This window comes from uncultured Flavobacterium sp. (assembly GCF_951805225.1).
GTDB lineage: Bacteria > Bacteroidota > Bacteroidia > Flavobacteriales > Flavobacteriaceae > Flavobacterium.
Map to the genome: position 1 here is coordinate 1 of NZ_OX638201.1, position 57,671 is coordinate 57,671.

Consider the following 57,671-nt stretch of genomic DNA (forward strand, 5'->3'; position numbering starts at 1 on the left):
TTTCGTCTAAGATCTTTGTTAAAACATCATCAGAAATATCTTTAATAACATTCTTAAGATCTGAAATTGTCTGCTCATATATGTCAAGCAATGCTCCAACTGCGCCTTGTCTGTTCATTTTTTTTGTTGTTAAGCTAAGGGGTTATTTTTGTGTTCTTTCCGTATCTTGAAATGAAATCTTGTCCATTGTCATATTCCGCAGGATTGAAATATGTTATCACTCCAATTTTTGAGTTTAAAATTTCTTTGAGTTTTTCGAAGTATAATTTTTCAGTTACCTCGTTACCGTCAATAGTTAGGCTAATAATTAGTTTATCATCTTTTGTAATGTTTGCACCAACCATAATATTATCAGGGTTGTCGTGATATTTATTCCAATAGAAGGTCTGACTTAATTGGGAATTTTCAATGAAATAATTTATCATTTCATCTTCTGTTTTAAAAACATATTCCTTGTCCTCTGGTTTGCAAGTATAATCAGTATTTAACTTTTCATATCCGGGAATAAATGTATTTAGAACCAGTTCAATAGTGCTTTTTGATTTTTTTCCTGCGAATACTTGACAAATTAGATCTTTTTTTATTTCCACTACTTTTTGGTAATATTTAAATTTAACGTTTCTAACTTCGATAGATTGAATTTACTATTTCTTTAATTTTATTTGTTTTTGAAAATTAATTAAAAGTATAAAAAAATGGAATGTTTCTTAGATTAGTCATATTTGTTAGATTGACTTCAAACCAGATAAATATAATTAATTTTTACAATTCTCAGATTGAATTAAATCCAAATCAGAACCATATTTTTCGCGGTATCCTAATTTAAAAGCTGTTTCAATATCTAGACAGGCTTTTTTAGCATCTTTTAAATTTAAATATATCAAAGCTCTGTTTCTATAGGCGTATGAGTTTTCAGGAAAAAGTTTTAGCGATTTATTGACGTCTTCCATAGCTTGTTTTGTAAAGCCCAGTTTTAGGTTCGAATAACTTCGATTGTTGTACGGTAAAGGATCTTCAGGCTCATCTTTTATAATTTTGCTGAATATTTTTTGAGCCTCTTTATGATTTTCTTTTTGTTGATATATAAAACCCAGATTATTCCAAACATTATTTAAATTGGGATTTATTTTAAGGGCTTTTTCGCAATAGAATATGGCTTTGTCAAAATCTTTTTTTGCAAAATTTAATTGTTCTAAAGCGATAATTGTAGAAAGATTTCTATTGTCTAATTCTAATGATTTTTCGAAATTATGAGAAGCGCTAATTTGTAAATGTCTTTTAATATCAATCATTCCTAATGAATAATAAACCGAACTTCTAATGGAATCGTTTTTTGCCAGTGGAATGTATTTCGAAAAAGAATTATAGGAATTTGATAATTCGTCTAATTTCATTTCAAGTATAGCTTTTACTACTAATAACTGGTTTGTTTCTAAATCTTTTTGGTCAATTGCGTTTACTAAATTTAAGGCTTCCTTATGTTGTTCTTTTTCGACTAAAGGCAAGATTTCTTTTATAATCGAATAAGTTTCTTTAGAGATAATAGTGCTATCAATAGTAGCATTAATTTCAAAGTCCATAATGTTTTTGCCTTCTATAGGACCTGAACTTTTTACAAACGCTTGTTTTTGTTTTATTTTCTGAGCATTTAAAAAATGACAGCTAAGAAAAAGTAGTATTAAAATAGAAGCTAGTTGTTTCATCCGTTTGATTCTGTTATAAGTAGAAGATCTTTTTGTAATTAAAGCTAATTTGTGATTGACTGCAAAAGCGCATCTATTTTGGCTTCAGATTTTTCTCTGATTACGCTATCTGGATGAAAACTCCAGATGATTAGAAATTTTCCTTTTGCAAGATATTCTTCGGGATGTTCATCAGTTGGCTGACCGTCTTTTCCCCAAAGTAATCCTTGCAGAAATCGGTCGCCTTTGAATCTGTTTTCGAATTCAAAATACATGATAGAACCGCTATCTTTTTTGCTTTTGAAACTTTGAATTTCTTTACTTTTTACAACTCCAACAATGTTGCTGTAAGTTGCAATATCATTGTAGAATGTACAAGCCTGAGGAGTTATGCAATTGTGACCGTCGCTATTGGTATAGGTTTTTGGAATTTCTTTGGCTTTTAGTTTTAAATCAGCAATCGTCTGGCTGAATAAATTGGTAGAAAGTAACAGGAATAATACCGACAGGGGAATCGTAATTTTCATTGTTTTTGGGTTTAGTTTACCAAGCTAAAATAGTTTTTTTATTTGAGTTTGTTGAGTTTGATTTTTGATTGAAGAATAAAAAATTTATTAGGATGTTGGCGCGAGCGTGTATGCTGCAATTAATTCTTCCACTTCGTATAATTTGTTATTCCGTTTTGGTCCCAATCAATTTTCAAAGTGTCTTTCGTTGCATTTTTAATTATACCTACAGCAGTATAATCATTATAGTAAACTTTGATTGTATCTTGATTTATGACGTATGGCATATCTCCATCTCCATCATAATCTACAATATAATAAGATTTTTTTGTTAACTCAAAATCTGCATGCGGACCGTTTGGGTCGTTTGTCCAAATTCCAAAAAGCAAGTCCGGATCAAATTTTGATGTGATTATTTTACTTTGTTTTGGGCGGTCAGTATTTTGTACACTTTCGATATCAGTGTTTTTTGAAGAAGCTGTTTTTATAATTTCTTTTTCTTTTTTTTGCGAGTTTAGATTGTTAATGCTTGCTTCTTTTACGCTTTCTTTTTTCCCGCAAGAAATTACAATTAATGCACAAATAAGGAATAAGTATTTTTTCATTTTAATTTATTTTATAGTCTTGCTAAGATTGTAATTTTATTTTCATTAACGCAAGGAAATTATTTATTGATGTTCATTTGATTAAGATCTATTATCCAAATATTCTAAAATATAGATACAAATCGAGAAAACAAGAATCACAAATACGATATTACAAATACGGTATCTAATTCTATGTCTTCTTGTTTCACTTTTCCATTCTGCAGTAAAAACATTGCTAAATCTTTTATGTGTTTTGAGATTGAAATAATCAATTGTTAAACAAATAATCATAAAAAAAGAAAAGAAAACAGGAAAGCTAATATGTACAGTAGGAAATAATATTTTCTTAAAAATTGCACAAATTGCTAATACAAAAAATCCTTCAACGCTAGAAAGTGCCCTTGTAGGTTTATGCCCTTTGCTTGAGCCTGTATTAAGATAGAAAAATCTGCGGTATATTTCTTTAATGTCCAATAATATTAGTTTCTAATTTTGTGTTTTATGGTTTTCAGGAAAGATTATAAGCATTATTGAGTGCATTTTAATCATGCTCTAGTAATAAAATAACTTTATTTTGCTCAAGCGAATATCCAATCATTTCACCTCCTTCATCACAGTCAAAACATGGAATGTTTATTAATTTGATTGCAGGATTGGTCAAAACCTCATTTAGAAATTTTTTATCGGTAATATCTTCTTCCCATGCTTTTAATTCTTCGCTATTATCATTTTCTATTACGGAAATAACATCAAAAAAATTAGCAACGTTCTTTTTAAAATAGGCTTCAAATTGTTGTGGAGTTATAGATTTCCAATATTTTTCCATATATTTCTCATAGACTTCTTGTCCTCCCGAAGGTGTTGTTTCAGGGTCATAAATTTCGCGTATAAAATAAAATGCGTCAAAAGATTGTGTATAGATAATTTTATTTTCTGAAGTTATTATTTGCAATTCAGCTTTGGAATTTTTAACCAAACCTGGATTTATAGTGAGTTGAAATATATCTTTAGAATTTTGATTTGAAAAGAAATAAGAATTAGAAATTTTTATTGTATCAGGAATTGAAAGCTTTAAGTTTTCCCTTCTATCATCATAAACTACTTCGTTACTTGTAACTTGTAATGTATCATTATTTGTAACTTTTAAGGTATCATTGTTCTTACTGTTATTATTTAATTTGCTTTCTTTTTTATTCGAATTGCAGGCAAATAAACTCATCAGAATAATTAAAAACAGACATGCTTTATTTAATTTCATAATTTTTAATAGTATCGTTTTCAAATGTTTTATATTAATAATAATAGAATCGCAAAGTATTTCAATAAGTCTGGTTTTGCGCCATAAATTTACTTTTTTGTATTGCTAAAATACATTTTTTTTCTCACGCTGGCGTTAGTGTCACGCACGTGCTCGAAAAGCTTATTTGAAATGCAGAATAAAACTTTTTATCATCGTGTTCTGATATGTTTTTGTAAAACTAATAATCCTGTAATTGACTTTGTGGAAGGTTTTCCTGTTCTTTATAGACAAGTAAAAACAACAACATTGAGTTAATTAAACACAGAAATATTCCGTATCTAATTTGTCCAAAATAAGGTAGCGCAAATATTAAAACAATAAATGATAGAAGGATTGCAACTAAGTTCAAGAAACATAGAAATAATTGGTTATAATGTTTTCTAAGAAAGCAAACTAACAAGGTTATGTTCAGAAACAGGATCATTGTAAAACTAAAGAAAACTGGCTCAAAAGACATCGCTAAATCATAACCACTTAAAGAATAAGCTTTTTTTGCCCGTTCGAAAGCTAATTTTTTTTCTTGCTCTGTTTCGGTTTTATGATATGATTTAATAAAATGCGGACTTTGTTTAATGTTTTTATCAGAACACATCTGGAAAAAAGGGGAGAAGAAAATCAACATACTTAGGCTTGCTAAAAAACGAATTATTGTTTTTCTGTTTTTCATGATAATGTTCATTAAAATACCATATAAATTAGTGTGTAGAAATCACAAAATTGCTAATACAAAAAATGCTCCAAAACTAAAAAGTGCTGAAGAGGATTTTATTATTTTCAATTAAATCGTTGGATTATTTTTCAAGCGGAACTCCTTTTTTTGACATTTCATATCTTTTCTCAACAAAGTAATAAAGAGCATCCAGATCTGAATTGGTGAGATTAGGAAATGCGGTCATTAATCCCCAGCCTTTAGCGATATTTTCTTTGGCAATTTTATCGCCTTGTTCAAACATTTTATACGAATTTCGGGTATAACTGTACAACCAATCTTTTTTGCGCAATTTGGTAATTCCGCCCAGAGCAGGAGCGGTTGCTATTTTATCCATTCCAATGTAGTGACAGGAAGCACAATCTCTTTTAAAAATATTTTGCCCTTTTGTATAAAGTGGATCAGTTTTAATGGTTTTCTTAATCGTTTTGTAATCAGTAGGTTTTAATGATAAAGTAAAATAACCAACAAACAGAATTAGAAATAAAGAAATTGGTTTAATCATTTTGGATTTGTTTTTTAGCAATTAAAGTTAATTAGATAATTTTAAAATGATTTCTAAAAAACAAAAAGCGGACGCTCACGCCAACGTGGTGATTTTTTTTTAAAAGTATTTATTAAACAAATCAATTTGCGACATAATAAAAATAATTTTTGCTAATCTTTTCAGATTGTAGAATCTGAAATAGAAAATTATCTGTTTCCATTTCTTCTTTTGAATTGAAATAGAAGCCATATGAATTATCTGTAAGTCCATCGACAAGATAGAAAATTCCTTTTTTTGTTTTTACGGCAGAATAAATATTTAATTCTTTAAGTAAATTAAGAATCTTGATTTGTTCTTTTGAAAAACTATCGTTTACGTTATTTTCAATTTTATTTGAGATAGGAAAAGGGGAATCTTTGGGAATTATATATTTCCAATACAGTTCCTTTTCTTTATATAAATTATCGATTCTTTGAATTCTTTCGTAAGATGTAAAAATATCACTTTTATTTCCCGAAATAAGTTGTGTAAGTTTCTCGAATTTTTTCAAATTTTCATTTAAGTAATTCTCTAAAAAATCTTTCTTATCGCGGCCATTTTCTAAAAATTGATTAGGCATATTCATTGCCGTTTTCTGAGATATTTGATATTGATTACAGAATGCCCCAAAGATGAAGTTTGGTATTTCGCTTGCATTGTGAAAAGTATCTAAAGCCCAAACGTTTTCTCTTTTTAATGGTCTGATATCCCATTTTGAAAATGGTTTGCTGTTAATCAAAAATGTTTCTAATGAAATAGAATCTTTTTCGACAGTTTTCATTAAAAATTCAAATATATCAACATCGTATTTTTTATCTTTTTCAGGAAATTCTTGTCCAATACATGTTCCTGTAAAATATAAAAGAAGAATTATAATAGTTTTTTTAAACATTATTATCGAATTAAAAAAAGCACAAAATCATAAGATATTTGTGCTTTATAGAATTTATATTTTGGAGTAATTATTTTCCTTTTAGTAAGTTTTCTAAATACTCATTTTTGTCTTTTTCAACCTGAACCAAACGTTCGTAAAGTTCAATGACTTTATCAAGTGGATTGAATGTACAATTATAATTACCAGCATTAATTACGCTGTCTTTTGTATCGTAATATGTATTGAAATAATTAAAAACAGATTCTTCCGAAAAATTTTCAATTGCTTCAACCGTAACTCCAAGAACTTTTGCAATTTCTATCAATTTTTTGGTTTCAACTTCTTCGCTTCCTTCAATGCTGGAAACAGTTTGTTGACTTAAACCAATTGCTTCGGCAAGTGCTTCTTGTTTCATACCTCGAAGTTCTCTGATTCGGCTTATGTTTCTGCCAATATGTTTTGGTTTTGCTGCTGTGCTCATAATTCAAAGGTATTTAAAAATCTTTAGAAAAATTGATGTTGGTAAAAAACATCTTTTTTGGATTGAATGCGTTTTTTTATTTTTTAATAAACTTTTTCACCTGAGTTTTTTCGCCATTCTCCAACTTTATAAAATATACGTTTTTGTTTAAATTCGTCACGTTTACCGAAAAGTCATTTCCAACAAAATTCTCTTTAAGAATAACGCTTCCAAGAGCATCAATTATCGAAACTTTGGTATCGTTTGATTCTTCATGATGAACATTTATAAAATCAGTTGTTGGGTTAGGAAAGATTTTGAGTTGAGATTTAGTTAAATCAGCGATTCCTAAATTTTTGTCATATTTATACGTTGCACGGGATAAGTTTTCCCATGAATTGGATGATTTTTTCCATATTTCTGCAATCTCTTGATGTATTGTTCCGTTTTGATTATTATCATATTTACTTTGGTACTGATTAATCCATATTGAAAGATCATCATCCCAATCCTGACGTAAACGATTCACTAAAAAACCATTTGCGTCGTATGAATTTGTAAATATTATTTTCTCAATCCACTTATTATTTTCCCATACATTCATTGTTTCTACTGAAACCTGTTTTGAACTATTATAAGTAAAAGTTGATTGCGAAAAATTTTCCCATTTAGAACTGGAGTCATTCCATCTTTGTCGGGTTATTAGAGTAAATAATCCATCAGAATTATTTGAATAATCGACCTTTATGTTATTTTTCCAATTATTGTCATTCCATTGCTGTATTAAATCAGATGTGAGATATACATTTGAATCATAAGATGAAGTATTTTTTGATGAATTTTGCCAAGCGTTGTTAGTCCATTCTTCATAAAATAATACATCTATTTTATTTTCATTGATATAAGTGAAAGAAGCCCTTAGAGAGAAGGTCAATGAATTTGAAGTTTTATCAAATGATTTGTAAATAATTTTATCTAGTAGATTGTTAGTATTATATTCATAATTTGATGAGTTAGAATCTTTCCAGCTATTAGAACTCTCATCCCACCGTTGACTTAAATCATCTGTGATCTTGTCACTTTTATCATAATTTTTTATAACATAAGAAGAGTTTATCCAATTATTATTGCCCCAACTTTCGTAAGTAATACTTTTAAGATTTTGACTGTAAACAGATGAAGTTAAAATAATAGTAAATAGTAAGTAAAGTGTTTTTTTCATTTTTTGGAATATAATTGAATAGCTTTTTAGTGGATTTTATAAGGTAAAAATAGTATTAAAAAATTGAAAAAAGAGATTAAATTTATCAAATGTTTTACAATTTATTTTTGATATTTAATTGTTGGTTTCTGGTGGCGTATCGTTGTCGCTATAAGAAATAGAATTTAAAATAGAGTGAAAAAAATCCGTTTTTAATCTGTGTTTTCGCAAAGCAAATCCGCGTCATTCGGGTTCTATATTCACGATAATCTTTGTCGATCAAGACAAGAGCAGATAAAAAAACTAGAGAAAGCTTGACGTTAATGTTAGCTGACAAACTTTATAATACTCTTAGATTTCGTTATTTTAATGATCGTAAATAATTCAATTTTCGCCCATTTAATAATTCTATTTCAATTTCTAAATTATCAAATGCTTCTGATGGAATATTAAAATTGTCGGGTAACCAAAAAGAGTAATATTTATGAGAAATTCTACTTCCGGAATACAAACCTCTATTGTCATACTTTCCTTTGTAAACTTCGCCCGCAAGTGAATTATACAAATTGATAAAATCGTCTATATTTTTTATAACATGATTTTTATTCTTATTTACTTCGCGTTTGATAATGTTTCCTCCAAGATGTTCTCTTTTTAAGTTTTGGATCAATTTGCCACTTTTTTGGTCGTAACATTCGCAGCTAAAATCATTCTCATACAATTTTCCCTGAATATAATCTTCAAAGCGATTAAACATTTGGGCTTCTTCTATGTTGGTTAATTTATCTGTGATGTCTATTTTTTTATTATTGCTCGTAAAAAATATTTTGACACTTTTTATTTTTTCTTTGGTTCCATCAACACCTGGTTCAAAAGCACAACAATTACCTCCTTTTCGAGGATTATCATATTTTAGGTCAAGCTTAAATATTACTCCAATTTTCTGATTGCGTTTTACTGTGTCGGTTACATTAAAAAGCAGACAAGGAATATCGGTAACTTTTTCTTGGTAAATCATTGCAATATCAACTTTGTCTAATGAAAAAGTGTCATTTTTTTCATCAGTATTCTTTTGCGAACAAGAGATGAGTATTAAAAATATAAAAAGTAAATATTGGTTGATTTTCATTTTTTTACACAATTTTTCTAAGTGTTATACTAATTCTTCCCGCTTCTGTATTTGATTGTGGAATTGAGTGTTGCCAAATTTTTTGAACTTCTTGCGTCATATAAATTAGACTTCCTGCTGTTAATTCAAAACTTTCAAACAACTCGGGATTTAATATATTTCTAAATTTGAGAGTTCGAACGGCTCCAACTGAAATAATCGCTACTCCGGTTTCTGGTTCTAAAATATCGATTTGATCGGAATGATAACCCATTTTTGATTTTCCGTCTAAGTAATAGTTTATAAGGCAATTGTTGGGTTCAAAACCAATTACGTTAGAAATTTGCTGATTAATTTCTTTTAGTTCGGGCAAGAATTCCTGATATGGATATTCGATTTGAGAGTAGTTATATGCTTTTCCGAAACTTGCTGTTTTTCGGGCAGTCATTCTTTCGTCCCATTTTATATTTACTTTTAAATTTTCAAATAGGTCGTTTGGATTTTCGATAAAATTTTCGACAAATGTAATTCCTTCCACTTTTTTCTTTATTTCAAATATATTTATTTATTCTTACAAAATCCAATTGTTCAAGTTTAATAAACCCAACAGGTTTTAAAAACCTGTCGGGTTTGTTGCGTCAAGGAAATTTTCGTGAAGTTAGCCATTTTAGAAATGACAAGATTATAAGAGAAAAATCCGTTTTTAATCCGCGTTTTCGCAAAGCGAATCCGCGTCATCCGTGTTCTATATTGTCGACTATCTTTGCCGAGTTACGTGTGTGATTTACTTCGTCGAAATGACAAAATTGGGCATAAAAAAAATCCCGCCTCAATTAAGAAACGGGATTCAATAGATATTCTCTTTTTTTTTATTTTAAACTGTTGCAGCAACTTCTTGTGGCAACGGAATTTGATTTTTAAGCAAATCTTCAAATGTTTCGTGTTGACGTATTAAGATTCCTTTTCCGTCTTTCCATAAAACTTCTGCTGGTTTGTATCTTGAATTGTAGTTCGAAGACATTGAGAAACAATATGCTCCGGCGTTTCTGAAAGCAAGAATATCACCTTCAGTAATTTCCGAAATTCTACGGTTATTTGCAAAAGTATCTGTTTCGCAAATGTATCCTACAACGGAGTAAAAACGCTCTTTTCCTTTTGGGTTAGAAATGTTTTCGATATGATGTGAAGATCCGTACAACATTGGACGAATTAAGTGGTTGAAACCACTGTCAACTCCAGCGAAAACTGTTGATGTTGTTTGTTTTACTACGTTTACTTTCACTAAGAAATGACCTGCTTCGCTCACCAAAAATTTTCCTGGTTCGAAAATCAACGTTAAATCTCTGCCGTATTCTGTACAGAAAGCATTGAATCTTTTTGATAATTTTTTACCTAATTCTTCGATGTCAGTTTCGATATCGTCTTTTTTGTAAGGAACTTTGAATCCACTTCCGAAATCTAAAAACTCTAAGTCTTTGAAGTGTTTTGCGGTATCAAACAAGATTTCAGCAGCATACAAGAATACTTCGATATCAAGAATATCAGATCCTGTGTGCATGTGAATTCCCACGATGCTCATTTTTGTGTTCTCTACAATTCTCAAGATATGCGGAATCTGGTGAACAGAAATACCGAATTTACTATCGATATGTCCCACCGAAATATTAGCATTTCCTCCCGCCATTACGTGCGGATTGATACGAATACATACCGGAATTTGTGGATATTTTGTTCCGAATTGCTCCAGAATAGATAAGTTGTCAATATTGATTTGTACACCCATTGCAGCAACTTCCTCGATTTCTTCAAGAGAAACTCCGTTTGGTGTAAAAAAGATTTTTTCAGGTTCATAGCCAGCATGAAGTCCCAATAAAACTTCTTGAATTGATACAGTATCTAATCCAGATCCCATGTTCTTTAATAACTGAAGAATCGCAACGTTTGACAATGCCTTCATGGCGTAATTAACTCTTAAGTTTTCTACCTTAGAGAAAGCTTTAGTTAATCTGTTGTACTGAGATTGGATTTTTTCGGCATCATAAACATATAATGGACTTCCAAATTGTTCTGCTAACTGCAGTAAATCTTTTGCTTGCATTTTTTAAACTATTTTGAGCAAATTTATTACTCTTTTGACTAACTGCAAATTAATTGTAGAAAAATAACAAATTATAACAAATTGTTTGTTTTTAAACAAAAAGTGACTTATTTCGAATTTTTATAAAACTTTTTAAGCTTCTAAGTTGCTAAGATACTAAGTTAGTAAGTTTTTTCGTCTTAGCGACTTAATATCTCAGAAACTTAGAACCTTTTTTTGAAGCATTACTAATGGCATTTTGTTAAACAAAAGTCTTTTTTTAGAGGCTAACGTTTTAAGTTGTTTCTAATATTTCTAAACCTTTGCGCCTTTGTTTCTCTGTGCCTTTGAACCTAAAAAACCCGGACGAAAGTCCAGGTTTTTTATTAGTGTGTTGTTTATCGGAATAAAGATTTGATGTTTTTAATCTTTTATGTTCGTAAGATTCAAAATACTAAGAGAAAAAAACTTAGAACCTTAGTAACTGAGTATCTCAGAATCTCAAAAAATTAAAGACTTGGTAAATCTCCGTTTCCTTTGGTTGGCAAGTTGGTATATCCCATTAAGAATAAATCTACCTCTCTTGCTGCTTCGCGACCTTCTGAAATAGCCCATACAATTAACGATTGTCCTCTTCGCATATCTCCTGCAGTGAAAATATGAGGAACATTCGTTTGATAGTTTTTAGCTTTATAGTTGCTTCTCATATCAATTTCAAGACCCAATTGCTCGCTTAAAGTTTTTTCAGGACCTGTAAATCCTAAAGCCAATAAAGCTAAATCGCAAGGCCAGATTTTCTCAGAACCTTCTTTTTCGATTAATTCAGGACGTTGACCAGGAGTCATTTTCCATTGTACTTCAACAGTTTTTAAACCTACTAATTCTCCTTTTTCGTTAGATAAGAATTCTTTAGTGTTGATTAACCAGTTTCTGTCGCAACCTTCTTCGTGAGAAGAGGAAGTTTTTAACTGCAACGGCCAGAAAGGCCAAGGAGTTGTTTCACTTCTTCCAACTGGAGGTTTTGGTAAAATTTCGAAATTCGTTACCGATTTTGCTCCGTGCCTGTTAGATGTTCCAACGCAGTCAGAACCTGTATCTCCACCACCAATTACGATTACGTCTTTTCCAGTTGCTTTAACCTGATCCGGAATTGATTCTCCGTATAAAACTTTAGTTTGTTGCGTTAAGAAATCCATTGCCTGAACAACGCCTTTGCTTTCGATTCCTTTAGTTGGCAAACTTCTTCTTTCAGTTGCTCCACCGCACAATACGATAGAATCAAAAGCATTTAATTCGTCTACGCTAAAGTTTACTCCAACGTTTACATTCACTTTAAAAGTGATTCCTTCAGCTTCAAGAATTGCTACACGTCTGTCGATAATTCCTTTCTCTAGTTTGAAATTTGGAATTCCGTAACGTAATAAACCTCCAATTGCATTGTCTCTTTCAAAAACAGTTACCGTGTGACCAGCTCTGTTTAATTGTTGAGCCGCTGCCAAACCTGCAGGACCAGAACCAATAACGGCAACGGTTTTTCCTGTTCTAGTTTTTGGAGCTTGTGGTTTAATCCAACCTTCTGCAAAACCTCTTTCGATGATGTTTTTCTCGATGTTTTCGATTGCAACTGGTTCTTTGATGATTCCTAATACACATGATTTCTCACATGGAGCAGGGCATAAGCGACCAGTAAATTCCGGAAAGTTATTAGTAGATTGTAAAATCTCTAATGCACTTTGCCATTCTTCCTGATGCACCATGTCGTTGAAATCAGGAATTAAATTTCCTAATGGACAAGAACTGTGGCAAAAAGGAATACCACAATCCATACATCTTGAACCTTGTTCTTTTATTTTATCTTTTGCTAACGGAATTGTAAATTCGTTGTAGTTCGAAACACGTTCTGCTACTGCTAAATTACTTTCGTCAGCTCTGCTATATTCTTTAAATCCGCCTATTTTACCCATGACATTTTAATTAAATTTAGTTTTGAGATTGAGATGTGAGAAGTGAGTTGAAAAACTTCAACTTAGTACCTCTGCACCTTTGTAACTCAGAACCTCTTAATCAGCTATTAATTCTTCTATTTTCTTTTCTTCTGCAATTCGTTGTAATGCTTTTTTGTAATCAGTTGGCATTACTTTTACGAAATTGTTTTGTTCATTTTCCCAGTCTGCTAAAATTCTTTTTGCTAATGGACTGCTAGTGTACAATGAATGGTTTTTGATCAATCGTCTTAGTTTTGTAATGTCTTCGTCTTCCATTGGATCAAATGCAACCATTTCCATGTTACATAAAGTTGAATCAAATTTTTGATTTGGATCATAAACATAAGCCACACCACCGCTCATACCAGCTGCGAAGTTTCTTCCTGTTTTTCCTAAAACAACGACCGTACCACCTGTCATGTACTCGCATCCGTGATCTCCAATTCCTTCAACAACGGCAGTTGCTCCAGAATTTCTCACACAAAAACGCTCTCCGGCCATTCCATTAATATAAGCCTCTCCGGTGATAGCTCCGTAAAGGGCAACGTTCCCAATAATGATGTTTTCTTCAGGTTTGAAGGTTGCAGTAGGAGGGACTTTGATAATCAATTTTCCTCCGGAAAGACCTTTTCCTAAATAATCATTACAGTTTCCGTGAATTTTAAACGACAATCCATTTGTTGCAAATGCACCAAAACTTTGTCCGGCAGAACCTTCAAAATCAACTAAAATAGTGTCATCAGGTAAACCTTGTGCGCCATATATTTTTGAGATTTCATTACTCAAAATGGCACCTACAGAACGGTCTGTATTTTTAATTTTAAATGTAACTCTTGTTTTTTCTTTTCTATAAATAGACGGAATCGCTTCTTTTATAATTGCAAAATCCAATACATTGTCTAAATCGTGATCTTGCTCAGTTGTATTGTGAATTGGCTGTGTTTTAGCTTTTTCCGGTTTGTATAGAATTGATGATAAGTCTAAACCATTTGCTTTGTAATGTTTGATCGCTTTGTTCACATTTAATTTTTGTGATTGACCAACCATTTCTTTTAAGGTTCTGAAACCTAATTGTGCCATGATTTCTCTTAATTCTTCAGCAATAAAATACATGAAGTTGATTACGTGCTCTGGAGTTCCTTTGAAATTTTTTCTCAATTCAGGATCCTGAGTTGCAATACCAACCGGACAAGTATTTAAGTGACAAGCTCTCATCATAATACATCCAGAAGCAACAAGCGGAGCAGTGGCAAAACCAAATTCTTCGGCTCCTAATAATGCAGCGATTGCTACGTCACGACCCGTTTTCAATTGTCCGTCACATTCAAGAACTACACGACTTCTTAAATCATTTAAGATCAAAGTTTGTTGTGCTTCAGCCAATCCAAGTTCCCACGGAATACCTGTGTGTTGTAATGAAGTCAATGGTGCAGCACCAGTTCCTCCATCATAACCAGAAATCAGGATAACGTCAGCTTTTGCTTTGGCAACACCGGCAGCGATAGTTCCAACTCCAACTTCTGAAACTAATTTTACGTTGATACGAGCTTCACGATTCGCATTTTTCAAATCATAAATCAACTGAGATAAATCCTCAATAGAGTAAATATCGTGGTGTGGCGGAGGCGAAATCAAACCTACATAAGGCGTAGAGTTTCTGGTTTCGGCAATCCAAGGCACCACTTTTTCTCCAGGTAATTGTCCACCTTCACCAGGTTTTGCACCTTGAGCCATTTTAATCTGAATCTCTTTAGCATTTGTCAAATAGTTGATCGAAACACCAAAACGTCCCGAAGCAACTTGTTTGATTGCACTATTTCTGGAATCTCCGTTAATTTCTTTCTGGAAACGTTTTGGATCTTCTCCACCTTCTCCAGAGTTACTTTTTCCGCCAATTCTGTTCATCGCAATTGCCAAATTCTCGTGCGCTTCTCTACTGATAGATCCGTAAGACATCGCGCCAGTTTTGAATTTCTTTACAATTTCTGTCCAAGGTTCTACTTCATCAATAGAAATTGGATCTAAATTATTGAATTCAAACATACCTCTAATAGTCATTAAGTTTGAGCTTTGCTCATTCACCATATTAGAGTATTCTTTATAACTTTCAGGACTGTTTAAACGAACAGCTTGTTGTAATTTAGAAATAGTTGTTGGATTAAACATATGTTTTTCTCCGCCACGTCTCCATCTGTAAATTCCTCCAATTTCTAACGGAAGCAAACTTGCAACTTTTGAATTTGGAAATGCTTTTTGGAAACGTTTCTTAACTTCTTTTTCTACTTCGATCAAACCAATTCCTTCGATTCTTGAAGGTGTGTATGGGAAATATTTAGAAGTAAATGTTTTGTTTAAACCTAAAATCTCGAAAATCTGAGCAGCTCTGTACGAATGTAAAGTAGAGATACCAATTTTGTTCATGATCTTAACGATTCCTTTTGCAATCGCTTTGTTGTAGTTTACAACTGCATAATCAGCTTTTACGCCAGTAATGAATCCTTGTGCAACCTGATCATAAATGATTTCGTTTACCATATATGGATTAATTGCACTTGCGCCATATCCAAATAATAAAGCAAAATGATGCGGTTCACGAGGTTCTGCTGATTCGATTATGATTCCGAATTTAGAACGAACCTGTAAAATATTCAAAGAGTGGTGAATGTAAGAACAAGCCAATAACATAGGAATTGGAGCTAATTCTTCGCTAACACCTCTATCTGATAAGATGATAATATTGCATCCTTCAGAAACAGCTTTAAAAGTTGCCTGAACACATTTTTCAAGTGCGCGCTCTAAACCGTTAACTCCTTTTTCTATTTTGTATAAAGTAGAAATTGTAGCCGATTTAAAATCTGCGTGATCAATGTTTCTTATTTTATCTAAATCCTCATTTGAAATAACCGGATTTTGGATTTTTAGTTTTTTACATTGTTTAGATTCAATTTCGAAAATATTGAAATCTCCACCAATTGCTAAACTGATATCAGTAATAATCTCTTCACGAATACCATCCAAAGGCGGATTGGTAACCTGAGCAAATAATTGTTTGAAATAGTTGTACAACAATTGCGGTTGGTCTGATAAAACTGCCAAAGGCGTGTCATTACCCATAGAACTGATTGCTTCAGCTCCCTGACCTCCCATTGGGTTGATGATGGTTTTTAAATCTTCGATAGTATAACCAAATAAACGTTGTCTTGTTAAGAAATCAAGTTTCTCAACCGGAGTAGGATTATTGGTATAAGGAATTTTAGATAAAGGCAATAAGTTTTCATCGATCCATTCTTTGTACGGACGTTTTGTAACGATTGCTTTTTTAACCTCTTCGTCTTCAATAATACGACCTTCGTTCATGTCAACCAAGAACATTTTTCCTGGCTCTAAACGTCCATGCTGAATAACATCTTCAGGATCGATATCTAATACACCAATTTCTGATGACATGATTACGAAACCACTATGAGTTAATGTATAACGAGAAGGACGCAATCCATTTCTGTCTAATAATGCACCAATTACATTACCATCCGTAAACGGAATAGAAGCAGGACCATCCCAAGGTTCCATGATACAAGCGTTGAACTCGTAGAAAGCTTTTTTCTCCTCAGACATAGTCTGGTGTTTTTCCCAAGCTTCAGGAACAACCATCATCATCGCTTCCGGCAATGAACGGCCTGTCATTAATAAAAGTTCTACAACCATATCCATAGAAGCAGAATCTGATTTTCCTTCTAAGATAATTGGGAATAGTTTTTTGATATCATCGCCAAAAACTTTGCTTTGCATAAGCTCTTCACGAGCACGCATACGGCTTACGTTTCCACGAAGTGTGTTAATCTCACCATTATGACACATATATCTAAACGGTTGAGCAAGTTCCCATGAAGGGAAAGTATTTGTAGAGAAACGTTGGTGAACTAACGCCAAACGAGTCACTAAATCTGGATCTTTTAAGTCAACATAATAACGGCTGATGTCTTCCGGCATCAATAGACCTTTATATATTATGGTAGTTGTCGATAAACTAGAGAAATAAAACATATGACTTTCAGAGGTTTTTGATCCTCTTACGGCATGTTCAGCAATTTTTCTAGCTGCAAAAAGTTTTGCATTAAATTCATTTTCAGTTAAATCCTGACCGTTTTTAGAAACGAAAACTTGTTTAACTGTTGGTTCTTTTTCTGCGGCAATCTGCCCTAAATTTTCTACTTCAACAGGCACGTCTCTCCAACCAAGAATCTTTAAATTCTGATCCTTGATAGTCGATTCGAAAGCGTTGATACAAAAAGAAACCTGGTTTTTGCTTTTTGGTAAAAAAACCATTCCTACTGCATACTCACGCGTTTCAGGGATTTCAAAATCACATACTTTTTTAAAAAAATCATGTGGGATATCGAATAAAATTCCAGCCCCGTCTCCAGTTCTTCCATCAGAACTAACGGCACCACGATGTTCCAATTTTATTAAGATGTCCAATGCTTTGTGAATAATATCGTTTGACTTAATACCATTCAAATTACAAATAAATCCTGCACCACAATTGTCGTGTTCAAATTCAGGCAAATAAAGCCCTTGTTCTTTAACTTTCATTCTTGATATTTTTTCTACAAAAATAAAGATTTCGTTAAACATAATGTATTGAAATTGTAATTTGACTTACATTTTTATCGTAATACTAGAAAAACGCTTCTTAATTGATAATAATATTATATTAAGCATTGCGAATTGCCAAAATGATAACATGCATTAAAATATATTAAGAAAAATCGCCGTAAGGCTAATGAATGCGGTGATGTTTTTGTTAAATATCAAACGTTTTAGTGGTTTTGAGTTAATATTAACAAATCATTTTGTTAACTATTTCTTCGCATTCAAAATGAATAAACGCTTAACAGATATAACACTCATTTTTTAATTGAAAAAGATTTTACTATTAAGTTGAATTTTGCTACTTTTGTCGCACTTTTATTCTGAAATAAATTCAGAACCAGACAAATTCTATATTATGAACATACACGAATATCAAGGAAAAGAAATTTTAGCAAGTTACGGAGTACGCATTCAACGCGGAATTGTGGCTAACAATGCGGTTGAAGCTGTGGCTGCTGCAAAACAATTAACTGCCGAAACTGGTACAGGATGGCATGTGATAAAAGCACAAATTCACGCAGGTGGACGTGGAAAAGGTGGTGGAGTGAAGTTGGCTAAAAACTTGCAACAAGTTGAAGAAATTTCAGAACAAATCATCGGAATGCAATTGATTACACCTCAAACTTCTGCTGAGGGTAAAAAAGTAAACAAAATTTTAGTTGCTGAAGATGTTTACTATCCTGGTGAAAGCGAAACTTCTGAATTTTATGTTTCTGTTTTATTGAATAGAGGTACAGGACGTAACATGATCATGTATTCTACTGAAGGTGGAATGGATATCGAAGAAGTTGCTGAGCATACTCCACACTTAATCTTTACTGAAGAAGTTGATCCTAATGTTGGATTACAAGGTTTTCAAGCAAGAAGAATCGCCTTTAACTTAGGTCTTTCTGGAAATGCTTTCAAAGAAATGGTTAAATTCATCGATTCATTATACAATGCTTACATTGGTTCTGATGCTTCTATGTTTGAAATCAACCCGGTTTTGAAAACTTCAGATAACAAAATTTTAGCTGTTGATGCTAAAGTTAATATCGATGATAACGCTTTATACAGACAACCAAAATATGCTGAGATGAGAGATATCCGTGAGGAGAATCCAATCGAAGTTGAAGCTAAAGAAGTAGGTTTGAACTATGTAGATCTTGACGGTACTGTAGGATGTATGGTAAACGGAGCAGGTCTTGCAATGGCAACTATGGATTTAATTAAATACGCTGGTTTTGAGCCTGCTAACTTCTTAGACGTTGGTGGAACTGCTGATGCAAAACGTGTTGAAACTGCTTTCCGTATTATCTTAAAAGATCCAAACGTAAAAGCAATTTTGATCAACATTTTCGGAGGAATCGTTCGTTGTGACCGTGTTGCTCAAGGAGTTGTTGACGCTTACAAAAACATGGGTGATGCTATCAATGTGCCAATTATCGTTCGTTTGCAAGGAACAAATGCTGAAATTGCAAAAGAATTAATTGACAATTCAGGTATGCCAATTTTATCAGCTACTCAATTTCAAGAAGCTGCTGATCAAGTTAAAGCTGCATTATCTTAATAATAATATTGTAGAAATGCACAATAGTGCATCTTCTCTTTAATATATAAAAATCCCTTCGATCATTCGGAGGGATTTTTTTTTTGGAATATTTTTAATTAAAGGTAGATTTAACCGCAAAGCCCGCAAAGTTTTTTTACTCACAAGATTTTATATAAACGCAAAGTTCGCAAAGCTTTGTAGATAAAAACTTTGCGAACTTTGTGGTTGATTTCTTTGTTAATTTCCGCCACGAATTCACGAATTTTTATTCTCAAAGAATATAAAAAAATAATTCGTGAATTCGTGGCTAAAAAACTTTGCGAACTTTGCGTAAACCTTTGCGAGCTTTGCGGTAAAAAATCTTGCAGTTTGAATCTCTTTTATTTCAAAACCGTTGCCAATTCTATAATTTCAAAGTCAGGATTATGTTCTACAAATTCCCGAATCATAGCAGTATGTCCGGCTCCTAATAAAACCATTATTTTATCATCTTTACTCTCCGTTAGTTTCTGAATTAAAGCATACATATAAAGATTTCTTCTGTACCATTCAGAAACTAAAAAGGCGCCCACAAAATTATCTATTTTACCACCTTTATTTGCAGTTTGAAGATACCAGTTAATATCTTGCTTATTAACATCCAAAAGTAATTGGGTCAAAGAATACTTTGTAATTTTTGTATTGAAATCGGTTTCATAATTTTTCATTGTTTCCTCATTCTTCTTGATTAAATCAAGCTGATTGGCTTCCTTCATTCCTTTTACCAAACTATCATATGGAAAATCAGCATCGTTATAATCAATTCCGTATAATTTTTTGTGACCTAATTTTTTAGCAGATCTTAAAGCTATTTGCACGATTTCATCAGCATCATTTTTAAGTAAACTATCCGTGTTTTTGGCGTAGAATTTATCCAGTTTGTCTTGTTTTTGATAATTCCATTCAACGAAGATTTTATTCGGACCAAACTTTTTAATTTTGTCTGTAATGTTTTCGAGCTCTTTCTGATTTTTATCAGACATTACATTGACCGTATTTACCTTAGCAACATCAAGTCCGGGATTTTCAAAATGGAAACTTCCAAATAATAATATTTGTTTCTTTTTTGTTTGAGCAGAAATTGGATTAAAAGCGATAATAATAAGTAATAATAATGTGATTTTTTTCATGATGATTTGTTTTAAATTCATGACAAATGTATCATAGCTTTTCAGGTGAAATTTTAGTTTTTGATAAACACTAAATTTCAAATTACAAACCTAATAGAATTGCTGCTGAAAAATTTCGTGTACCATTTTTGATCGTTCATCACAGGAAATGCAGGTTTTATATAAATATGACATTGATATAAACTCATAGTTGTATTTTTGAAATAACAATAACATTATTATGAAGCCAAAAATCCCTTTTTATTATCACATTCTTCTTTTTTTAGCCTTATCAATTACCTTTTATTTATGGGATATTGCAGTGAATAATAAAGAACTGAAATTCGTTTTTAGTACCCTTTATTTTATGTTTAGCACTAGTTTTGTGCTTTCTATTTTTGTTGTTTATCTTTTAAATTTTTACATTTTTTGTTACTGGTTTTTAAACAAAAAAAGAATTGTATTATACATATTAAGTATTCCGGTTTCCTTACTGATTTTTGCTGGAGTTCGCTATTTTTTTCAGGAAATAGTTATTTTCGAAATTACCGGAATTCATAATTATGCCGAGAAAAGTCGGGAAGTTGCCTATTATATTCAGGATAACTTTTTCTTCGGATTGCCATCTTTAGCTTTAAGTATTATGAGTTATTTGTTTTGGCAATTTCAGGAATCCTACAAGCAAAATCAGGAATTACTTTTAGAAAATAAAAAAGCCGAATTTCAAATGTTAAAATCTCAGGTTAGCCCACACTTTTTATTCAATACTTTGAATTCATTTTACAGTCAGCTAATTCTTAAAGACGACGAAATGGCTTTGGATGTTTTAGTGCTTTCAGATTTACTTCGTTATGTTATTACTGAAACGGAAAAAGAAGAAGTGATTCTATCGAAAGAAATTCAATTTGTTCAAAACTATATTCATTTGCAGAAAAAGCGATTTGAAGATCAGCTTTATTTAGATTTCAATATTGAAGGAAATTATTCAGATGAAAAAATCCTTCCTTCAGTTTTAATTCATTTTGTAGAGAATGTTTTCAAACACGGAAAACTGAATAATACGGAGGAAAAAGCATTAATTTCAATTCAGATAAAAGATAACTTTTTAGAACTATCAACCTTTAATTACAACGTTGAAGGCGAAAAATATTCATCAACCGGAATTGGTTTTGAGAATCTGACCAAACGTTTAGAATATGCTTATAAAGATCAATTTATATTAGAAAAAACAGCAGAAAATAATATCTTTAAGACGTACTTAAAAATACCATTAAAAAAATAATCGATGAATTTTAAATGTATTATTGTAGATGATGAACCGCCTGCAACCCGTATTTTAGAAAATTATATTGGGAAAGTTTCTTTTCTTGAAAAAGTAGGTGTTTTTAATGATTCATTAAAAGCGTTGGAATTTTTAAATACACAAAGAGTTGATGTGATTTTTCTGGATATTCAGATGCCACAATTAACAGGATTGCAACTTTCTAAAATTATTTCGAAAGATATAAAAGTGATTTTTACAACCGCATATCCTGATTTTGCATTAGAAGGATTTGAATTGAATGCAGTTGATTATTTGCTAAAACCAATTTCTTTCGAACGTTTCTATCAGGCTGTTTCAAAATTAAATACGGAATCAAAAATCGAAGTTTCATCAAATAATGATAATTCGTCTGATTTTATATTCGTTAAAACCGATGGAAAGAATAAGTTTCAGAAATTGTTTTTAAATGATATTTTGTATGTCGAAAGTCTTCAGAATTATGTTTGTATTCATACTTTGAAACAGCAAATTATTACACATTCGTCTTTAAAAAATGTATTAGAATCATTGCCTGAAAAAGACTTTATCCAAATACATAAATCGTTTGTAATTGCCTTAAAACAGATTGAATCGACAGATAGTTTTTCTGTTTTTATAAATGCGAAAGAATTACCAATAGGAGCGACGTTTAAAGATGCTTTCTTTGAACGAATTGATCAGAATAAAATCTAGATAAAGATTTATATTTTTACTAATTCGAGATTTAATTCCGCTTCATCAATTTTGAAATAAGCCTTATTGTTTTCAACTCTTACAGCAATTGACATAATTGTATAATGATCTTTGTCTGTACCAATTTTAAATTTTTTGTCTCTTTCGTCAAAAAGCCATTTTTCATTATTTAAACTTGAAATTAACATATTTATTATCCTGTTTTTTTCTTTAGACGTAACAATAAAATCACGGTTTTCTCTAAATGAAAATATTGCATTTTTGAAAGATCTTGCTATTTCTAACATATTTTTATCAGTAGATTTTATAGTAGAATTTTCTACTTTCCAGCTTCCAATAATTTGGTCTTTTATGTGATTTTGACTTTTGGCATTTATTGATAAGAAGAAGAGGGTGATAAAAAGTAGTTGTTTCATAATGGTTTTTGTTCTGATTTAATTTGGCTTAAAAGTATAAAAAAACCATTCGTTTTGCGAATGGTTTTTTATGGAAATATTGTAGAGGCGCATAGCAGTGCGTCTAACATAACGTATTTTTACGATTTTTTATTTTTTCCGTTTTTGTAAACCACTTTTTCTACAACAGATGGTTTTCCATTTCCTTTAGGGAATTCTTTCTTTTTAGGTTTTCCAGCTGCCGAACCAGATTTAGAAGGAGCTTTATCGCCTCTTCCTCTTTCAGAATCTTTAGCGCTTGCTTTAAATTCAGGTCTTTCTTTGGTGCTGTCTTTTTTAGGAATTTCAGCTTTATGCTTAGCCAAAACATCATTCGGGTTTTTAGGATTTTCTTTCGTTCCTCTTAAATGAATCACTAATCCGTTTAAGAAATTACGCAAAACCTGATCGCCACATTCCATGTAATTTTCATGATCTTCGGCTCTAAAAAAAGCGCCCAATTCTGATTTTGTAATTCTAAAATCTACTAATTCTAAAATTTCAACTATTTGGTCGTCACGGAGCATCAAAGCCACGCGCAGTTTTTTTAGGATATCGTTGTTCGTCATCGTTTAATTTTTTACAAAGGTACGTTTTAAAACTAATTTGAATACAATTTTAGTTTAAGAACTAAACGTTCTTTAGAATTTTTCGCCACGAATTCACGAATTTTTACTTAAATAATTATTGCGAATAAAAAATGGTGTAGTTCCTACGGGACAAAAAACTTTTTCGAATACCTTTTTTACCAATATGTAATCTCTCCGAGATATTTCTTAAAGTTAGAGTATTAGTACCGCTTTTTTAATATTTTGTCAAAAAAAATACTCCGTTAGGAGTTAAATGTTGGTAGAAACAAATAGAAAACAAAGAAAGAAATGTCCTGTAGGGACTATACTTTTAGGATTCTAGTGTTTTTTTTCGTCACGAATTCAGTAGAAAAATAATTCGTAAAAATCCATGTAATTCGTGACAACTTTTCAAATTATTCTATCCGTTTAAAATTTTTATTAATTTGTCTAAATCTTCATGTAAATGATTTGCAGTAATTACAATCCGATTAAGATTATTGGAGTTTTCCTGATATTTAAAACTGGCGATAATAATTTTATTTGCTTTTAAAATTTCAATCATATTATCATCTTTCAGATAAATTAAAGGATATGTTTTATCAAATTTAATACTGTCATTTTTGATTAATTTCTGATCGATATAATCTAGATTTTCTAGTAATTTCTGATGTTGGATTTTATAAAGATCAGCAGCATCAGCCAAAGTTTGGACAAAAGCAGGATTCATTCCCGCAGCAGAAACAAAAGTGCTTAAATTATGCATTTGATTGATAAAAGAGGCGTCACTTGCTATAACTCCGCCTGTTAATCCGAAAGCTTTTCCTAAAGAAGAAACCATGATTTTTCTTTTGATAGGAAGATCGATTTCCGAATAAATTCCGCAACCGTTTTTGCCTAAAATTCCAAGAGAATGCGATTCATCAATGACTAAAGTAACCTCTTTATGATTCGGAATTGTCGCCAATATAGATAAATCAATTGCCTCAGTTTGAAAACCTGTAACAACATCCGTTAAAATTGTAATTCTCTCTGATTTTGAATCTAATAATCGCGGATTTATTTTATCATTTATAAAAACCGGTAAGCTATCATTTGCCTGAATTGCAGGATGCGCATCCGGAAAATGAAAGAAAGAATCCGTTTGTTTTTTCAATTCATCAATTACCAGTTTTCCCGCAAGCATTCCTGAGGAAACTGTAACGGCACTTTCTGCTTTAATATGTTTGGCTAAAAAAGTTTCGCCATTTTCAAAAGCTGTAAGTTTAATATTTGCGCTTCTGGAACTTCCGTAAGTAGTTCCCCATTTTTGAATATTTTTGACAACTAATTCCTGAAAAGCCTTATTTGTAGGTAATCCCAAATAAGCCGTTCCGCCAAAATACAAATATTGTTCCTGGTCGATTTCGATAATTCTATCCGGAAATTGATTGACATTCATATGTTTTAGATTAAAGTAACTCCGGTTCCGTTCAAGTCAGAATAATGGATAACGCCATTTTTTATCGTTACACCAGTTGCAATATCTTGTGCCAAAAGCAAAGCGCCGTCCATATCCACGTAATCTAATTGTGGTAATAAATGTGCAATCGCCGATATTCCAACAGTTGATTCTGTCATACAACCAACCATTGTTTTTAAGCCTAATTTTTTAGCTTCTTCAATCATGCGTTTTCCGGGAGTTAATCCGCCGCATTTTACAAGTTTTACATTTACACCATGAAAATGATTGTGACATTTTGCGACATCTTCTGCAATGATGCAGCTTTCATCAGCAATTATGGGCAAAACCGAATGTTTAAAGACTTCTTTGTGCGCTTCCCAATTATCTGCTTTCATAGGTTGTTCGAGAAATTCAACGCCAAGTTTCTTTAATTCCACGGCATTATTTATGGTTTCTTCAACGCCCCAACCGCAATTGGCATCAATTCTAAAAATGGCATCGGTGTGTTTTCTAAGTTCTTTTACGATTGCAATATCTTCTTTAGTTCCTAGTTTAATTTTATAAATAGGCCAAGTAAGTTCCTGCATTTTCGAAACCATTTTGTCTATCGAAGCAATCCCGATTGTATAATCTGTAAGCGGATTTTTATCAATAGAATAACCCCATAATTCATATAACTTTTTGCCTTTTTCACGGGCGTATAAATCATTATAAGCCAAATCTAATGCGCACAAAGCAAACATATCGTCTTTTAAATACGGATGCATTTTTGCCCAGAATTCATCAGGAGTTTCATTTTCTGTAGTTTCAATAATATGTCTGATTTCTTCTAAATCCTGCATCATCATTGGAACTGTAGTTTTGTAATACGGATTTGAAGTTGCTTCTCCAAAACCTGAAAAACCATCACTTTTAAGTTCAACAATTAAGGAAGGCTGAAAATCAATCGATTCTCTGGAAATAGTAAAAGTATGTTTTAATTTGAGATTGTATTCTCTTAAGATTAGTTCCATAATGTTTCGATTTTTTAATTTAATAACCCAGCCAAAGCAATGCATTTACAAAATTATCACGCCAAAGTTTTTCGTTATGTTCGCCGCCTTTTACAATTTTAGTTTTAGTTAAATGAAGACAATAACAGCGATTTTTTTCTAATAAACGTTCCATTTTAGTTACATCTTTTACCATGTCATCGTCTTCTTTATCACCACATAAAAAGTAAATTTTTGTTTTGATTTTCGGAGCTTGTTCTGTTAAGGTATAAATGTCATTTGAAAACCAAAAAGAAGGAGAAAAAGCACCAACTTTTCCAAAAACTTCGGGATATTTCAAAGCGGCATAATAGGAAACTAATCCGCCAAGGGAACTTCCCATTATAATCGTATTTTTAGCTTTTGGTTTACTTCTGTAGTTTTTGTCGATATAAGGTTTTAAAGTTTTTACGATAAAATCAACATAATTGTTGGCATTTCCACCGCCGTATTTTTCATTTTTATAAGGTGTTAATTCGTCAATACGTTTGTCATTTCCATGTTCAATTCCAACTACAATTACTTGCGCTTTAAGACTATCCAGTTTTTCGTCGACATTCCATTCACCAACATAAGAAGTTTTAGCATCAAATAAATTCTGAGCATCTTGCATATAAATTACACTATATTTCTTTTGGGCTGAAGCCGAATAATTTTCGGGAAGATAAATCCAGATTTTTTTAGTCGTTTTTAATTGAGGCGCTTCAATTGTAAAAGTAGAGACGTTTTTTGAAGCCGTACTTTGTTGTGCATTTCCAACAAAAGTCATCCAAAGAAAAATAGAAAAGAAGAATACTCGAATCATGAGTTCTTTTGCGTTTTAGATTAAAAAACAATAATTTAGCTAAAAATAATAAATTGATGAATACCGAGACCGAAAAGAGAAGTTTACTTTTAGAAATGATTGCTTTTTCTACCGTTGACGGCAAATTGCATAAAAGAGAATTTGATTTTTTATGGATTGTTGCTCAGGAATTAAATATAGAATTCTCTGATTTTAAAGATTTATTTCATCAGGAAGAAACGATTGTAGTTATAAAATCAGAATTTCAGCGTATTCAGCAATTCTACAGATTGGCTTTGATTATGTATTGCGATGGTGTTTTGCACGAAAAAGAATCTACTGCAATTAGACAAATTGCGCTTGAAATGGGATTAAATCCAAGTGCTGTAAAGCGTGTTTTAGATTTAATGAAAAACGCGCCAAATGCGATGATTGATCCTAAAATTTTATTGAGAGTTTTTCAGGAACAGCACAATTAAGGCAATTGTTCCTGAAGTTTTTTAATATCGTCACGCAATTTTGCAGCTTGCAAGAAATCTAATTCCTTCGCAGCTTTTTCCATTGATTTACGTTTCTCACGAATCATTTTTTCTAAATCAGCTTTTGATAAATACGCCGTTTCTGGTTCTGCAGCAATAGATAATGTATGTCCTAATTCGTATTCTACTAATGGATTTTTGGTAAAAGCACTATCGATTTTTTTATTTAAAGCTTGTGGGGTAATGCCATTTTCGACGTTGTAATTTATTTGTTTTGTTCTTCGATAATCTGTTTCATCGATTGTTCGTTGCATACTCGCCGTCATTTTATCGGCATACAAAATTGCTTTTCCGTTTAAATTTCTTGCCGCACGACCAATAGTTTGTGTTAAAGATCTGTAGTTACGAAGAAATCCTTCTTTATCAGCATCTAAAATAGCAACTAGAGAAACTTCGGGTAAATCAAGACCTTCACGAAGTAAGTTGACACCAATTAAAACATCGAATATACCTTTTCGTAAATCCTGCATAATTTCGATACGTTCCAGAGTATCAACTTCAGAGTGTATGTAGCGACAACGAATGTTTACTTTAGTTAAATATTTGGCTAATTCTTCGGCCATTCTTTTAGTCAAAGTAGTCACTAAAACCCTTTCGTCTAATTCGCAGCGTACCTGAATTTCTTCGATTAAATCGTCGATTTGATTCAAACTCGGTCTGACTTCTATAATTGGATCTAACAATCCCGTTGGGCGAATAATTTGTTCGATATAAATACCATCTGTTTTTTGCAATTCGTAATCTGCCGGTGTTGCAGATACATAGATCACTTGATTTTGTATGGCTTCAAACTCTTCAAATTTCAAAGGTCTGTTATCCATTGCCGCAGGTAATCGGAAACCGTATTCAACCAGATTTTCTTTACGGCTTCTATCGCCTCCATACATGGCGTGAACCTGAGAAACGGTTACGTGACTTTCATCTACAATCATTAAATAATCACTCGGGAAATAATCTAATAAACAGAACGGTCTTGTTCCGGCTTGTCTTCCGTCAAGGTATCTCGAATAATTCTCGATTCCGGAGCAATATCCTAATTCCCGTATCATTTCTAAGTCAAAATTAGTACGTTCTTCCAGACGTTTTGCTTCGAGATGTTTTCCTATTTCTTTAAAATAATCAACTTGTTTAACCAAATCTTGCTGAATTTCCCAAATCGCCCCTTGCAGAACATCCGGAGAAGTCACGAACATATTAGCGGGATAAATCGTTAGTCTTTTAAACTTTTCAATTACTTGTGATGTCTTTGCATCAAACGATTCTATTTCTTCGATTTCATCTCCAAAAAAGTGAATTCTAAAAGCATCGTCGGCATAACTGGGATATACTTCAACAGTGTCACCTTTTATTCTAAAAGTTCCCGGATTAAAATCGGCCTCGGTTCTGGCATATAAACTTTGTACTAAACTGTGTAATAATTTTGTTCTGGAAATTACCTGATCTCTGAAAATTTCGATTACGTTTTTCTTAAATTCAACTGGATTCCCAATACCATATAAACACGAAACAGAAGCTACAACCAAGACATCTCGACGTCCTGAAAGTAGGGAAGATGTGGTGCTCAAACGCATTTTTTCAAGTTCTTCATTGATAGATAAATCTTTTTCAATAAAAACTCCAGTTACAGGCATAAAAGCTTCCGGTTGGTAATAATCGTAATAAGAAACGAAATATTCAACCGCATTATTTGGGAAAAACTGTTTGAATTCTGAATATAATTGTGCCGCTAAAGTCTTGTTATGTGCTAAAACTAAAGTCGGTTTTTGAACTTCTTGTATGACATTTGCAACCGTAAATGTTTTTCCGGATCCTGTAACTCCTAATAAAGTCTGATATTTTTCGCCGTCTACAATACCTTGCGAAAGTTTTTCAATTGCTTGTGGCTGATCACCTTTTGGACTATACTCTGAGGATACTTGGAAATTCATTTTTGAAGGATGAAAAGATTAGTTTTGTAAAGATACAAAGTTTGAATTCTATAAAAAAGCCTGTGAGAAATTGTGTGAGTTTTGTGTAGTCCCTATGGGACAATCTCCTCTGATTAATTATCTTTTACCAACATTTAATCTCTCCGAGATATTATCCTGTATGAATTATTGTGCTAATATTGGATTTCTAAAAAAGTATCTCGTTAGAGATTACATGTTGGTAGAAAAAATATTGGTAGAAATTGATAGAAAAAAGAGAATGACCACCTCGTAAAAATGTCCCGTAGGGACTACACCATCATGAATTATTCTAAAAAATTAACCATTGCATCATTTACAATTTTAGATTGATCTATGGATAGAAAATGCCCGGCATCTTTGATTATTTTAGTTTTGCAATTAGGTAAATATTTTTGTGCACGTTCAAGACTTTCTTCCGAATTGATGACGTCGTGATCGCCTATTAATACTAAAACAGGATTTTTGACAGATTCTAATTCTTTATCTGAAAAAGGAGTCATTTTAAGCATGCTTGAATTTGATTTCGCATATTTATTAGCAAGATAAAATTGCTTTTTATAAATGGGACTAATTTTTTCTGGATGTGTAGAAAAGGTTTTTAATGTCTTTCCAAATTTCTTTTCGCTTGGAAAAAGTTTCAACATTAAGGCAGAACTTGTTTTTCCGACTTTATCAATAAATTTAAAGGTTTGCGCCGGACTTAGTAAAACTAGTTTATCTATCGAATTTTCTTTTTGAACGGCCAATAAAGTTGCAATCCAACCGCCGCGAGAAGCCGCTACAATGTCAAATTTCTTTAATTTATAATGTGTAAAGATTTCGTTATATAAAAGCACTATTTCGTCAGACGAAAGTGGTTTTGCGCTTAAAGTGGATTTGTTGGGTTCCATTAAAAAATCAATGGCATAAATGTGATGATTTTTGGCTAAAGCTTTAATATTCGGATACCACATCGTTGAGCTGGCGTCCATTCCGTGGAGTAAAACTAAGTCTTTTCCGTTTTTTGGACCGGCGATTACAATATGTGCTGTTCCAAAACTGGTTTTTATATTTTCTTCGGAATATGGAATATCCCAAAGTTTCAAAGCTTTGTCGTAGGAACTTAAATAGGTTTGCTTTTCAGATTTTGTTTTAAAAACGTAATCTTCAAATTTTGCTTTTTTAGACGAAGCGCAACTTGCAAGTAAAAGAAATAGGATAGTTCTAATAAATATTTTTGGCGTACTCATGTAATTAGATTTACTTTTAAAGGTACTGAGAATTACAGAGACAAAGTATCAGAATTTTAGTTTAAAGTATCAGAATTACAATCTCTTAGGATCTTTTACGGTTAGATGATAGATTTGTACGATTGCCAAAATAGCATTTGGAATAATAACGGGTAAAAGCCATTGACTAACATCTTTATAGTCTTTTAGAAAGATGCCGTAGATTACAAAACAGATGCATCCGAAGAGATTAATAAAGCGTATTGTTCTGAGATCTTTCAGCAGAAAACCTCCGACTATAAAAAATGATGCGAGGTAACCAATATAATCAGCCATAATTTATTAATTGCTTTTATAGTAAATTTACCAAAAGCAAATTATAAAATCAAGTTTTATATCTGAAAATCAATCGTTTAAAGTTTGAATGATTTCTGTTGACTTTCGCTCATAAAAGTCCAGGCTACAACACGGCTTGTTTTTTGGCCTTGAGCCATATCGATTGTTTTGATTGTAGCGGCATTTACTTTATTTAATGTTTTGTAAATGCTGGACAAGTTTTCTCTTTTTGAAACTAAAGTTGTGAACCACAAACATTGCATGGCGAATTTTGCACTTTCGTAAATCATTTGGGTTACAAAACCAATTTCGCCGCCATCGCACCATAATTCGGCATTATGACCGCCGAAGTTTAAAACTGGATTTGTTTTTTTCTTTTCTTTCGGATTTAAATTCGAAACTTTGCGAACGGTACTTTGATTCGCATCTTCGGCAGAAGAATGAAAAGGAGGATTACACATCGTGAAGGTAAAACGATCTTCTGGCGTAATGATATTTTTGAATATAAAACGAGATTCTGTTTGTTGTTGTAAACTTATCGCATCAATCAATTGTGGATTTGCTTCGATGATTTTACTGCAATTTTCAATTGCTTTTTCGTCGATATCTGTTCCCACAAAACTCCAATCGTAAATTGCATTTCCCAGAATTGGATAAATACAATTGGCGCCGGTTCCTACATCTAATCCTAAAACTGATGAACCTTGAGGAATCATTCCGTTGTTGGTTTCTGCTAATAAATCGGCTAGGTAATGTATATAATCTGCTCTTCCGGGAATTGGAGGGCAAAGGTAATTTTTAGGAATATCCCAATTTCGAATGTCGTAATACGTTTGTAATAATGCTTTGTTGAGCAATTTTACTGAAATTGGATTACTGAAATCTATAGTTTCAATTCCGTGAACGTTTACGGCGACTTGAGATTTTAATTCAGGACAATTCGCGATAAGAAGTTTGAAATCATAACGAGAACGATGAAGATTTCTGGGATGTAATATGTTTTTTTCGGAATTGTCTGTTTCTTTCATTTTTGTGAATTTCCGTGCAAAGATAGTCATTCCTTTTGGAGAAAGAGGTAATTATGGAAACCATCGTTCTAGCCCTGATGGGAACGGCATCCTTTTTCTGGCTCCTTTAGCCAGGAAAAGATATAGGGGACAGCAGGAAATAGCTCCTAATTCTTCGACTTCGCTCAGAATGATGATAGTAAGATTCCAAATTCCAAATGCGAGTTTAAACACATAGAAACATAGATTTTTAGGTTGATCTTAAGGGGACAAAAAAAGCTAGCTTTTTCACATAGTTTTACTAATGTGTTTTATTGCGGAGTAAAACGACTTTTTTATAGGTTTACAGACTATGTTTCTATGTGTTTAAAACAAATTTGTATGTAAAAATGATCCAATTAATCCATGCATTCCATTAGCAATAAATCGCCGTCAGTATGAGTAATGGTTACAAGTCCGTCTTGGGCAACGGCATTGCTGCTGCCGGTTCTATAGCCAATTGTCAAGGTGTCGTTTTGCAATGGATATTCTAAATTGATGGAATTAATACCGTTTACAACGCCAATTGGAATCAGGGAAATTGGTGTTTTTGCCGTGTACCATTTCTCGAATTTGTTGGGCAATAAAAAGATTTTGGAGTGATCGTCGAGAATTACAATTTTGATTAAATTGCGGTAACGAACGATGTTGGTAAGGTTTGTAATGGTATGATCGGCGCGTTTTCCGGTTGCCCAAACTACGTTTACGGCTGGAATTTTTCTTTCGATTAAATAATCGAAAGCTTTCTCTAAATCGGTTTTGTTTTGATCTGGTGTGTGAACAATTTCGATTGGATATTGTGATGTTTTGTAAATTTCGGGATCAAAACCGCGGTCGAAATCTCCTAAAAGAACGTCGACTTTTATGTCTAATTCGATTACTCTTTCGATGGCTGAATCGAGTACAACTACCAATGGCGACCATTCTAATAATTGGCCTAATAACTCTGGATTACATGCTGCTCCGTTGGCAATAATTAAGGCTGGTTCCTGGTCGTCGCGTACGATATGGTGTGAAGACATTATGATTCTTGATTTGAAATGTGCTGCAAATGTACGAAAGGATAAGATTGTAGTCCCGAAGTTTCGGGATAGATTTTAGATTTTTTTGAATTAAGATATTAAGTTTCATTAAGTTTTAATCTTAATGAAACTTAATATCTTAATGGTGAAGAAAACTTATTTTGATGCTTTAAATGCTGTTGCGTCGACTTCGATTAACATTCCGTCGATGGCTAGTTTTGAAACGGGAATTAATGTGCTTGCCGGAAATGGTTTGTTTTTCCAAACTTTGCTTATTTCTTCTTCCCATATTTTGAGTTTTTCAGGAGAATGATTGACTATTAGAATCGTTATTTTCATGACATTCTCCGGTTTTAGATTATAACTGTCAAGAACTGTTACAATGTTTTTTAAGGCAATTTGTGTTTGTTCTCTAAAGTTGGTACTTAAAGTATGTTCTTTACCTAATCCGCCGCTTTGTCCGGAAATGTAGACGAATTCGCCGGGAGTTGAAACTGATGAAGAGTGACTAAAACCGTAAGGAGTTGGATCAAATAATGAAGAAGGGTTTTTGAAATTTTGTGCTTTTACAACAAATGCAGAAAATAAAAGTAAGGCAAGAAGTAAATGTTTCATGTTTTAAAAAATTAGAATTAAGTATTGACAAAGGTTACTCAATTCTAATTTTTATGCCTTTACATATGTTGAGACTGAAAACTATTTAATCTAACAATCTTCTGTGGTAATTGATTTGCCCTAAATGATAGGCTAAATGTGTAGAAAGATGTACCAGAAAAAAGCCTGTTGTCATTTCTTTTTCAAAAACTATCATAGGATAAATTTCTTCTAAATCAAAAATAGATAATGTATCAAGTGCTTTATCTACAACCAGCATTGTATCGTCTATTTTGGCAATTAATTCGGCTTTTGGAACGTTTTTCAGAGAAAATTCTAAAGGACGATCTCGAACATAATCTGTTTTGCCAATTTGATTTCCAATAAAAAGATTGATATTTCCGATAAGGTGTAAGCAAAGATTTCCAGCTGAATTGGAAACTTGTTTGTCAATTGCCCAAATCTGACTTTCGTTTTGATACGATTCTATTTCAAGTTTTAATTTGTTAAGATCTCGGTCAAAAAGCGATTTTAAGGTTTCGATTAGCATGATATTTTTAGTTTTTGTTTTTTATCGGAATCCAAATTTCTTCTTCAGAATCGGGATCGTCTTTTTTGTATCTTTCATCCATTACGGCAAAATGTGGTCTTTCGTCGATTGTATAATCGGAGTTGGGAAGCCATTCTACAAAAATCGAATGATAGGTTTTATGGCCTTCACTTTGTGGGCCTTTATGAATAAAAACGGCATATAATCCTGTTGGAATTATTAGAGTTTCCATTTCTTTTGGAATATGATCAAAATCCGAAACTTCAACGGCAGCCCATTTTTGAAATATATTACTGGGTTCGAAATTGTCAAAATGCCCAACCGGGAAAACTTCAAGTGAGTATAAATTTGAATCTACCGAATTTTTGATGTCTTTTTTTCTTGGCATAAAACTACTCCATAATTGAAAAGTTTTATTTTCTATAAACGACATATCAATGTGTTTACCCACAAGTTTTTTTTCGGTAAAAATTTTGATTTGGGCTTCCATTTTTTACTAATTATTCGATTTTGTATTTTTTTGTAACGGTTTCGCAAAGTGAAAAATATCCTAATGGATAATTGGCTTTATCAGTTGTATTGATAATGTTTCCTTTTACGGTTGCAGGTGGCGACTGAAATGGTCCGCCAACATTACTTCCTGCAATACTGACCAAAATAGTCATGTAATTATAGTATTGTTTTGAAATTCCGAAATGGGTAATTTCAATCGTGTTTCCAACTTCTAAATCATCGTCGTTTGATTTGCTGAAAAATTCATTTCCCTGATAGAATTTATCTTCATCAGCATAATAAGTAGACGTTACTTTGTTGGAATATAAATATTTGTAAAGATAGTAATTGTCTGCGTCACCTGGATCATTATAATAGGCTCTAATTTCAATATCTGTTCCTGTAAATCCGCCTTCATTATTTTGCTCAATTCTTGTTATGGGAGCGACAGATTTTAAGGTTTCGGTCGCCGTATAAGTGTTTCCTTTGCTAATTACGGTCAATGTATATTGTTCTTCTAATTTAGGTTTGAAGGTTGTACAAACATATCGACCAGTTTTAGGAACTTCATTAAAATTAAACTGTTGGTTTGCGCTGTTTCTTATGTAAACTGTTGCTCCAGTAACGATTGGAATTTTGCTTTCAAAATAACCTGTTGTCGTTGTTAGTTTGATAACTTGTTGGTTTCCGGCTGTTCCTTTTTCCCAATTTATGGCGGCTTCAATTACTAATTTTGATGGCGCTGTATCTAGATTTACATCGACAACTTCTTCGCAACTTGCGAAGAAAAGTGATATAAAAAACACGATTATTAAGGTTGCTTTTTTCATAGTATATCTTTTATTTCTTTTGAAAGAAAATGGTTTTTAAAATTTAAAATTATAACTAACAGCCGGCACAATTCCGAAAATGGATGTTTGTACGGCTTCATTAGCGCCTGTATCCACATTCTGACGGAAGTTTATAGAAGCTGCATTATGGCGATTGTATAGATTGTAAATGCTAAAAACCCATTCGCCTTTCCAGTTTCTGTCTTTGTTTGTTCTAGGCGTCAAAGTTGCCGAAACATCTAAATGATGATATGCGGGCAAACGATTTTCATTTCGTAAACCATAACTTGGAACCGTGATTCCTAAATATTCATATTGTCCGTTTGGATACGTAACTGGTTGACCGGATTGCAAAGCAAAGTTAGCACCAAAAGACCATTTTTCATTCAAATTATAAGCTGATGTTACCGCCAAATTATGCGTTTTGTCATAAGCAGAACTGTACCATTGACCGTTGTTAATTCCCGTTTCTTCAGGAGTTCTTCCGGGAGTTTGTTGTTGTGATTTTGACAAAGTGTATGAAATCCATCCGTTGAATTTGCCTTCGTTTTTCTTTAGCATAATTTCCAGACCATAAGCGCGCATTCGTCCGTTTAGGATTACTTGTTCGATAGCGTCGTTTGCGATTAAATCTGCGCCATCAATATAGTCGAGTCTATTTTGAATTTTTTTATAATAGGTTTCTACTTCAAGTGAATAAGCGCCGTTTTTAATATTTCTAAAATAACCCAAAGCAACCTGATCTGCAATTTGTGGTTTGATATAATTATCACTTGGCATCCAGACATCGAGCGGAGTAGGAGATGAGGTATTTGATATTAGCTGAAGATATTGCGCCATGCGATTATAACTGGCTTTGATAGATTGATCATCGTTAAGCTGATAAGAAACGGCGAATCGTGGTTCTAAATTATTATAGTTTTGAATGACCTTATTTTTTCCGAAATATTTAGTCGAAGTTGGAGTTCCTTTTTCATAAATCTGCATGTCTGTATTGAAAACTACAGGTTCATTATTATCGTAATAATTAATGGTTGATTCTCCTAAACGATAAAATAAACTATAACGTAATCCGTAAGAAACCGTGATTTTTTTCGAAAGCTGATTTTCTGCTTCAATATAAAGAGAAGGTTCAAAAGCGTATTTTTTATCTAATTGATCAGGATTAATTCCAGATTTAATATTAGTTGGTTTGATAGTTCCGGGATTGAATTCGTAATAAATTCCGCTTAAGCCATAATTCAATTTGAACTTATCTGAAATGTAGTTTTTGAAATCGTATTTAATGTTGTAATTTTTAATTCCCGAATCCCATTTAAAACCGACAAAATTTAGATCAAGTCCGTAATAGTAATCACTATAAATCAGCGATAAATTGGCAAATAATTTATCATTATATAAATGATTCCAACGCAGATTTAAAGTTGAATTTCCGTAAGTATTGGTGAAGCTTTTATTTAGACTAAAAACGTCGCGACCAAAATAACCCGATAAATACAAGTTGTTGTTATCGTTTAATTTGTAGCTTAATTTGGTATTTAAATCATAAAAATAAGCGGCATTGTCTTTATTTTTTTCAGAAAGTTTTAAGAACAAATGTGCGTAAGAAGCTCTTCCGCCAATTAAGAACGAACCTTTATCTTTTACCAAAGGTCCTTCGGCAAGAAGACGGCTGGAAACCAAACCAATTCCTCCGTTTAGATGAAATTCTTTACTGTTTCCGTCTTTCTGATAAATATCTAAAACCGAAGAAGCTCTTCCGCCATAGCGAGCAGGAATTCCGCCTTTATACAATTTTAAATCCTTAATAGCATCGGGATTAAAGACGGAGAAAAAACCAAAAACGTGAGAAGAATTAAAAATAGTTGCTTCGTCTAATAAAATCAAATTCTGATCTGCGCCGCCGCCACGAACATTAAATCCCGAAGCGCCTTCGCCAGCATTTGTAACTCCTGGAAGCAGTAGAATCGATTTCAAAACATCGACTTCGCCCATTACAACCGGCATTCTTTTTATTGTAGCAATAGAAAGTTTATTGGTGCTCATTTCCGGCGATTTGGTATTGATCTTTCTTTTGTTGTCTGTAATTACAACTTCTTGGAGTTCTTCGCCGCTTTCGTTAATTGCAAAATTATTTTTGGTATTTTGATTTAGACTAATGGTTTTCTGAATGGTTTGATAACCTACGTAACTTATCTCGATTTCATGTTCGCCTTTGGGAATAGTAAGCGAATAAAACCCGTATTCATTGGTTGTTGTTCCAATTTTTAGAGCGGGAATATAAATATTTACTCCAATTAAGGTTTCATTATTTTTATAATCTGTAATGGTACCGCTTAAGGTAAATTTTTCCTGAGAGAATGATAGAAAAGTCGTTAAGAGCAGTATAAAAAGAAACCCAATTTTTTTACTAATCATTGTCTTGGTTTTGAAACACATAGTTAATAATTCTTACTAAATATAACTACGGAACGTTTGTTAAACATTAGTTAAGAATAATTTCTTTTTGTGATAGATTATCAGCACTTTAATTGATTTTTTACAGCAAAATTTTTTCGACGACGTTTTGTGTTTTTACAAATATATTAAACAAAAAAAGACAACCGTTTAAAGTTGTCTTTTTTAATATTTATAATGTATCGTAGAGGCGCACAGCAGTGCGTCTTTTGGATTGATTATTTTATTTCAGCGATAATTGCATTGAAAGTTGCACTTGGACGCATTGCTTTGCTCACTAACTCAGGAGTTGGTTGGTAGTAACCACCAAGAGTTTGAGGTTTTCCTTGTGCACCAATTAATTCTGCATCGATTTTAGCTTCATTAGCTTCAAGTTCAGCAGCAATTGGAGTAAAGATCGCTTTCAATTCAGTATCTTTATTTTGAGCTGCAAGAGCTTGTGCCCAATAGAAAGCAAGGTAAAAGTGAGAACCACGGTTATCAATTTGACCAACTTTACGAGCTGGAGATTTATCGTTTGCAAGGAATTTATCGTTTGCTTCGTCAAGAGTTTCAGATAAAACAATTGCTTTAGAATTGTCTAAAGATTGTCCTAAATGCTCTAAAGAAGCGCCAAGAGCTAAAAATTCTCCTAATGAATCCCAACGTAAATATCCTTCTTCAGTAAATTGCTCAACGTGTTTTGGAGCAGATCCTCCAGCACCAGTTTCGAACAATCCACCACCATTCATTAACGGAACGATAGATAACATTTTAGCCGAAGTTCCTAATTCTAAAATTGGGAATAAGTCAGTTAAATAATCACGTAAAACGTTTCCAGTTACAGAGATAGTGTCTAAACCTTTGATGATTCTGTCCAAAGTAAATTCTGTAGCAGCAATTGGGTTAAGAATACGAATATCTAAGTTTACAGTATTGTAATCTTTCAGGTATTTTTGAACTTTTGCGATCAATTCTCTATCATGCGCTCTGTTTTCATCTAACCAGAAAACAGCAGGAGTATCAGACAAACGAGCTCTGTTTACAGCAAGTTTAACCCAGTCCTGAATTGGAGCATCTTTAGCCTGACACATTCTGAAAATGTCATTTGCTTCAACGTTTTGCTCCATTAAAACAGTTCCTTTATTATCTACAACACGAACAACTCCGTCAGCTTTCATTTGGAAAGTTTTATCGTGAGATCCGTATTCTTCAGCTTTTTGAGCCATTAAACCTACGTTAGGAACACTTCCCATTGTTTTTGGATCAAAAGCACCGTGTTTTTTACAGAAATCGATTGTTGCAGTATAAACTCCAGCATAAGAACGATCCGGAATTACAGCAAGCGTATCTTGTTGTTTTCCTTCTTTATTATACATCTGTCCAGAAGTACGAATCATTGCCGGCATAGAAGCATCAACAATAACGTCAGACGGAACGTGTAAGTTTGTAATTCCTTTATCAGAATTTACCATTGCAAGAGCTGGTCCGTTTTCGATAGCTTTTGTAATATCAGCTTCAACTTCAGCTTGTTCAGGTCTTCCGGCAATTTTTGCATAGATATCACCTAAACCGTTTCTTGTATCAATATTTAATTCAGCAAATAAAGTTTCATATTTTTTGAAAAGATCAGCAAAATAAACTTCAACGATAGCGCCAAAGATAATTGGATCTGAAACCTTCATCATTGTAGCTTTTAAATGCACAGAAAGTAAAACACCTTCTTTTTTTGCTTCAGCAATTGCGCTTGCAACAAAAGTTTTTAAAGCGTGTAAGTTCAAAACAGAACTATCAATTATTTCACCAGCTTTAAGCGGAGTACTTGCTTTAAGAACAGTAGTTGTACCGTCTTTTGCAACAAATTCGATTTTTACATCATTAGCTTCAGCAACAGTAAGCGATTTTTCACTTCCGTAGAAATCACCGTTTGGCATAGAAGCAACTTTAGTTTTTGAGTCAGCAGACCAAGCGCCCATTGAGTGCGGATTTGCTTTTGCAAAATTCTTAACCGCTCTTGGCGCTCTACGATCAGAGTTTCCTTCACGTAAAACAGGATTTACTGCAGAACCTAAAACTTTAGCATATTTTGCTTTAGCATCTTTTTCGGCATCATTTTGAGGATCTTCCGGATAATTAGGAATTTTGTACCCGTGAGATTGTAATTCAGCAATAGCTGCTTTTAATTGCGGTACAGATGCTGAAATGTTTGGTAATTTGATGATATTAGCTTCAGGTTGTGTCGCTAATTGACCAAGTTCAGCCAAAGCATCTCCGGTTTTTTGATCATCAGTTAAAAACTCAGGAAAATTCGATAAAATTCTACCTGCTAAAGAGATGTCTCTAGTTTCAATAGCAATACCAGCCGTAGCAGTAAATGCTTGAACAATAGGTAAAAAAGAATAAGTCGCTAACAATGGCGCCTCATCAGTTAAGGTGTAATAGATTTTTGAATTCTGTGTCATTTTTTTTTTTTTTTATAATCGTATCGCCGAGATTAAGCGATGTAAAGGTATAGTCGGCTCAAAATGAGCGGAGCAAATATAATAAAAACAGTCCGAAAACGGTATAGTTTTCCCGAGAAATGCTGAAATTATCAGATTGTTATTTCGGACTCATTTAATTGCTAAATTGGTGATTTTGGTATTAAAAAATTACAGTTTTGATGAATCATAAGTAAAAGCAGAACATTTCGAAAAACGGAAATACTACAGTTCTATAAAATCATTTTGGTTTCGCTTCTTTTTGTATGAAAAATTGTATTTTTGACTAAAATGCAAGAGACATATAACAAATGTAAGATACATTGTTTAATATGTTTTTTACTTGTTGTTTAGTATTCCCCTTAATCATTATCTTTGAATTATGAGCACACTTACAAAACCAAATCATATAGGGCGAAAAATTAGCCGTATTCGTGAACTTCGAGATATGAAGCAAGAAGCTTTGGCGCAGGCTTTAGGCATTAGCCAGCAAACTATTTCGGCTATTGAAAACAGTGAAACTGTAGAAGAAGAAAAATTGGCAGATATTGCAAAAGCTTTGGGAGTAAGTGTAGAAGCAATTAAAAATTTTTCAGAAGAAAATATGATTAGCTATTTTAATACTTTCCACGATAATAGTATCAATAACGGTCATTTGGGACATAATAATAATTGTACTTTCAATCCTTTAGATAAATTAATTGAAACTTTTCAGGAAAAAGAAAAGCTTTACGAACGTTTATTACAAGCTGAAAAAGACAAAATCGAATATTTGGAAAAACTATTAAAAAAATAGAAAACCAATTGTTCATTAAATACAAACCGATGCTTTATGAGTATCGGTTTTTTTATTTTGGGCGTGCCCCGCCGAAAAAGGCGGGTCGGGCTATCCGCTACAAGTCCTCGCACTTCCTTCGTCAGGCTGTGGGCTTACCACTTCTATCCCTCACGCAAACGGTAGAACAAGAACATTTTTGTTTATTAGAAAATAAATCAATTTCATTATTTAAGACACCAGTTTTACACTTTTTTGTTCCATCGGAACATCTCATCGGTAGAAACGTTTGGTTTTATAAATAATGACATCAAAAACACATACAGATTATATACGCAATTTGTCAAACGTCCTTACAGGACGATATTTTTCACGATCTATTTTTTTTTCTACCGATGAGATGTTCCGATGGAACAAATTGTTGTAGACAATATCTTATCAGGTTGTTTGTTTATTAGAAAATAAATCAATTTCATTATTTAAGATACCCGTTTTTATGTTTTTTTGTTCCATCGGAACATCTCGTCGGTAGGAACGTTTGATTTTATAAATAATGACATTAAAAACACATACAGATTATATACGCAATTTGTCAAACGTCTTACAGGACGATATTTTTCACGATCTATTTTTTTTTCTACCGATGAGATGTTCCGATGGAACAAATTGTTTTTGACAAGATTGCGAATATTAGATAACGTAAACCTTTGTCAAATTTTTAAACTTTGACAAAGGTATCCACAGTTCTATTTGACAGAGCAAGAAAGCCAAAACTTAAACGAAATATTTTTTATGAAAATGATTGCCTTAGCCCCGATAGAAGAGGAAATCCTTTTGTGCCGGGGTTCGGCACAAAAGATTGAAACAAATAGCGGGATTAGCTCCTGAAAATTTTAAAAATCAGGCATAAAAAAAGCTCGTTTCAAATAAATGAAACGAGCTTTTTTATAACAAAGAGATAAATGATTATCTTCTTTTATCTTTAATCTTAGCTTTTTTACCAGTAAGTTCTCTGAAGTAGAAAATTCTAGCTCTACGTACAGCTCCTTTTTTGTTGATTTCAATTTTCTGTAAAGCTGGTAAGTTTACTGGGAAGATACGCTCAACTCCAATTGCACCTGACATTTTACGGATAGTAAAAGTTTCTGTGTTACCAGAACCTCTTCTTTGAATAACAACTCCTTTGAAAAACTGAGTTCTTGTTTTTTCACCCTCTTTAATTTCGTAGAAAACTGTGATAGTATCTCCAGCTCCAAAAACAGGGAAATCTTTTTTAGCAACTAATTCGGTTTGAACGAATTTCATTAAATCTGCCATGATATCTTATAATTATGGTTTTTATATAGAGCAACATTCACGGATCTCGCCAGAGGTTAGTCTAATTCGGGTGCAAATGTAGAAAATAATTATGAATTATAAATTGTTAATTGTAAATTATTTTAAGTTGTTGATAAAATGGCTGTTAAGGTGTTTTTTTGTTTCAGGTTTCAAGTTTGGATTGCGCAATGCAGGAAACCTGAAACAAAACAAACTTGAAACCTGAAACAAAACTTTTACTTTGGTTGCTGTTGCGTAACGCAATGAATCATTCCTCCATTTGCATATAAATTGCGAACATCGATTCCAATTACTTTTCTGGAAGGATATAAATTCTGAATCAATTGGTTTGCAACAGCATCATTTGGATCATTGTAATTAGGAACTAAAACAACCGTGTTTCCAATATAATAGTTTACATAAGAGCCTTTGTATCCTAGTTTTTTGCCATAAGTTGTTACAACATCATTCTTAGATAATGGCAGTTTTACAAAAGTATAGTTTTTGCCATTTATGTCTTTTGCATTATAAAGTGTATCAATATCGTTTTCAGGAACTTCCCAATACAACAAATCGTTTTCATTCATGGTTACGATTGTGTTTGTGTTGCCAAAACGTGCAAAACCATCAATGTGCATGTCTGTAATTTCTCTTCCTGCTTTTCCGTCAAGCCAAATAAAATGCGTTATTCCTAAATACTTTCTAAAATTTGCTTCGGCTTGTTGCTGCGTCATTCCGGGATTACGATTCGAATTTAGTATCGCGCTTTTGGTGGCTAATAAAGTTCCGTTTCCGTCTATTTCTACCGCTCCGCCTTCATTAATCATTACGTTATTTAAATCTATAACTGTCGTTTTTTGATCTTTTGCAATTTGCGACGGAATTGTATTGCAATTTTTGAAAGCTGCTTTTTTGCCCCAACCATTAAATCCCCAATCCTGAATTACCAATTGATTGTTTTTGTCTTTTACATAAATAGGACCATTATCTCTGATCCAAACATCATCGGTTTTAAAAATTTTAAATTCTATAGCTGACAAAGAAATCTTTGCATTTTTTAATAACTCAGTAATTCTGCTTTTTTCAGTAACATCGTAGGCAATTATATGCACTTTTTCGCTTGTTGCCAATGATTTCGTCATGGAAATCCACGTTGCATCTAAATCATTTCGATAGTCAATTCCGTATTGATATTGATGTGGCCATTGGAGCCAGGTTCCTTCATGTGGTGCCGATTCTTCGGGCATTGTATACATAATTTCGGTATTTTTTGATTCATCCGGTTTTGCCATTGCTTCGTCTTGCTGACAAGAAGGGAATAGCGGCAATAATAGTAGGGTTAGAAATAATTTATTCATCTTAGTTGTTGTTAATTAAATGTTTAGTGTCATTTGATACCGGTATTTTGACAGTACAAATGTATTTCTAAAGCGTAATTGCGCAGTTGTCCAAAATGGACAAGTTAAAGAAGAGGAATAAAAATCGCCGTAAGATAATCTGATGGAGTATCGCAATTTCCGTTGTTTGTAATATAATGTTCGATTACAGCTAAATGAGAGAATTCGACATTGTTGTTTAAAAACCATTTTCCAAAGATTTGCTGATATGTATCTTCTAAGGTTTCGTAACATCCATGATGAAAAAAACGAGCATATCGACCTCCAAAAATCTTTTTTACAGGAAGGTTTTTAGTGATAGTTTCGGTAACAATACAAGCTTCGTAAGTGCATTTAGTTTTTTCGGTAATCACAATATCATCTGTTATAATGCCGAAGAAATCTGTGATGGGTTCCGAAAATTCATTTTGTAATAAAGTATCCCAAAGAGTTTCTATTTCCGGATTGATATAAGAAGTTTTACAACTGGAATAATAAATTGTTTTTTCGGGAATAAAAAGAATTTCAGGTTCTAAAACAGGAGAAATGGTTTGTTGCGGAGGAACGTCGTTTAGTAAAAGTTCTTTTTGATTTCGCGCAACAGAAGGCGAACAATTGAAATGTTTTTTGAAAGTTTTCGAAAAAGACTGCACATCGGCAAATCCTACTTCAAGCGCAATATCTGAAATTGGCGCATTCGAATATAAAAGTTTTTTATAGCCGTTTTCTATTTTCAATCGGGTTTGATAAGCGCCAATTGTTTCCTTAAATAGAGAATAAAAAACACGCTGCAAATTTCGATAAGAGTAACTGGAAATATCTTCAAGAGAACTTATTGAGATGATTTGATTGTAATTCATCTCAATAAAATTCCGTGTATTGTAGATACGTTTTAGATTAAAATCACTCATTATTTTATCTAGTATTCAGTCGCAGTTTGCAGTCTTTTTTTTCAGCACGTTTAGACTGAAAACGGAGACTGAAAACTTTTCTAATGTCCTTCAAGCAAATCCGGCCTTCTGTTTTTTGTATGTTCAAATGCCATATCCTCACGCCATTTGTCGATTTTAGCAAAATGACCGCTCGTTAAAACCTCAGGAACTTTCCATCCTTTATAATCTGCAGGTCTTGTATATATAGGTCCTGAAAGTAAATTATCCTGAAAACTATCTGTTAATGCTGAAGTTTCATCACTTAAAACACCAGGAATTAACCTAATTAAAGCGTCTGATAAAACCAAAGCGCCTAATTCTCCGCCAGATAAAACGTAATCACCAATCGAAATTTCTTTGGTAATAAAATGATCACGAACACGCTGATCTACACCTTTATAATGTCCGCATAAAATGATAATGTTTTCATACATCGACATTGTATTCGCCATTTTTTGGTTCAAAGTTTCTCCGTCCGGCGACATATAAATGATCTCGTCGTATTCACGTTCGCTTTTCAAATGTGTGATACAAGCGTCAATTGGCTGAACGGTCATAACCATTCCGGCGCCTCCGCCAAAAGGATAATCGTCGACACTTTTTTGTTTGTTCGTAGTATAATCACGTAAATTATGAAAATGAACTTCAACCAGACCTTTGTCTATGGCGCGTTTCATGATCGAAGCCTCAAACGGACTTTTTAATAATTCCGGCAAAATCGTTATAATATCAATTCGCATTTTTTTTCTTCAAATAGTTCTAAGCGGCAAAGATACAAAGTTAATATTTGAGAATTTTAAGATTTTAAAATTGAAATAATCTCTTTCTAAGAATCTTTAGAATTTAATTTGTTTTATGTAATTTGTTTTAAATCAGTTTAATGAGGTTTTTGTTGTTGCGAATTTTAGTATATTTAAATTGTTTTTAGAATAATTTAAAACTAAAAGAAGATGAGAAAAACATTAATAATCGTTGTTTCAGTTTTTGTGTTTATTTCCTGTAACAACCAAAATCAGTCGAAAATGATAGGTACTAATCGAAATGAGAAATTGATAAAACAATACTTTGATTATTTTAATAATCATGATTGGAAAAAGATGTCGGAAATGTATGTTGAAACGGCAGATTTCAAAGATCCTTCTTTAGGACCTGGAATTGTAAAACAATCGCGCAAACAAACGGAAGATAAATATGCCGAATTGAATAAAATTTTCCCTGATTTGCATGATAAGATTATCCAAATTTATCCATCGGGAGAAAATCATATTATTGTGGAGTTTATTTCGACAGGAACCGCGCCGGATAATTCAAAATTGGAATTGCCTATTTGTACTATTTTCACAATTGATAATGGATTAATTACCAAGGATTTTACGTATTTCGATAATTTTCAAGATGAAGGCGAGAAGTAGGGTTTTGTTATAAATAGTGTAGTCCCTACGGGACAAAATGTTCTTGCTGAATATTGTGTTTTTACCAACATTTAGTTCCTAGCGGAACATCTTCTGTTTTTTTTGATAAAACGTGAATTTTTATTCCTGTTAAACAAGGACATTTTTTTTCAATGCTTAATTTCTAAATGGAATAAAAAACATATTTGTAATTTTATTCCTATAAAATAAATATCTTAGCAATAATTATTTATTACAAAAAAATAAAATAATTGTATAGATTTAAAATGTTCCGCTAGGAACTAAATGTTGGTAGAAAAAAAATAATATTTCACACAAAATTGTCCCGTTAGGGACTACACATTATGGCAAATACATATACCCAAATACACATTCATTTTGTTTTTGCCGTAAAATTTAGGCAAGCTATAATTCATAATGATTGGAAAGAAGAGCTTTATAAATACATTGCAGGAATTATTAAAAATAATAATCATAAACTCTTAGCGATAAATGGGGTTTCAGATCATGTTCATGTTTTAATTGGAATAAGACCTGCACAATCAATTTCTGATTTGATGAAAAATATCAAACAAGATTCTTCAAAATGGATTAATACAAATAAGTTTTTAAAAATTCATTTTGAATGGCAAGAAGGATATGGAGCGTTTTCATATAGCAGATCCCAGTTAAATGCAGTAGCTAATTATATTGAGAATCAGGAAGCACATCATAAAAAGAAAACTTTTAGAGAAGAATATATTGACTTTCTGGAAAAATTTGAAATAGATTATGATGAAAAGTTTATTTTTAAAGAATTAATTTAGAATTGATTTTTTAAACGACATACTGAGAAAATAAATGAAGAAAATAGCTATTCTAATTTTTATAATATTTTGTTCCTGTAATAAAGAAAAAGTAAAAGAAATTCCGAGAAAAATTCCAAAAGAAACTCCTCAGGAAGCGCCATATTTTAAACAAATCAAAAGTAATGACGTTAAATTGCCGAAACCAATTTATGGAGATTGGCTGTATTCCCGCAAAGACAAAGGACAAACTTTTGAGCAATATTTCAGGTCCAATCATATCGTTCCAACAAAAGACGCGAATATTATTTATATAAGACCGATTGGGAATTTTACTTCTTTGCAAAAGAAACAAATTCAGCTTACAAATGAATATTTAGAAATTTACTTTCAATTAAAAACAAAAACTTTAGAACCTATTTCTAATGATGTAGTTCCAAATTCTGCCAGAAGAATAATGTATGATCATGAGCAGTTATTGGCGGGTTATCTTTTAAATGATATTTTAAAAGAAGAAGAACCTGTAAACAGAATTGCTTTAATGGGACTTTCAGAACTGGATTTGTATCCTAAACCAGAATGGAATTATGTTTTTGGTTTGGCTTCTTATCGTGATAAAGTTGGCGTGAGTTCAATTTACAGATTGCAGGACGGGAAATTAACAGCTGAAAATTTTAATCTCTGTTTGTCACGATTGCTAAAAATAAGTTCTCACGAAATTGGACATATGTTTGGTTTGCATCATTGTACGAATGCAAATTGTGTTATGAATGGCACAAATAGTATGGATGAAACCGACAGACATTCGATAAGATTATGTTCTGTTTGCCAAAGAAAATTGAATTCCTGTATTTCATATGATAATAAAAAGAGATTAACGGATTTAGAAAAATATTTTAAAAAGAATGGCTTAAATGATGAATCTGAATTGATGAAGAAAGACATTAAAGTGATTCAATAAACGGAAATGGGAAAAATAAAAATTCTGGCTATAACTGGCAGTACGAGAAAAAATTCGAGCAATTATAAAATTCTAAAATATATTTCAGAACATATAAAAACGGAATTTGAAGTTGAAATTTTCGAAGATTTGGCTGAAATTCCTCATTTTAATCCGGATTTAGATACAGAGAATCCGCCAAAACAAGTTGAGGTTTTTAGAAATAAAATTATCGTGGCTGACGGAGTTATTATTTGTACACCGGAATATGTTTTCAGTTTACCCGGAAGTTTGAAAAATGCTTTAGAATGGTGCGTTTCAACGACTATTTTTTCGAATAAAAAGATAGGATTAATAACCGCTTCTGCTTCGGGAGAAATTGCACATGAACAGTTAATTTTAATAATGAAAACGCTCGAAGCTAAATTCGAAGAAAATACACAGCTTTTAATACAAGGCGTTCGCGGAAAAATTAATGAAGAAGGGGAAATTATAAATGGCGAAACTAATATTGCGCTTCAAAAGTTTATTTCTAATTTCGAAAATCAATTTTAGTATTTCAATTTGAAGCAATTAATTCTCTCGTTTTAAAATAAAATATGATCACAAGAAGAAACTTTTTAATCAATACCAGTTTGGCTGCAACGGCAGTTTTAGCCTTGCCATCATTAGCATTTACTATGGATAAAAAAGAAATAGGTTTACAATTGTATACTTTAAGAGATGAACTTCCGAAAGATGTGAAATCGACTTTAGCAAAAGTGGCAGAAGCAGGATTTACAACTGTTGAAACGTATGGTTTTTCTATTAAAGATCAATTTTGGGGATTGTCTCCAATTGAATTAAAGAAAATATTAGACCAAAACGGACTTAAAGCTGTAAGCGGACATTATAACTTGGGAAGCTTTTTAGCTGATGGAGATATAACAGAATTGAAAGCAGCAATTGAAGCTGCTGCGATTTTGAAAAGTGAATATCTAACAATTCCGTGGGTTGATGAACCGCTTAGAAAAAATATTGAGGATTATAAAGTTATTGCAACGCGATTGAACGAAGCTGCTAAAATGTGTCAGAAAGCTGGTTTAAAGTTGGCGTATCATAATCATGATTTCGAATTTCAAAAACACGACGGAATTACCGGATATGAAATTTTATTGAAGGAAACAGATAAAGATTTGGTTCATTTTGAGTTAGATTTATATTGGGTTGTTCGCTCAGGAAATGATCCAATTCAATTGTTTAAAGAAAATTCAGGACGTTTTAAAATGTGGCATGTAAAAGATATGGATAAATTAAATTCGGCTTTGAATACAGAAATTGGTTCGGGTTCAATTGATTTTAAAACTATTTTTAGAGAAGCAAAACAATCCGGAATGAAACATTTTTTTGTAGAACAAGAGAATAATTATAATCCAAATCCTTTTGATTCGATTAAAACAAGTTGTGATTTTATATCTAAAAATTTGCTTTAGAATTAAATCAGCTAAAAAAATATTGTACAAATTCAATTAAAAAAAGATATGCAAAGTTTCGGGACAAGCAAAGAATTTATAAAAGGAGATGAAATAGAGTGGGAAATAGTTGGAGAAGGAATCAAACGCAAAATTCTGGCTTTTGATGATAAAGTAATGTTGGTGAATGTTCATTTTGAAAAAGGCGGAATTGGCGTCTTACACGAACATTATCATTCTCAGGTAACTTATATTTCCAGCGGAAAATTTGACGTTACGATTTCGGGCGTTACACAAACATTAAAAGAAGGCGATAGTTTTTATATTCCGCCTCACGCGATTCATGGCGTTGTTTGTTTAGAAAGCGGTATGCTTACAGATGTTTTTAGTCCTGCAAGAGAAGATTTTTTAAAATAGAATTGAATAAAGAAAATCAGTAAACATCTGTTTAATCGGTATCAATTTTTAGAACACAGATGACGCAGATTCACACGGATTTTATACAGTCGTAAGGTTTTAGAAATCAAGATAATCCTTAAGAAAAAGATCTAATTGGATTCCGGATTTGAAAAATTTATAGATTTTTTAAAGTTTTGGTAAAAATTAGATTGGTATTTTTGCAAAATGAATTTATCCAAAACGAATGTCTTATTTATGGCAGCTTGCACTGGACTTATAGTTGCAAATCTGTATTACTGCCAACCTTTAATTGTTTTAATTGCCAACGAATTTAAAATTCCAGAAGCCAGCGCGGGTACAATCACGTATCTAACGCAAGCCGGTTATGCGATTGGTTTGTTTTTTATGGTTCCGCTGGGCGATAAAATAGAACGTAAAAAGCAAATTTTAATTACCACTTTTGCTTCTGTAATTGCGCTAATTCTTGCTGCTACGGCAAAAAGTTTTTTTCTGTTACAAATGGCTTCTTTATTAATCGGAATCACTTCAATTGTTCCGCAGCTTATTTTGCCTTTGGCAGCTTCTTTGAGTGCGCCGGAACAACGAGGAAAAGTAGTTGGAACCATTATGAGCGGTTTACTTGTTGGTATTTTACTTTCAAGAACCTTAAGCGGATTCATTGGGCAGGTTTTGGGCTGGAGATCGATGTTTTATATCGCCGCCGGAATTTGTTTGTTGATCTTTTTTGTAATTCAAAATAAATTTCCAGTTAATAAACCTCAGTTTCAAGGAACTTACGGTCAGTTGATTCAATCTCTTTTCACACTTATAAAAACGCAACCAGTATTACGTGAAGCAACAATTATTAATGTGTTTAGTTTTGCACAATTTGGAGCTTTTTGGACGACAATGGTTTTATTACTTTCAGGAGCGCCTTTTCATTTTAATAGTGCTACAATTGGTTTATTTGGGATTGTAGGAGCTTCAGGAGCTTTAGCAGCGCCTTTAGTGGGAAGATTAGGAGATAAAGGAGGTTCGAGAGTCGCTGTAGGTTACGGTTGTTTATTGATATTACTTAGTTTTATAATTTTTTATTTTTCAATAGAAAGTGTCATCGGAATCGCTATCGGAATTGTATTTATTGACATAGGAATTCAAGGTGTTCATATTTCAAATCAAACCCGAGTTTATTCATTGCTTCCCGAAGCCAGAAACAGACTAAATACTGTATTTATGTCGTTTAGCTTTTTAGGAACTGCCGCCGGATCTGCTTATGGATTATTATTATGGAAACTTGGCGGATGGCATGCTGTTGCTATTGGCTGTGTTGGACTGTCATTACTCTCATTTGTAGTTTACGGTCTTACTTATAAATCAAAGTCTAAAAAATAGAAAGCGCAAATTGATATAAAATTAATTTGTAAATTTGCAATCAAATTAAAAATAACAACAATGGAAAACGGAATATACGCTAAATTCAACACTGGTAAAGGTTCGATTTTAGTAAAACTTACACATGATTTAACACCAGGAACCGTAGGGAATTTTGTAGCTCTTGCAGAAGGAAATATGGAAAATAAAGTAAAACCTCAAGGACAAAAATTCTATGATGGATTAACATTTCATAGAGTAATTCCTGATTTTATGATTCAAGGTGGTTGTCCAAAAGGAACTGGAACTGGAGATCCTGGATATAAATTTGATGATGAATTTCACCCAAGTTTAAAACACGATCGTCCGGGAGTTTTAGCAATGGCAAATTCAGGACCTGCAAGTAATGGTTCTCAATTTTACATTACTCACGTTCCAACTTCTTGGTTAGACGGAAAACATACTGTTTTTGGTCACGTAATCGAAGGTCAGGATGTTGTTGATGCTGTAGCTCAAGGAGATTCTCTTGACAATGTAGAAATTATCAGAGTTGGAGAAGAAGCTGAAAAATTCAACGCTATTGAAGCTTTCATCGCTTTAAAAGGTGCTCGTCTAAAAAGAGATGCAGCTTTAAAAGCAGAATCTGAAGCAAAAATGGAGCAATTAGCTGCTGGTTTTGATAAAACTGATAGCGGTTTACGTTACAAAATGATCCAAAAAGGAGACGGTAAAAAAGCTGAAGCTGGTAAAACAGTTGCAGTTCACTACGAAGGATCTTTAGAAAACGGAAAAGTTTTTGATTCTTCTTACCCACGTAAAAAACCAATCGAATTTAGATTAGGTCAAGGTCAGGTTATCGAAGGATGGGACGAAGGTATTGCTTTGTTACAAGTTGGAGATAAAGCTCGTTTTGTAATTCCATCTGATTTAGCTTATGGAGCTTCAGGTGCAGGAGGAGTTATTCCACCAAACGCAACTTTGATTTTTGACGTTGAATTAATGGACGTAAAATAAGAAATTTAGATACAATTTAGTATTGTTTTAAATAGTAATCCCATATGCTTCGGCATATGGGATTTTTTTATATTTACTTAAAAAATAAGTAAAACGATGAAAACAAAAATCTTAATCCTAGCAGCTGTAGTGTTGTTTGTAGTTTCGTGTGGTACTAAAAAAGCAGCTCCGGCTACACCAGCAACTCCAGCGGTAACTGAGGCAGCAAAACCTACAGCATTAACGCCTGAATTGGCAGAAGGAAAAAACTTGTACGAGAATAGTTGTGCAAGATGTCATAAGTTGTATGACCCAAAGAAATTTAGTCAGGAAGATTGGAAACCAATTTTAGTAAGAATGCAGAAGAAAGCGAAGTTAGATGATACGCAAATGGCTTCGATATCAAATTATATAACTTCTCAATTATAAGAAGTTGTTTCAGTAAATTCAATAAAACTATTCAGTAAATTTAATTTTATTGGATAGTTTTTTGTTTAAAATAGAACATAAAAAAACACCTTCACAAATGAGGTGTTTATAAAATTAAGAAATGCTTTCAGAAGTATTGCTTACAGCAACTATTTTTAAAGTTTTTATTCCAGCCGGCAATTCCCAATCAACTTCGTCATTTTCTTTAAATCCAATAATAGCAACGCTTAAAGGCGCTAAAATTGAAATTTTACTTTCTTTTACATCAGCAAATGAAGGTAAAACGATCTGAATTTTCATTTGTTTCTTAGCTTTTACATCTTCAATAGTGACATAAGAATTGATTCTCACGATCGAATTGTCTAATTCGCCCTCTTTACTAATTATTGCGCGGTCTAATTCCTGCGAAAGCTGATTGGCTTCTTTTGTATTTGTCGAATTTTTACTTTTTACAATCAATTCCCTTAAGAAATGATAATCTGTTTTACAGAAAGTGGGTGTTGGTTTCATAACTATGTATATTATATATTATTATTATTATTATTATTATTATTATTATTATTATTTATTGTTTAAACGTGTTGAATTTTAATGTTTTACAGGTAACAAGTACAATTGTTTTTCAAATCGCATTTTGCAATTGAAATGAAATAAAAGACTCTGTTTTTTGGAAATTTTTGATTGAAAAAACCACGAAATTATTCGAGAGAGTATTTACTCTTTCAAATAAAATAAATGATTAAAATTTGGTAAAAATCCTCCGCCTGAAAGAAGAAATTGAAATAGACGGAGGCCTAATTAATAAAGGCCTTACTATGTGAAATAAATGCAACAGTAAGCGGTTTTCTTTTTAAAGAAAACAAAAAGATTATTGCTGTAAATATATTTATAGTGCTCACAATGAGAAAATTTGTTGATTTGCAAATATAAGAAAAGTTTTCGGAAAAATCAGAATTTTCACTTCCATTTGATGTTACAACCAATACTTGGTTTTTGAGGACCTTTCAGATTTCGGTTATAAATAAGAGAATCAATTGCATTTCGTAAATCACTTCCGCTTAACGGAATTCCGTTTCCAGGTCTTGAATCATCTAGTTGACCGCGGTAAAATAAGCGATCCTGATTGTCAAATAAATAAAAATCCGGAGTACATGCAGCTTCATAGGCTTTGGCAACTTCTTGACTTTCATCATATAAATAAGGAAAATCTACTTTATTCTGAAAAGTAAATTCCGTCATTAATTCAGGAGAATCCTGTGGAAATTTTTCTACATCATTACTGGAAATTGCAATTACGCCAAGTCCTTGAACACGATAATCATTGGCAATCATAACGATTTCATTAATTACATGAAGCACAAATGGGCAATGATTGCACATAAAAATTACAAGCGTACCTTTTGATCCCTTCAAATCTTCATACGAGTATTCATTATTCGAATTGGTATCTTTTAATTTAAAACTCGGAGCAATCGTTCCAAGCGGAATCATATTTGAAGGTGTACGTGCCATTTTTACAGAAATAAGTTCTTCAAAAATAACTTTAATATTCTGTAAAAGAAAGAGTGTGAGAAGAAATGTTGGTTCTGAATTTTTAGCCGCAGATTTTACGGATTTTAATAATTTTTAAAATCCGTAAATCTGTGGGCTATATTATTTTACGAATTCAAAAATTCAAGTAAGTCTTTATTTAATTTGTCTTTTTCAGTATAGAACAAACCGTGTGGAGCGCCTTCGTAAACAATGAAAGTATTGTTTTTTATTGCTTTGGCTGTTTTTTCTGAACTAACTTCAATAGGGACATTTTTATCATCTGTTCCGTGAATTATTAATGTTGGAACTTTGATCGTTTGAAGCTCGTCTCTAAAGTCGGTATAGTTTAAAGATTCTGCACATTGCAATGTTGCTCTTGGCGATGCTACTGCACATAAATTTCGGTAATGTTCTAACAAGGGCGTACTTAAAGGTTTATTGATAATATTGACGCCAAAGAATATTTTGCCAAAATTATCCAAAAAGCCAATTCGGTCTTCATTTATAGACACGGCTGTTGCTTCACTTTTCTCTTTTGGACGACCTTCAGGGTTATCATCAGTTTTTAATAAAAATGGAACTATAGAAGAAATTAACGCTGCTTTTGTAACGCCTTTTCCGCCATAACGGCTAAAGTAACGTACAACTTCGCCACCGCCCATTGAGAATCCAACCAGAGTTACATTTTCTAATTGAAGCTGCTCAATAATTTCTTTTAAATCATCTGTCAAAGTATCATAATCATATCCTTCATAAGGTTGTGACGATTTACCAAATCCGCGGCGATCATAAGCAATTACACGATAATTATTCTGAACCAGAAAATCAATTTGATATTCCCACATTTCGTTCGAAAGCGGCCAGCCATGAATCAAAATTACTGGTTTTCCCTTTCCGTAATCTTTAACGTATAGCTTTACGTTTTTATCAGTTTCAATATATTTATCGGTATTTAATTGCTGAAGATCAAAATCAGAATCTCTAAGAGAAAGGTTGGTGTTTATGAGAGTATTTTCCATTTTATATATTTTTTTAGTGTGTCTTCGTGAGGTGATATGTAAAATTAGGAGACGAACTAAAAAAACGGTTATAGAATTAGTGGGAATAATTACAAAATTTATAGGTTTGTAAAAGAACAAATATTGAAATAAAATGGATTTAACCTGGAGCGAATTTGAAAGAACCGATATGCGTGTCGGAACCATTATTGAAGTAAATGATTTTCCCGAAGCAAGAAAACCGGCTTATCAGCTTACAATTGATTTTGGTACCGAAATTGGAATCAGGAAATCATCAGCACAAATAACAACACATTACAAAAAAGAAGATTTATTGAACCGCCAAATTATATCGGTCGTAAATTTTCCTAAAAAACAAATCGGAAAATTCATGAGCGAATGTCTGGTTCTTGGCGCAATAGGCAAGGAGGGAGACGTAATTTTATTAGCGCCTGATTTTAAAATAGAAAATGGACTTAGGATTGGGTAAATAGTATTCAGTTTTCAGTTTTTTAGTATTCGGTTTTTACTGCGAATTTGCTATACTTGTACTATTAAATTTAACCGCAAAGTCAGTAAAGATTTTTCGCAAAGTTCGCAAAGTTTTTATACTAAGCTTTGCGAACTTTGTGGTTAATTTTTGCCACGAATTCACGAATTATTTTTTAGAATCTAGCTTTGTGAACTTAATCAGTCAAAACCTTTGCAACCTTTGCGAAAAACCTTTGCGAACTTTGCGGTAAAATCTTCACCACAAATCCGCACGAATTATTTTTCAGAATCAAGTCTTACGAGCTTCGCGGTAAAATTTTCACCACTAATTTTAGGGATTATCGACTATATAATTACCATTAATAAATTTGAGTTTAAATCGAGGAAGCGTAATTCCTTCAACGGAAATCTCATTTAATTGTCCTTTCAATGTAACATATTTGCCTTCTAATTCGCTTTTTGGTTCTTTTATTCCCTTTTCAATTTTGACATATTCAAATGAAAAAATTTGTGTTCCTGCTGCATTATTTACTCCTGTAAAAAATGTATTTGGTTCTTCATCTTTTAAGCTTGTACAATTGACATAACAATTGCTATTAAATGGATGCGCAGGCATAATCATTTCTTTCGATTGCAGAAATTTCACTTTTTGTAAAGCTTCTTTTTGAGTCAGTTTTTTTTCGTTTAAAAGTCCCGCAGTCGAATAAACGTACATATATCTTAAAACTTGTTTCTCAGTTTCCAAAGAGTCAATTGGTTCTGCAGTATTAAGTAGTTCTTTTGCCAGTTTTTCAGATTTTGTCCAATTTTCGTTAGTGAGATTTTCTATCAAAAGATTGAAATTATCTTCAAATGAATTGTTTTTCTTTTCTTGGCAGAAGCAAAGGTTTGTAACTAAGAAAGCTATTAGAAAGAAGTTTTTCATGTAAGCTGTTTTTAAAATTAATTAAGTAATAGATCGAAAACAAAAAAGATGATTAAAGCACTGAATAGAAATAATAATGCAGGTAGTATTAAGTTTAAAATTGCTTTACCTGTTGAAATTTTTTGCACAACAGAAGTTCCAATAACAATTAGTACAACTGTCCAGATGATTAAAATTAAATCAATAAAGTAGAAAGTCCAATAAAGAATGGTATCAAATAATCCGTTATAAAGATCTGAAAAACTTGATTCAAAGATTGCATTTCCGTAAATCAAAATCCGAAGGAAAAGTATAAATAACGAAGCAATTATTGGTAAACTTGAATAAGCGATCACTCTTAAAATAGATTGAGTGTCTCCAACGCCATTAAACCATTTTCCTGTCCAACTAATTAAAAAAGCGTAAATATAATTAACTAGCCAGCCAAAGAGTATACCGCTTATTACGCCAAAAAAAATGATGGTCCAAAAGGATAAATTATCACCAACATTTTTGGAAATCGCCTTATCAAATGATCTTACTATTCCTGAAAGAGTTAAAAACAAAATAATGTTCTTGTTGTATTTATAGTCATTTATAAATCCAAATGTTTCTTTAGGAGAAAACCATATTTTTGTTAAAATGTTTTTTGGTGTAACGGTAGCTTCTTGTTGGTAATTATTGTCCTCAATCATTATTATGTGCCGTAATATTTTTAATTAGTTGCTGTAAAATTTCCTGTCCTTCTTCCCAATATTTTAAATCAGAATCTGAGTTAATATGCCCTTGTTGTCCGACGTTTACAAAATCGCTTCCCCATTTTTCGGCAAAATATTGTTTTCTTTCGAAAGAAGCATAAGGATCATTTTCGCTTGCCACAACTATTGAAGGAAAAGGTAATTTTGAAATTGGCATTGGCGCAAAATTCCGAACAGATTCCGGAGTATGTTGAGGTGAATCTACATCAGCGGGAGCGACCAATAATGCGCCAACAATATTCTTGTTTGTATTTGCTGCTGCCCAATGTTGTACTAACGAAACTGCCAAACTATGCGCAACGAGAATAGTTGGACGATCGAGTTTAGCAACTTCTTCATTTAAGCGTTCAATCCATTCTTCGCGAATAGGTTCGTCCCAATTGTCCTGAACTAAACGAATAGAATTTTTAAATTTTTTATGCCAAAAGGTTTGCCAGTGTTTTACGCCTGAATTTCCTAATCCGGGTAGTATTAATAAGTTTGTTTCCATTGCCGTGGATTTTATTTAGAGATTATTTTTTGTGTTCCTTTATAATTCGGTTTACTTCGTTTACAAGCAACGGAAAACCAGGTTCAGTCATTCCGTGTCCATAACCGTCCAGTTCATAGAGTTTAGTTTGTTTATGTCCAACTAATTTCATCATGCGCGCCATATAGGCGTTTTCTTCGTATCGACCCAACATTTCCAGTTCACGATCTCCTGTAATTAATAAAAGTGG

The 57,671-nt window shown here is 32.5% G+C and carries 58 protein-coding genes (1 of these 58 running past the window's edge); 15 read left to right on the forward strand and 43 right to left on the reverse strand.

Translation table 11 applies throughout. From position 1 onward, the window contains the following. Positions 1–134: 134 nt before the first annotated feature. The 15 genes from WN975_RS00005 to gltB all read right to left on the reverse strand — a co-directional run bounded on the left by WN975_RS00005 (position 135) and on the right by gltB (position 17,608). Positions 135–590, reverse strand: a complete 456-nt coding sequence (locus WN975_RS00005; protein ID WP_337964625.1) for a hypothetical protein — start codon at positions 588–590, stop codon at positions 135–137. 165 nt (positions 591–755) lie between these two features. Beyond that, positions 756–1,703: a tetratricopeptide repeat protein gene (locus tag WN975_RS00010; RefSeq protein ID WP_337964626.1), complete on the reverse strand. Its 948-nt coding sequence runs from the start codon at positions 1,701–1,703 to the stop codon at positions 756–758. 44 nt (positions 1,704–1,747) lie between these two features. After that, positions 1,748–2,209, reverse strand: a complete 462-nt coding sequence (locus WN975_RS00015; protein WP_337964627.1) for a hypothetical protein — start codon at positions 2,207–2,209, stop codon at positions 1,748–1,750. Positions 2,210–2,328: 119 nt separating this feature from the next. After that, the gene (locus WN975_RS00020) at positions 2,329–2,793 is read right to left on the reverse strand and encodes a hypothetical protein (protein ID WP_337964628.1); all 465 of its coding nucleotides are present in this window, start codon (positions 2,791–2,793) and stop codon (positions 2,329–2,331) included. 523 nt (positions 2,794–3,316) lie between these two features. Continuing rightward, positions 3,317–4,033 carry a hypothetical protein gene (locus tag WN975_RS00025; RefSeq protein ID WP_337964629.1) on the reverse strand — a complete coding sequence of 239 codons (717 nt, stop codon included), beginning with the start codon at positions 4,031–4,033 and terminating at the stop codon, positions 3,317–3,319. Positions 4,034–4,253: 220 nt separating this feature from the next. Then, positions 4,254–4,742 (reverse strand): hypothetical protein, encoded by a 489-nt coding sequence (locus WN975_RS00030; RefSeq protein ID WP_337964630.1) that lies wholly within the window; start codon positions 4,740–4,742, stop codon positions 4,254–4,256. 124 nt (positions 4,743–4,866) lie between these two features. Next, the gene (locus tag WN975_RS00035) at positions 4,867–5,289 is read right to left on the reverse strand and encodes a cytochrome c (RefSeq protein WP_337964631.1); all 423 of its coding nucleotides are present in this window, start codon (positions 5,287–5,289) and stop codon (positions 4,867–4,869) included. Positions 5,290–5,410: 121 nt separating this feature from the next. After that, positions 5,411–6,202: a hypothetical protein gene (locus tag WN975_RS00040; RefSeq protein WP_337964632.1), complete on the reverse strand. Its 792-nt coding sequence runs from the start codon at positions 6,200–6,202 to the stop codon at positions 5,411–5,413. A 70-nt stretch (positions 6,203–6,272) separates the two neighbouring features. Then, the gene (locus WN975_RS00045; protein WP_337964633.1) at positions 6,273–6,665 is read right to left on the reverse strand and encodes a helix-turn-helix transcriptional regulator; all 393 of its coding nucleotides are present in this window, start codon (positions 6,663–6,665) and stop codon (positions 6,273–6,275) included. A gap of 76 nt (positions 6,666–6,741) precedes the next feature. Next, on the reverse strand, positions 6,742–7,866 hold the full coding sequence (locus WN975_RS00050; RefSeq protein ID WP_337964634.1) for a T9SS type A sorting domain-containing protein: 1,125 nt from the start codon (positions 7,864–7,866) through the stop codon (positions 6,742–6,744). Positions 7,867–8,206: 340 nt separating this feature from the next. Beyond that, positions 8,207–8,974, reverse strand: coding sequence for a hypothetical protein (locus WN975_RS00055; RefSeq protein WP_337964635.1), 768 nt, complete (start codon positions 8,972–8,974; stop codon positions 8,207–8,209). 4 nt (positions 8,975–8,978) lie between these two features. Further along, positions 8,979–9,491 carry an alpha-ketoglutarate-dependent dioxygenase AlkB gene (locus tag WN975_RS00060; RefSeq protein ID WP_337964636.1) on the reverse strand — a complete coding sequence of 171 codons (513 nt, stop codon included), beginning with the start codon at positions 9,489–9,491 and terminating at the stop codon, positions 8,979–8,981. 336 nt (positions 9,492–9,827) lie between these two features. Next, positions 9,828–11,051 (reverse strand): diaminopimelate decarboxylase, encoded by a 1,224-nt coding sequence (gene lysA, locus WN975_RS00065; RefSeq protein WP_099711266.1) that lies wholly within the window; start codon positions 11,049–11,051, stop codon positions 9,828–9,830. Between the two features lie 488 nt (positions 11,052–11,539). Next, positions 11,540–12,994 (reverse strand): glutamate synthase subunit beta, encoded by a 1,455-nt coding sequence (locus WN975_RS00070; protein ID WP_337964637.1) that lies wholly within the window; start codon positions 12,992–12,994, stop codon positions 11,540–11,542. Positions 12,995–13,090: 96 nt separating this feature from the next. Beyond that, the gene (gene gltB, locus WN975_RS00075) at positions 13,091–17,608 is read right to left on the reverse strand and encodes a glutamate synthase large subunit (protein ID WP_337964638.1); all 4,518 of its coding nucleotides are present in this window, start codon (positions 17,606–17,608) and stop codon (positions 13,091–13,093) included. Between the two features lie 415 nt (positions 17,609–18,023). Here gltB and sucC point away from each other — a divergent pair, with 415 nt between their 5' ends. Beyond that, positions 18,024–19,217, forward strand: coding sequence for an ADP-forming succinate--CoA ligase subunit beta (sucC, locus tag WN975_RS00080; protein ID WP_121329914.1), 1,194 nt, complete (start codon positions 18,024–18,026; stop codon positions 19,215–19,217). Positions 19,218–19,579: 362 nt separating this feature from the next. Here sucC and WN975_RS00085 read toward each other — a convergent pair whose 3' ends face one another. Beyond that, on the reverse strand, positions 19,580–20,368 hold the full coding sequence (locus WN975_RS00085; RefSeq protein WP_337964639.1) for a DUF5694 domain-containing protein: 789 nt from the start codon (positions 20,366–20,368) through the stop codon (positions 19,580–19,582). 220 nt (positions 20,369–20,588) lie between these two features. Here WN975_RS00085 and WN975_RS00090 point away from each other — a divergent pair, with 220 nt between their 5' ends. Together WN975_RS00090 and WN975_RS00095 are read left to right on the forward strand one after the other, a co-directional pair. Beyond that, positions 20,589–21,629 (forward strand): histidine kinase, encoded by a 1,041-nt coding sequence (locus tag WN975_RS00090; RefSeq protein ID WP_337964640.1) that lies wholly within the window; start codon positions 20,589–20,591, stop codon positions 21,627–21,629. 3 nt (positions 21,630–21,632) lie between these two features. Beyond that, positions 21,633–22,343 carry a response regulator transcription factor gene (locus WN975_RS00095; RefSeq protein ID WP_337964641.1) on the forward strand — a complete coding sequence of 237 codons (711 nt, stop codon included), beginning with the start codon at positions 21,633–21,635 and terminating at the stop codon, positions 22,341–22,343. 8 nt (positions 22,344–22,351) lie between these two features. On the opposite strand, the gene WN975_RS00100 is transcribed toward WN975_RS00095, so the two are convergent. The 5 genes from WN975_RS00100 to WN975_RS00120 all read right to left on the reverse strand — a co-directional run bounded on the left by WN975_RS00100 (position 22,352) and on the right by WN975_RS00120 (position 26,626). Further along, the gene (locus tag WN975_RS00100; protein ID WP_337964642.1) at positions 22,352–22,759 is read right to left on the reverse strand and encodes a hypothetical protein; all 408 of its coding nucleotides are present in this window, start codon (positions 22,757–22,759) and stop codon (positions 22,352–22,354) included. Positions 22,760–22,878: 119 nt separating this feature from the next. Then, positions 22,879–23,346 carry a DUF1456 family protein gene (locus tag WN975_RS00105; protein WP_337964643.1) on the reverse strand — a complete coding sequence of 156 codons (468 nt, stop codon included), beginning with the start codon at positions 23,344–23,346 and terminating at the stop codon, positions 22,879–22,881. A gap of 421 nt (positions 23,347–23,767) precedes the next feature. Continuing rightward, entirely contained in the window at positions 23,768–24,787 is a 1,020-nt protein-coding gene (locus WN975_RS00110) for an aminotransferase class I/II-fold pyridoxal phosphate-dependent enzyme (protein ID WP_337964644.1), read from the reverse strand. Positions 24,788–24,792: 5 nt separating this feature from the next. Then, a complete protein-coding gene (locus WN975_RS00115) occupies positions 24,793–25,803 on the reverse strand; it encodes a dipeptide epimerase (RefSeq protein WP_337964645.1) in 1,011 nt (336 codons plus the stop codon). A gap of 19 nt (positions 25,804–25,822) precedes the next feature. Beyond that, on the reverse strand, positions 25,823–26,626 hold the full coding sequence (locus WN975_RS00120) for an alpha/beta hydrolase-fold protein (protein WP_337964646.1): 804 nt from the start codon (positions 26,624–26,626) through the stop codon (positions 25,823–25,825). Positions 26,627–26,682: 56 nt separating this feature from the next. Between WN975_RS00120 and WN975_RS00125 the strand changes: the two genes are divergently transcribed. After that, positions 26,683–27,084 carry an excinuclease ABC subunit B gene (locus WN975_RS00125; protein ID WP_337964647.1) on the forward strand — a complete coding sequence of 134 codons (402 nt, stop codon included), beginning with the start codon at positions 26,683–26,685 and terminating at the stop codon, positions 27,082–27,084. Here WN975_RS00125 and uvrB read toward each other — a convergent pair. From uvrB to WN975_RS00180, 11 genes are all read right to left on the reverse strand, one after another. Continuing rightward, a complete protein-coding gene (gene uvrB / locus WN975_RS00130) occupies positions 27,081–29,072 on the reverse strand; it encodes an excinuclease ABC subunit UvrB (protein ID WP_337964648.1) in 1,992 nt (663 codons plus the stop codon). The genes WN975_RS00125 and uvrB overlap by 4 nt on opposite strands. A gap of 305 nt (positions 29,073–29,377) precedes the next feature. Next, positions 29,378–30,322, reverse strand: a complete 945-nt coding sequence (locus WN975_RS00135; RefSeq protein ID WP_337964649.1) for an alpha/beta hydrolase — start codon at positions 30,320–30,322, stop codon at positions 29,378–29,380. Positions 30,323–30,397: 75 nt separating this feature from the next. Then, the gene (locus tag WN975_RS00140; RefSeq protein ID WP_337964650.1) at positions 30,398–30,637 is read right to left on the reverse strand and encodes a uroporphyrinogen decarboxylase; all 240 of its coding nucleotides are present in this window, start codon (positions 30,635–30,637) and stop codon (positions 30,398–30,400) included. A 77-nt stretch (positions 30,638–30,714) separates the two neighbouring features. Beyond that, complete coding sequence (rlmF, locus tag WN975_RS00145) at positions 30,715–31,665, reverse strand: 23S rRNA (adenine(1618)-N(6))-methyltransferase RlmF (RefSeq protein WP_337964651.1); 951 nt, start codon at positions 31,663–31,665, stop codon at positions 30,715–30,717. A 377-nt stretch (positions 31,666–32,042) separates the two neighbouring features. Beyond that, a complete protein-coding gene (locus tag WN975_RS00150; RefSeq protein WP_337964652.1) occupies positions 32,043–32,705 on the reverse strand; it encodes a thiamine diphosphokinase in 663 nt (220 codons plus the stop codon). A 156-nt stretch (positions 32,706–32,861) separates the two neighbouring features. After that, positions 32,862–33,320, reverse strand: coding sequence for a RidA family protein (locus WN975_RS00155; protein ID WP_337964653.1), 459 nt, complete (start codon positions 33,318–33,320; stop codon positions 32,862–32,864). Between the two features lie 85 nt (positions 33,321–33,405). Beyond that, complete coding sequence (locus WN975_RS00160; protein WP_337964654.1) at positions 33,406–33,849, reverse strand: DinB family protein; 444 nt, start codon at positions 33,847–33,849, stop codon at positions 33,406–33,408. A gap of 7 nt (positions 33,850–33,856) precedes the next feature. Beyond that, positions 33,857–34,339: a GyrI-like domain-containing protein gene (locus WN975_RS00165; protein ID WP_337964655.1), complete on the reverse strand. Its 483-nt coding sequence runs from the start codon at positions 34,337–34,339 to the stop codon at positions 33,857–33,859. Between the two features lie 10 nt (positions 34,340–34,349). Beyond that, positions 34,350–35,171, reverse strand: coding sequence for a DUF4249 domain-containing protein (locus WN975_RS00170; protein ID WP_337964656.1), 822 nt, complete (start codon positions 35,169–35,171; stop codon positions 34,350–34,352). A 36-nt stretch (positions 35,172–35,207) separates the two neighbouring features. After that, positions 35,208–37,589 carry a TonB-dependent receptor gene (locus WN975_RS00175; RefSeq protein ID WP_337964657.1) on the reverse strand — a complete coding sequence of 794 codons (2,382 nt, stop codon included), beginning with the start codon at positions 37,587–37,589 and terminating at the stop codon, positions 35,208–35,210. A gap of 257 nt (positions 37,590–37,846) precedes the next feature. Beyond that, positions 37,847–40,069, reverse strand: coding sequence for an NADP-dependent isocitrate dehydrogenase (locus WN975_RS00180; RefSeq protein ID WP_337964658.1), 2,223 nt, complete (start codon positions 40,067–40,069; stop codon positions 37,847–37,849). 400 nt (positions 40,070–40,469) lie between these two features. Here WN975_RS00180 and WN975_RS00185 point away from each other — a divergent pair, with 400 nt between their 5' ends. Then, complete coding sequence (locus WN975_RS00185; protein WP_337964659.1) at positions 40,470–40,883, forward strand: helix-turn-helix transcriptional regulator; 414 nt, start codon at positions 40,470–40,472, stop codon at positions 40,881–40,883. Positions 40,884–41,828: 945 nt separating this feature from the next. Here the strand turns inward: WN975_RS00185 and rplS are convergent. The 4 genes from rplS to trmD form a co-directional block, all read right to left on the reverse strand. Continuing rightward, positions 41,829–42,179 carry a 50S ribosomal protein L19 gene (rplS, locus tag WN975_RS00190; RefSeq protein WP_007804248.1) on the reverse strand — a complete coding sequence of 117 codons (351 nt, stop codon included), beginning with the start codon at positions 42,177–42,179 and terminating at the stop codon, positions 41,829–41,831. A gap of 236 nt (positions 42,180–42,415) precedes the next feature. Continuing rightward, positions 42,416–43,537 (reverse strand): agmatine deiminase family protein, encoded by a 1,122-nt coding sequence (locus WN975_RS00195; protein ID WP_337964660.1) that lies wholly within the window; start codon positions 43,535–43,537, stop codon positions 42,416–42,418. Positions 43,538–43,641: 104 nt separating this feature from the next. Then, positions 43,642–44,466, reverse strand: a complete 825-nt coding sequence (locus tag WN975_RS00200; RefSeq protein ID WP_337964661.1) for an AraC family transcriptional regulator — start codon at positions 44,464–44,466, stop codon at positions 43,642–43,644. Positions 44,467–44,546: 80 nt separating this feature from the next. Continuing rightward, positions 44,547–45,227, reverse strand: a complete 681-nt coding sequence (gene trmD, locus WN975_RS00205) for a tRNA (guanosine(37)-N1)-methyltransferase TrmD (RefSeq protein ID WP_099711290.1) — start codon at positions 45,225–45,227, stop codon at positions 44,547–44,549. A 210-nt stretch (positions 45,228–45,437) separates the two neighbouring features. Here trmD and WN975_RS00210 point away from each other — a divergent pair, with 210 nt between their 5' ends. The 9 genes from WN975_RS00210 (at position 45,438) to WN975_RS00250 (ending at position 52,267) form a co-directional block, all read left to right on the forward strand. After that, entirely contained in the window at positions 45,438–45,899 is a 462-nt protein-coding gene (locus tag WN975_RS00210) for a nuclear transport factor 2 family protein (protein ID WP_337964662.1), read from the forward strand. Between the two features lie 344 nt (positions 45,900–46,243). After that, a complete protein-coding gene (tnpA, locus tag WN975_RS00215) occupies positions 46,244–46,705 on the forward strand; it encodes an IS200/IS605 family transposase (protein ID WP_337964663.1) in 462 nt (153 codons plus the stop codon). Positions 46,706–46,739: 34 nt separating this feature from the next. Continuing rightward, the gene (locus WN975_RS00220) at positions 46,740–47,645 is read left to right on the forward strand and encodes a Zn-dependent protease (RefSeq protein ID WP_337964664.1); all 906 of its coding nucleotides are present in this window, start codon (positions 46,740–46,742) and stop codon (positions 47,643–47,645) included. Positions 47,646–47,651: 6 nt separating this feature from the next. After that, entirely contained in the window at positions 47,652–48,179 is a 528-nt protein-coding gene (locus tag WN975_RS00225) for an NAD(P)H-dependent oxidoreductase (RefSeq protein ID WP_337964665.1), read from the forward strand. A gap of 44 nt (positions 48,180–48,223) precedes the next feature. Continuing rightward, positions 48,224–49,096, forward strand: a complete 873-nt coding sequence (locus WN975_RS00230) for a sugar phosphate isomerase/epimerase (protein WP_337964666.1) — start codon at positions 48,224–48,226, stop codon at positions 49,094–49,096. A gap of 48 nt (positions 49,097–49,144) precedes the next feature. Then, positions 49,145–49,492, forward strand: a complete 348-nt coding sequence (locus tag WN975_RS00235) for a cupin domain-containing protein (RefSeq protein WP_337964667.1) — start codon at positions 49,145–49,147, stop codon at positions 49,490–49,492. 237 nt (positions 49,493–49,729) lie between these two features. Beyond that, the gene (locus WN975_RS00240) at positions 49,730–50,866 is read left to right on the forward strand and encodes an MFS transporter (RefSeq protein ID WP_337964668.1); all 1,137 of its coding nucleotides are present in this window, start codon (positions 49,730–49,732) and stop codon (positions 50,864–50,866) included. 60 nt (positions 50,867–50,926) lie between these two features. After that, positions 50,927–51,859 (forward strand): peptidylprolyl isomerase, encoded by a 933-nt coding sequence (locus tag WN975_RS00245; RefSeq protein WP_099711296.1) that lies wholly within the window; start codon positions 50,927–50,929, stop codon positions 51,857–51,859. 96 nt (positions 51,860–51,955) lie between these two features. Next, positions 51,956–52,267 carry a cytochrome c gene (locus WN975_RS00250; protein WP_337964669.1) on the forward strand — a complete coding sequence of 104 codons (312 nt, stop codon included), beginning with the start codon at positions 51,956–51,958 and terminating at the stop codon, positions 52,265–52,267. 114 nt (positions 52,268–52,381) lie between these two features. Here WN975_RS00250 and WN975_RS00255 read toward each other — a convergent pair whose 3' ends face one another. The 3 genes from WN975_RS00255 to WN975_RS00265 form a co-directional block, all read right to left on the reverse strand. After that, complete coding sequence (locus WN975_RS00255; protein ID WP_337964670.1) at positions 52,382–52,777, reverse strand: GreA/GreB family elongation factor; 396 nt, start codon at positions 52,775–52,777, stop codon at positions 52,382–52,384. A gap of 447 nt (positions 52,778–53,224) precedes the next feature. Beyond that, complete coding sequence (locus tag WN975_RS00260; protein ID WP_337964671.1) at positions 53,225–53,779, reverse strand: thioredoxin family protein; 555 nt, start codon at positions 53,777–53,779, stop codon at positions 53,225–53,227. 146 nt (positions 53,780–53,925) lie between these two features. Beyond that, complete coding sequence (locus tag WN975_RS00265) at positions 53,926–54,819, reverse strand: alpha/beta hydrolase (RefSeq protein WP_337964672.1); 894 nt, start codon at positions 54,817–54,819, stop codon at positions 53,926–53,928. 133 nt (positions 54,820–54,952) lie between these two features. Here WN975_RS00265 and WN975_RS00270 point away from each other — a divergent pair, with 133 nt between their 5' ends. Further along, entirely contained in the window at positions 54,953–55,288 is a 336-nt protein-coding gene (locus WN975_RS00270; protein WP_337964673.1) for a tRNA-binding protein, read from the forward strand. 333 nt (positions 55,289–55,621) lie between these two features. Here the strand turns inward: WN975_RS00270 and WN975_RS00275 are convergent, their stop codons facing one another. The 4 genes in view from WN975_RS00275 to WN975_RS00290 are tightly spaced (at most 22 nt apart) and all read right to left on the reverse strand, a layout consistent with a single transcriptional unit that may run on beyond the window. Then, complete coding sequence (locus WN975_RS00275) at positions 55,622–56,215, reverse strand: hypothetical protein (RefSeq protein WP_337964674.1); 594 nt, start codon at positions 56,213–56,215, stop codon at positions 55,622–55,624. A 17-nt stretch (positions 56,216–56,232) separates the two neighbouring features. Next, positions 56,233–56,889, reverse strand: coding sequence for a YIP1 family protein (locus WN975_RS00280; protein ID WP_337964675.1), 657 nt, complete (start codon positions 56,887–56,889; stop codon positions 56,233–56,235). Then, positions 56,882–57,442: an alpha/beta hydrolase gene (locus WN975_RS00285; RefSeq protein WP_337964676.1), complete on the reverse strand. Its 561-nt coding sequence runs from the start codon at positions 57,440–57,442 to the stop codon at positions 56,882–56,884. The genes WN975_RS00280 and WN975_RS00285 overlap by 8 nt, the downstream gene beginning before the upstream one ends. A gap of 22 nt (positions 57,443–57,464) precedes the next feature. Continuing rightward, positions 57,465–57,671 carry the 3' end of an alpha/beta hydrolase gene (locus WN975_RS00290; RefSeq protein WP_337964677.1) on the reverse strand. 618 nt of this gene lie beyond the right edge of the window, so the window shows 207 of its 825 coding nt (coding positions 619–825); its start codon lies beyond the right edge, outside the window; it ends in the stop codon at positions 57,465–57,467.

Excerpts from the sequence above, each read along its gene's own strand:
- WN975_RS00010 (WP_337964626.1), bottom strand. The coding sequence starts at position 1,703 with ATGAAACAACTAGCTTCTATTTTAATACTACTTTTTCTTAGCTGTCAT.
- WN975_RS00015 (WP_337964627.1), bottom strand. The coding sequence starts at position 2,209 with ATGAAAATTACGATTCCCCTGTCGGTATTATTCCTGTTACTTTCTACC.
- WN975_RS00020 (WP_337964628.1), bottom strand. The coding sequence starts at position 2,793 with ATGAAAAAATACTTATTCCTTATTTGTGCATTAATTGTAATTTCTTGC.
- WN975_RS00025 (WP_337964629.1), bottom strand. The coding sequence starts at position 4,033 with ATGAAATTAAATAAAGCATGTCTGTTTTTAATTATTCTGATGAGTTTA.
- WN975_RS00030 (WP_337964630.1), bottom strand. The coding sequence starts at position 4,742 with ATGAAAAACAGAAAAACAATAATTCGTTTTTTAGCAAGCCTAAGTATG.
- WN975_RS00035 (WP_337964631.1), bottom strand. The coding sequence starts at position 5,289 with ATGATTAAACCAATTTCTTTATTTCTAATTCTGTTTGTTGGTTATTTT.
- WN975_RS00040 (WP_337964632.1), bottom strand. The coding sequence starts at position 6,202 with ATGTTTAAAAAAACTATTATAATTCTTCTTTTATATTTTACAGGAACA.
- WN975_RS00045 (WP_337964633.1), bottom strand. The coding sequence starts at position 6,665 with ATGAGCACAGCAGCAAAACCAAAACATATTGGCAGAAACATAAGCCGA.
- WN975_RS00050 (WP_337964634.1), bottom strand. The coding sequence starts at position 7,866 with ATGAAAAAAACACTTTACTTACTATTTACTATTATTTTAACTTCATCT.
- WN975_RS00055 (WP_337964635.1), bottom strand. The coding sequence starts at position 8,974 with ATGAAAATCAACCAATATTTACTTTTTATATTTTTAATACTCATCTCT.
- lysA (WP_099711266.1), bottom strand. The coding sequence starts at position 11,051 with ATGCAAGCAAAAGATTTACTGCAGTTAGCAGAACAATTTGGAAGTCCA.
- WN975_RS00070 (WP_337964637.1), bottom strand. The coding sequence starts at position 12,994 with ATGGGTAAAATAGGCGGATTTAAAGAATATAGCAGAGCTGACGAAAGT.
- gltB (WP_337964638.1), bottom strand. The coding sequence starts at position 17,608 with ATGAAAGTTAAAGAACAAGGGCTTTATTTGCCTGAATTTGAACACGAC.
- sucC (WP_121329914.1), top strand. The coding sequence starts at position 18,024 with ATGAACATACACGAATATCAAGGAAAAGAAATTTTAGCAAGTTACGGA.
- WN975_RS00085 (WP_337964639.1), bottom strand. The coding sequence starts at position 20,368 with ATGAAAAAAATCACATTATTATTACTTATTATTATCGCTTTTAATCCA.
- WN975_RS00090 (WP_337964640.1), top strand. The coding sequence starts at position 20,589 with ATGAAGCCAAAAATCCCTTTTTATTATCACATTCTTCTTTTTTTAGCC.
- WN975_RS00095 (WP_337964641.1), top strand. The coding sequence starts at position 21,633 with ATGAATTTTAAATGTATTATTGTAGATGATGAACCGCCTGCAACCCGT.
- WN975_RS00100 (WP_337964642.1), bottom strand. The coding sequence starts at position 22,759 with ATGAAACAACTACTTTTTATCACCCTCTTCTTCTTATCAATAAATGCC.
- WN975_RS00105 (WP_337964643.1), bottom strand. The coding sequence starts at position 23,346 with ATGACGAACAACGATATCCTAAAAAAACTGCGCGTGGCTTTGATGCTC.
- WN975_RS00110 (WP_337964644.1), bottom strand. The coding sequence starts at position 24,787 with ATGAATGTCAATCAATTTCCGGATAGAATTATCGAAATCGACCAGGAA.
- WN975_RS00115 (WP_337964645.1), bottom strand. The coding sequence starts at position 25,803 with ATGGAACTAATCTTAAGAGAATACAATCTCAAATTAAAACATACTTTT.
- WN975_RS00120 (WP_337964646.1), bottom strand. The coding sequence starts at position 26,626 with ATGATTCGAGTATTCTTCTTTTCTATTTTTCTTTGGATGACTTTTGTT.
- WN975_RS00125 (WP_337964647.1), top strand. The coding sequence starts at position 26,683 with ATGAATACCGAGACCGAAAAGAGAAGTTTACTTTTAGAAATGATTGCT.
- uvrB (WP_337964648.1), bottom strand. The coding sequence starts at position 29,072 with ATGAATTTCCAAGTATCCTCAGAGTATAGTCCAAAAGGTGATCAGCCA.
- WN975_RS00135 (WP_337964649.1), bottom strand. The coding sequence starts at position 30,322 with ATGAGTACGCCAAAAATATTTATTAGAACTATCCTATTTCTTTTACTT.
- WN975_RS00140 (WP_337964650.1), bottom strand. The coding sequence starts at position 30,637 with ATGGCTGATTATATTGGTTACCTCGCATCATTTTTTATAGTCGGAGGT.
- rlmF (WP_337964651.1), bottom strand. The coding sequence starts at position 31,665 with ATGAAAGAAACAGACAATTCCGAAAAAAACATATTACATCCCAGAAAT.
- WN975_RS00150 (WP_337964652.1), bottom strand. The coding sequence starts at position 32,705 with ATGTCTTCACACCATATCGTACGCGACGACCAGGAACCAGCCTTAATT.
- WN975_RS00155 (WP_337964653.1), bottom strand. The coding sequence starts at position 33,320 with ATGAAACATTTACTTCTTGCCTTACTTTTATTTTCTGCATTTGTTGTA.
- WN975_RS00160 (WP_337964654.1), bottom strand. The coding sequence starts at position 33,849 with ATGCTAATCGAAACCTTAAAATCGCTTTTTGACCGAGATCTTAACAAA.
- WN975_RS00165 (WP_337964655.1), bottom strand. The coding sequence starts at position 34,339 with ATGGAAGCCCAAATCAAAATTTTTACCGAAAAAAAACTTGTGGGTAAA.
- WN975_RS00170 (WP_337964656.1), bottom strand. The coding sequence starts at position 35,171 with ATGAAAAAAGCAACCTTAATAATCGTGTTTTTTATATCACTTTTCTTC.
- WN975_RS00175 (WP_337964657.1), bottom strand. The coding sequence starts at position 37,589 with ATGATTAGTAAAAAAATTGGGTTTCTTTTTATACTGCTCTTAACGACT.
- WN975_RS00180 (WP_337964658.1), bottom strand. The coding sequence starts at position 40,069 with ATGACACAGAATTCAAAAATCTATTACACCTTAACTGATGAGGCGCCA.
- WN975_RS00185 (WP_337964659.1), top strand. The coding sequence starts at position 40,470 with ATGAGCACACTTACAAAACCAAATCATATAGGGCGAAAAATTAGCCGT.
- rplS (WP_007804248.1), bottom strand. The coding sequence starts at position 42,179 with ATGGCAGATTTAATGAAATTCGTTCAAACCGAATTAGTTGCTAAAAAA.
- WN975_RS00195 (WP_337964660.1), bottom strand. The coding sequence starts at position 43,537 with ATGAATAAATTATTTCTAACCCTACTATTATTGCCGCTATTCCCTTCT.
- WN975_RS00200 (WP_337964661.1), bottom strand. The coding sequence starts at position 44,466 with ATGAGTGATTTTAATCTAAAACGTATCTACAATACACGGAATTTTATT.
- trmD (WP_099711290.1), bottom strand. The coding sequence starts at position 45,227 with ATGCGAATTGATATTATAACGATTTTGCCGGAATTATTAAAAAGTCCG.
- WN975_RS00210 (WP_337964662.1), top strand. The coding sequence starts at position 45,438 with ATGAGAAAAACATTAATAATCGTTGTTTCAGTTTTTGTGTTTATTTCC.
- tnpA (WP_337964663.1), top strand. The coding sequence starts at position 46,244 with ATGGCAAATACATATACCCAAATACACATTCATTTTGTTTTTGCCGTA.
- WN975_RS00220 (WP_337964664.1), top strand. The coding sequence starts at position 46,740 with ATGAAGAAAATAGCTATTCTAATTTTTATAATATTTTGTTCCTGTAAT.
- WN975_RS00225 (WP_337964665.1), top strand. The coding sequence starts at position 47,652 with ATGGGAAAAATAAAAATTCTGGCTATAACTGGCAGTACGAGAAAAAAT.
- WN975_RS00230 (WP_337964666.1), top strand. The coding sequence starts at position 48,224 with ATGATCACAAGAAGAAACTTTTTAATCAATACCAGTTTGGCTGCAACG.
- WN975_RS00235 (WP_337964667.1), top strand. The coding sequence starts at position 49,145 with ATGCAAAGTTTCGGGACAAGCAAAGAATTTATAAAAGGAGATGAAATA.
- WN975_RS00240 (WP_337964668.1), top strand. The coding sequence starts at position 49,730 with ATGGCAGCTTGCACTGGACTTATAGTTGCAAATCTGTATTACTGCCAA.
- WN975_RS00245 (WP_099711296.1), top strand. The coding sequence starts at position 50,927 with ATGGAAAACGGAATATACGCTAAATTCAACACTGGTAAAGGTTCGATT.
- WN975_RS00250 (WP_337964669.1), top strand. The coding sequence starts at position 51,956 with ATGAAAACAAAAATCTTAATCCTAGCAGCTGTAGTGTTGTTTGTAGTT.
- WN975_RS00255 (WP_337964670.1), bottom strand. The coding sequence starts at position 52,777 with ATGAAACCAACACCCACTTTCTGTAAAACAGATTATCATTTCTTAAGG.
- WN975_RS00260 (WP_337964671.1), bottom strand. The coding sequence starts at position 53,779 with ATGGCACGTACACCTTCAAATATGATTCCGCTTGGAACGATTGCTCCG.
- WN975_RS00265 (WP_337964672.1), bottom strand. The coding sequence starts at position 54,819 with ATGGAAAATACTCTCATAAACACCAACCTTTCTCTTAGAGATTCTGAT.
- WN975_RS00270 (WP_337964673.1), top strand. The coding sequence starts at position 54,953 with ATGGATTTAACCTGGAGCGAATTTGAAAGAACCGATATGCGTGTCGGA.
- WN975_RS00275 (WP_337964674.1), bottom strand. The coding sequence starts at position 56,215 with ATGAAAAACTTCTTTCTAATAGCTTTCTTAGTTACAAACCTTTGCTTC.
- WN975_RS00280 (WP_337964675.1), bottom strand. The coding sequence starts at position 56,889 with ATGATTGAGGACAATAATTACCAACAAGAAGCTACCGTTACACCAAAA.
- WN975_RS00285 (WP_337964676.1), bottom strand. The coding sequence starts at position 57,442 with ATGGAAACAAACTTATTAATACTACCCGGATTAGGAAATTCAGGCGTA.